46 protein-coding genes (1 of these 46 running past the window's edge) are annotated in these 57,671 nt (G+C 44.0%); 15 read left to right on the top strand and 31 right to left on the bottom strand.

The window, feature by feature from the left end; translation table 11 throughout:
* The 4 genes in view from M2137_RS11155 to M2137_RS11140 are tightly spaced (at most 52 nt apart) and all read left to right on the top strand, a layout consistent with a single transcriptional unit that may run on beyond the window.
* Positions 1-172: the 3' end of a lipopolysaccharide biosynthesis protein gene (locus M2137_RS11155; protein WP_280766519.1), read on the top strand. It extends 1,244 nt beyond the left edge of the window; only the last 172 of its 1,416 coding nucleotides appear in the window; its start codon lies beyond the left edge, outside the window; it ends in the stop codon at positions 170-172.
* A 52-nt stretch (positions 173-224) separates the two neighbouring features.
* Entirely contained in the window at positions 225-950 is a 726-nt protein-coding gene (locus M2137_RS11150; protein WP_280766518.1) for a LicD family protein, read from the top strand.
* 4 nt (positions 951-954) lie between these two features.
* On the top strand, positions 955-2,130 hold the full coding sequence (gene wecB, locus M2137_RS11145) for a UDP-N-acetylglucosamine 2-epimerase (non-hydrolyzing) (protein ID WP_280766517.1): 1,176 nt from the start codon (positions 955-957) through the stop codon (positions 2,128-2,130).
* Between the two features lie 2 nt (positions 2,131-2,132).
* Complete coding sequence (locus M2137_RS11140) at positions 2,133-3,311, top strand: hypothetical protein (RefSeq protein WP_280766516.1); 1,179 nt, start codon at positions 2,133-2,135, stop codon at positions 3,309-3,311.
* Positions 3,312-3,330: 19 nt separating this feature from the next.
* On the opposite strand, the gene M2137_RS11135 is transcribed toward M2137_RS11140, so the two are convergent.
* From M2137_RS11135 to M2137_RS11115, 5 genes are read right to left on the bottom strand one after another with little or no spacing between them, the layout of a single operon-like run.
* Complete coding sequence (locus M2137_RS11135) at positions 3,331-4,569, bottom strand: glycosyltransferase family 4 protein (RefSeq protein ID WP_280766515.1); 1,239 nt, start codon at positions 4,567-4,569, stop codon at positions 3,331-3,333.
* Entirely contained in the window at positions 4,556-5,653 is a 1,098-nt protein-coding gene (locus M2137_RS11130; protein ID WP_280766514.1) for a glycosyltransferase family 4 protein, read from the bottom strand. Before M2137_RS11130 ends, M2137_RS11135 begins: the two co-directional genes overlap by 14 nt.
* A complete protein-coding gene (locus M2137_RS11125; protein ID WP_280766513.1) occupies positions 5,650-6,732 on the bottom strand; it encodes a radical SAM protein in 1,083 nt (360 codons plus the stop codon). Before M2137_RS11125 ends, M2137_RS11130 begins: the two co-directional genes overlap by 4 nt.
* Positions 6,719-7,915, bottom strand: a complete 1,197-nt coding sequence (locus M2137_RS11120) for a glycosyltransferase (protein ID WP_280766512.1) — start codon at positions 7,913-7,915, stop codon at positions 6,719-6,721. Before M2137_RS11120 ends, M2137_RS11125 begins: the two co-directional genes overlap by 14 nt.
* Entirely contained in the window at positions 7,912-9,141 is a 1,230-nt protein-coding gene (locus M2137_RS11115) for an O-antigen ligase domain-containing protein (RefSeq protein ID WP_280766511.1), read from the bottom strand. Before M2137_RS11115 ends, M2137_RS11120 begins: the two co-directional genes overlap by 4 nt.
* Before the next feature lie 486 nt (positions 9,142-9,627).
* Between M2137_RS11115 and M2137_RS11110 the strand changes: the two genes are divergently transcribed.
* On the top strand, positions 9,628-10,941 hold the full coding sequence (locus M2137_RS11110; RefSeq protein ID WP_280766510.1) for a UDP-glucose/GDP-mannose dehydrogenase family protein: 1,314 nt from the start codon (positions 9,628-9,630) through the stop codon (positions 10,939-10,941).
* A 2-nt stretch (positions 10,942-10,943) separates the two neighbouring features.
* Here M2137_RS11110 and M2137_RS11105 read toward each other — a convergent pair whose 3' ends face one another.
* The 11 genes from M2137_RS11105 to M2137_RS11055 all read right to left on the bottom strand — a co-directional run bounded on the left by M2137_RS11105 (position 10,944) and on the right by M2137_RS11055 (position 21,928).
* The gene (locus M2137_RS11105) at positions 10,944-12,005 is read right to left on the bottom strand and encodes a substrate-binding domain-containing protein (RefSeq protein WP_280766509.1); all 1,062 of its coding nucleotides are present in this window, start codon (positions 12,003-12,005) and stop codon (positions 10,944-10,946) included.
* 2 nt (positions 12,006-12,007) lie between these two features.
* Positions 12,008-12,655, bottom strand: coding sequence for a glycerophosphoryl diester phosphodiesterase membrane domain-containing protein (locus M2137_RS11100; RefSeq protein ID WP_280766508.1), 648 nt, complete (start codon positions 12,653-12,655; stop codon positions 12,008-12,010).
* Positions 12,656-12,801: 146 nt separating this feature from the next.
* Positions 12,802-13,227: an RNA-binding S4 domain-containing protein gene (locus tag M2137_RS11095; protein ID WP_280766507.1), complete on the bottom strand. Its 426-nt coding sequence runs from the start codon at positions 13,225-13,227 to the stop codon at positions 12,802-12,804.
* A gap of 38 nt (positions 13,228-13,265) precedes the next feature.
* Positions 13,266-13,832, bottom strand: coding sequence for an aminoacyl-tRNA hydrolase (pth, locus tag M2137_RS11090; RefSeq protein ID WP_280766506.1), 567 nt, complete (start codon positions 13,830-13,832; stop codon positions 13,266-13,268).
* A gap of 68 nt (positions 13,833-13,900) precedes the next feature.
* Positions 13,901-14,500, bottom strand: coding sequence for a 50S ribosomal protein L25/general stress protein Ctc (locus M2137_RS11085; RefSeq protein WP_280766505.1), 600 nt, complete (start codon positions 14,498-14,500; stop codon positions 13,901-13,903).
* Positions 14,501-14,630: 130 nt separating this feature from the next.
* A complete protein-coding gene (locus M2137_RS11080; protein WP_280766504.1) occupies positions 14,631-15,182 on the bottom strand; it encodes an STM3941 family protein in 552 nt (183 codons plus the stop codon).
* Between the two features lie 4 nt (positions 15,183-15,186).
* Complete coding sequence (locus M2137_RS11075; RefSeq protein WP_280766503.1) at positions 15,187-15,480, bottom strand: PG0541 family transporter-associated protein; 294 nt, start codon at positions 15,478-15,480, stop codon at positions 15,187-15,189.
* 110 nt (positions 15,481-15,590) lie between these two features.
* Complete coding sequence (locus tag M2137_RS11070; RefSeq protein ID WP_280766502.1) at positions 15,591-18,734, bottom strand: efflux RND transporter permease subunit; 3,144 nt, start codon at positions 18,732-18,734, stop codon at positions 15,591-15,593.
* Positions 18,735-18,749: 15 nt separating this feature from the next.
* Entirely contained in the window at positions 18,750-19,766 is a 1,017-nt protein-coding gene (locus M2137_RS11065; protein ID WP_280766501.1) for an efflux RND transporter periplasmic adaptor subunit, read from the bottom strand.
* A gap of 24 nt (positions 19,767-19,790) precedes the next feature.
* Positions 19,791-21,287, bottom strand: a complete 1,497-nt coding sequence (locus M2137_RS11060) for a TolC family protein (protein WP_280766500.1) — start codon at positions 21,285-21,287, stop codon at positions 19,791-19,793.
* Positions 21,288-21,319: 32 nt separating this feature from the next.
* Positions 21,320-21,928, bottom strand: a complete 609-nt coding sequence (locus M2137_RS11055) for a TetR/AcrR family transcriptional regulator (RefSeq protein ID WP_280766499.1) — start codon at positions 21,926-21,928, stop codon at positions 21,320-21,322.
* Between the two features lie 357 nt (positions 21,929-22,285).
* Between M2137_RS11055 and M2137_RS11050 the strand changes: the two genes are divergently transcribed.
* Complete coding sequence (locus M2137_RS11050; protein ID WP_280766498.1) at positions 22,286-23,188, top strand: helix-turn-helix domain-containing protein; 903 nt, start codon at positions 22,286-22,288, stop codon at positions 23,186-23,188.
* Here the strand turns inward: M2137_RS11050 and M2137_RS11045 are convergent.
* Positions 23,166-23,735: a DUF308 domain-containing protein gene (locus M2137_RS11045; RefSeq protein ID WP_280766497.1), complete on the bottom strand. Its 570-nt coding sequence runs from the start codon at positions 23,733-23,735 to the stop codon at positions 23,166-23,168. The two genes, M2137_RS11050 and M2137_RS11045, sit on opposite strands and share 23 nt — an antisense overlap.
* A gap of 207 nt (positions 23,736-23,942) precedes the next feature.
* On the opposite strand from M2137_RS11045, the gene M2137_RS11040 reads away from it, so the two are divergent.
* Positions 23,943-24,848 carry a hypothetical protein gene (locus M2137_RS11040; RefSeq protein WP_280766496.1) on the top strand — a complete coding sequence of 302 codons (906 nt, stop codon included), beginning with the start codon at positions 23,943-23,945 and terminating at the stop codon, positions 24,846-24,848.
* Positions 24,849-24,975: 127 nt separating this feature from the next.
* Here the strand turns inward: M2137_RS11040 and M2137_RS11035 are convergent, their stop codons facing one another.
* From M2137_RS11035 to gltX, 4 genes are all read right to left on the bottom strand, one after another.
* The gene (locus M2137_RS11035; RefSeq protein WP_280766495.1) at positions 24,976-26,145 is read right to left on the bottom strand and encodes a 6-bladed beta-propeller; all 1,170 of its coding nucleotides are present in this window, start codon (positions 26,143-26,145) and stop codon (positions 24,976-24,978) included.
* 47 nt (positions 26,146-26,192) lie between these two features.
* Positions 26,193-27,362, bottom strand: coding sequence for a 6-bladed beta-propeller (locus tag M2137_RS11030; RefSeq protein WP_280766494.1), 1,170 nt, complete (start codon positions 27,360-27,362; stop codon positions 26,193-26,195).
* A gap of 115 nt (positions 27,363-27,477) precedes the next feature.
* Positions 27,478-28,713, bottom strand: coding sequence for a glycosyltransferase N-terminal domain-containing protein (locus tag M2137_RS11025; protein WP_280766493.1), 1,236 nt, complete (start codon positions 28,711-28,713; stop codon positions 27,478-27,480).
* 8 nt (positions 28,714-28,721) lie between these two features.
* A complete protein-coding gene (gene gltX / locus M2137_RS11020) occupies positions 28,722-30,242 on the bottom strand; it encodes a glutamate--tRNA ligase (protein WP_280766492.1) in 1,521 nt (506 codons plus the stop codon).
* Positions 30,243-30,434: 192 nt separating this feature from the next.
* Between gltX and M2137_RS11015 the strand changes: the two genes are divergently transcribed.
* Entirely contained in the window at positions 30,435-32,507 is a 2,073-nt protein-coding gene (locus M2137_RS11015) for an HDIG domain-containing metalloprotein (protein ID WP_280766491.1), read from the top strand.
* A gap of 6 nt (positions 32,508-32,513) precedes the next feature.
* Here the strand turns inward: M2137_RS11015 and M2137_RS11010 are convergent, their stop codons facing one another.
* The 4 genes from M2137_RS11010 to M2137_RS10995 all read right to left on the bottom strand — a co-directional run bounded on the left by M2137_RS11010 (position 32,514) and on the right by M2137_RS10995 (position 41,808).
* Positions 32,514-34,928, bottom strand: a complete 2,415-nt coding sequence (locus M2137_RS11010) for a carboxypeptidase-like regulatory domain-containing protein (RefSeq protein ID WP_280766540.1) — start codon at positions 34,926-34,928, stop codon at positions 32,514-32,516.
* A gap of 363 nt (positions 34,929-35,291) precedes the next feature.
* A complete protein-coding gene (locus M2137_RS11005; protein WP_280766539.1) occupies positions 35,292-36,374 on the bottom strand; it encodes a glycoside hydrolase family 88 protein in 1,083 nt (360 codons plus the stop codon).
* Between the two features lie 201 nt (positions 36,375-36,575).
* Complete coding sequence (locus M2137_RS11000; RefSeq protein ID WP_280766490.1) at positions 36,576-38,576, bottom strand: RagB/SusD family nutrient uptake outer membrane protein; 2,001 nt, start codon at positions 38,574-38,576, stop codon at positions 36,576-36,578.
* Between the two features lie 34 nt (positions 38,577-38,610).
* Positions 38,611-41,808 carry a SusC/RagA family TonB-linked outer membrane protein gene (locus tag M2137_RS10995; protein ID WP_280766538.1) on the bottom strand — a complete coding sequence of 1,066 codons (3,198 nt, stop codon included), beginning with the start codon at positions 41,806-41,808 and terminating at the stop codon, positions 38,611-38,613.
* A 670-nt stretch (positions 41,809-42,478) separates the two neighbouring features.
* Here M2137_RS10995 and M2137_RS10990 point away from each other — a divergent pair.
* From M2137_RS10990 to M2137_RS10980, 3 genes are read left to right on the top strand one after another with little or no spacing between them, the layout of a single operon-like run.
* Positions 42,479-43,747: a Gfo/Idh/MocA family oxidoreductase gene (locus M2137_RS10990; protein WP_280766489.1), complete on the top strand. Its 1,269-nt coding sequence runs from the start codon at positions 42,479-42,481 to the stop codon at positions 43,745-43,747.
* Complete coding sequence (locus tag M2137_RS10985) at positions 43,744-43,986, top strand: hypothetical protein (RefSeq protein WP_280766488.1); 243 nt, start codon at positions 43,744-43,746, stop codon at positions 43,984-43,986. Before M2137_RS10990 ends, M2137_RS10985 begins: the two co-directional genes overlap by 4 nt.
* A 21-nt stretch (positions 43,987-44,007) precedes the next feature.
* Complete coding sequence (locus tag M2137_RS10980; protein WP_280766487.1) at positions 44,008-44,826, top strand: FAD:protein FMN transferase; 819 nt, start codon at positions 44,008-44,010, stop codon at positions 44,824-44,826.
* Here M2137_RS10980 and M2137_RS10975 read toward each other — a convergent pair.
* Both M2137_RS10975 and M2137_RS10970 read right to left on the bottom strand, forming a co-directional pair.
* The gene (locus M2137_RS10975; RefSeq protein ID WP_280766486.1) at positions 44,786-45,280 is read right to left on the bottom strand and encodes a cold shock domain-containing protein; all 495 of its coding nucleotides are present in this window, start codon (positions 45,278-45,280) and stop codon (positions 44,786-44,788) included. The genes M2137_RS10980 and M2137_RS10975 overlap by 41 nt on opposite strands.
* Before the next feature lie 30 nt (positions 45,281-45,310).
* The gene (locus M2137_RS10970) at positions 45,311-46,435 is read right to left on the bottom strand and encodes a DEAD/DEAH box helicase (protein ID WP_280766485.1); all 1,125 of its coding nucleotides are present in this window, start codon (positions 46,433-46,435) and stop codon (positions 45,311-45,313) included.
* 546 nt (positions 46,436-46,981) lie between these two features.
* On the opposite strand from M2137_RS10970, the gene M2137_RS10965 reads away from it, so the two are divergent.
* Genes M2137_RS10965 through M2137_RS10955 form a run of 3 tightly spaced genes read left to right on the top strand, consistent with a single transcriptional unit; the run spans position 46,982 to position 50,060 of the window.
* Complete coding sequence (locus M2137_RS10965) at positions 46,982-47,179, top strand: PspC domain-containing protein (protein ID WP_280766484.1); 198 nt, start codon at positions 46,982-46,984, stop codon at positions 47,177-47,179.
* A gap of 2 nt (positions 47,180-47,181) precedes the next feature.
* Positions 47,182-49,203, top strand: coding sequence for an excinuclease ABC subunit UvrB (gene uvrB / locus M2137_RS10960; protein ID WP_280766483.1), 2,022 nt, complete (start codon positions 47,182-47,184; stop codon positions 49,201-49,203).
* Positions 49,200-50,060 (top strand): N-acetylmuramoyl-L-alanine amidase-like domain-containing protein, encoded by an 861-nt coding sequence (locus M2137_RS10955; protein WP_280766482.1) that lies wholly within the window; start codon positions 49,200-49,202, stop codon positions 50,058-50,060. Before uvrB ends, M2137_RS10955 begins: the two co-directional genes overlap by 4 nt.
* On the opposite strand, the gene M2137_RS10950 is transcribed toward M2137_RS10955, so the two are convergent.
* Complete coding sequence (locus M2137_RS10950) at positions 50,041-52,140, bottom strand: DUF5686 family protein (RefSeq protein WP_280766481.1); 2,100 nt, start codon at positions 52,138-52,140, stop codon at positions 50,041-50,043. The genes M2137_RS10955 and M2137_RS10950 overlap by 20 nt on opposite strands.
* Before the next feature lie 258 nt (positions 52,141-52,398).
* On the opposite strand from M2137_RS10950, the gene M2137_RS10945 reads away from it, so the two are divergent.
* Positions 52,399-53,097 (top strand): Crp/Fnr family transcriptional regulator, encoded by a 699-nt coding sequence (locus M2137_RS10945; RefSeq protein WP_280766480.1) that lies wholly within the window; start codon positions 52,399-52,401, stop codon positions 53,095-53,097.
* A 53-nt stretch (positions 53,098-53,150) separates the two neighbouring features.
* On the opposite strand, the gene M2137_RS10940 is transcribed toward M2137_RS10945, so the two are convergent.
* The 3 genes from M2137_RS10940 to dnaG are packed head-to-tail and all read right to left on the bottom strand — an operon-like array spanning position 53,151 to position 57,448.
* On the bottom strand, positions 53,151-54,467 hold the full coding sequence (locus tag M2137_RS10940) for an ABC transporter permease (RefSeq protein ID WP_280766479.1): 1,317 nt from the start codon (positions 54,465-54,467) through the stop codon (positions 53,151-53,153).
* The gene (locus M2137_RS10935) at positions 54,464-55,381 is read right to left on the bottom strand and encodes an ATP-binding cassette domain-containing protein (RefSeq protein ID WP_280766478.1); all 918 of its coding nucleotides are present in this window, start codon (positions 55,379-55,381) and stop codon (positions 54,464-54,466) included. The genes M2137_RS10940 and M2137_RS10935 overlap by 4 nt, the downstream gene beginning before the upstream one ends.
* A gap of 6 nt (positions 55,382-55,387) precedes the next feature.
* Positions 55,388-57,448, bottom strand: a complete 2,061-nt coding sequence (gene dnaG, locus M2137_RS10930) for a DNA primase (protein WP_280766477.1) — start codon at positions 57,446-57,448, stop codon at positions 55,388-55,390.
* Between the last annotated feature and the right edge of the window lie 223 nt (positions 57,449-57,671).

Raw genomic sequence — 57,671 nt, 5'->3', positions numbered from 1 at the left:
GTTGATCGTATGTGTGTCGCTGGCATTCTCTTTTGTTGTTTTTTATACGAAGAGTTTATACTTTAATATATTCTTTTTGTTGTTGATATGTCTGTTTGGTCTGTATCTGTTTAGAGAGTATATAGTGCGTATAGTGCAGTTGCTATTTGTAAAGAATAATGGAGGAAAGTGATTTTTTACATATAAACGCGGAGGGAACCTCTTTGCGGAGACATCAGTTGAAGATGTTAGATATACTGGTCTATGTTGATGCTGTTTGCCGTAAGCATAATATCGATTATTGGCTTTCCGGTGGTACATTGTTGGGGGCTGTCCGTCACAAAGGTTTTATACCGTGGGATGATGATCTGGATATTGTATTGATGAAAAAAGATTTGAAACGTTTGCATCAGATCTTGTTAAAGGAGTCGACCTATTACCAGTTGCAGGCGAACGATACGGACTACACCTATGTGGCGCCTTATGAAAAATTGCGTATTCCAAATACAAGGATTAAGGAAAATAATGATAATGATAGGTATTATAGCTATAAAGGAATCTATATCGATCTGTTTTTCTGGGAACCGGCATCACGCTTATTCCATCTTGTTTCCAATAAAATGCAATTGCTGGCTATACGCATGGTGAAGATAAATCCTTCCAGGCTTTGGAAAAAGGGGCTGTTGCGGGCTTATTTCTTGTGTTTGAGTAGGTTTCTTTATCCCTGTTTGAGTTTCTTCTCTTATCTGTTTGCCCGAAAGAATGTGAGTTATCCATTGGGTTCTTTTTTTTCTACCCAATTTGAAAAGGAATGGATATATCCATTGGTTGAATTGGAGTTTGAAGGGAAAAAGTTTTTTGTGCCCCGTGATTACGATGCTGTATTGAAAGCGCAGTATGGTGATTATTGGCAATTGCCTGATTTTAGTAAAATAGAATTTCATACCTGTTCTGTTGAATTTGATGAATAATAATATGAAGAAGATAATGCTGGTCTTTGGCACCCGTCCGGAGGCGATAAAAATGTGTCCTTTGGTTAGAAAGCTAAAGTTGTACCCGGAAGAATTTCAGACAATCGTATGTGTGACGGCTCAACACCGGGAAATGTTAGATCAGGTATTGCTCCTGTTTGACGTGAAACCTGATTATGATTTGAATATCATGAAGCAGGGACAGGATCTTTATGATATAACCACACGTGTATTGAGTGGCTTGCGGGATGTGTTGAAAGAGGTGCAACCAGATATGGTTCTTGTGCATGGTGATACCACCACCTCTATGGTGGCGGCTTTAGCGGCTTTCTATCAACAAATACCGGTTGGACATGTGGAAGCAGGATTGAGAACGCATAATATATATAGCCCATGGCCGGAAGAGATGAACCGGCAGATCACAACACGCATCGCTACCAGCCATTTTGCTCCCACTTTATTAAGTAAGGAGAATTTATTAAAAGAAAATGTATCTCCGGAAAACATTTATGTGGTTGGTAATACGGTTATTGATGCATTACATATTGCCCTGAATCAAATTAAAAAAGAAGAGCAGTTTGAAACACAAATTCATTCGACTTTAGCCTCTTTCGGCATATCTCAGTCTTTATTGTCACAATGGGAAAAGGAGGAGAGGAGGTTGATCCTAATCACAGGACACCGTCGTGAAAACTTTGGCGAGGGATTCAGGCAAATATGTAAGGCGATAAAGCGGCTGGCGCAATCCTATCCCGATGTGGACTTTGTTTATCCGATGCACCTGAACCCCAATGTCCGAAAACCATTACAGGAGGTCTTTGGGGAGAATCCGACAGATCATCCGAATGTGTATCTTATCGAACCGGTAGATTACTTGCCTTTTGTCTATTTAATGGATCATGCTTATATCGTATTGACTGATAGTGGTGGTATTCAGGAAGAAGCGCCCGGATTAGGAAAGCCGGTATTGGTTATGCGCGATACAACAGAGCGTCCGGAAGCAGTGACTGCCGGTACTGTTAAGTTGGTAGGAACGGACTACGAAAAGATTGTTTCTAATGTAGAGCTTCTACTTATTGATAAAGCTGCTTATCAGCAAATGGGACAGGCTGTCAATCCTTATGGAGATGGTAAAAGTTCGGAAAGGATTGCAGGTATTTTGAAGGCGAAAAGAAATTAATTATGAAAAAAAATGTATTGGTTATTTTGCGGAATTACCCTTTAGGTATGAATGCCGGCGACAAAATCAGAACGCTAAATATGTGCATGTCGCTAAGTTCTATGGGATATAATGTTTTTCTTTTAGGGTTTTATACCCGAAATGCTCATCGAATAAGAGAAGAGAAACGTTCATTGCCGAAAGATGTAAAAGCATTGTTTTTCCCAACAATACCTAATCGTTTTAAATTATTAAAATTATCAGAATTCTTACGAGCACTTGTGACTTATTTTGTATGCAAGATCTATTCAATAGATATTATTCAGGCCGAAATGTCTATCTCTGCTACTTCTGCACGTTTTGTTTCTCGTTTACCTTTGATAACAGATTTTCATGCGGATGCGGTTCCTGAGTTCGAAATGATGGGATATCCCCAATCGATAATTGAGTATACCAAAAAGGAAAATGTTTATTCCTTGACACATTCAAAGAAGATTATTACTGTTTCAGATAATTTGTATCGAAATCTGATGGAATATGTACGGACTTCTGCTGAAAACTTTGTTTTGCCGACTAATATCAATATCGATAACTTCCGAAAGATAACGCCTGATACACGTAGTCAAATGCGGAAAAAGTATAATCTTGAAGATCGGATAGTACTTTGTTATTCGGGAGGATTGCATAAGTGGCAATGTGTAGAAGAGACCATCTCTTTGGTTGTTCGATTATGGAAGATGAATCCGAACTATTTTTTCTGCCTTTATAGCAATGATGATATTACGCCTTATGAGGATTTATTGATGCAGATCAATGGTCACTACTTGATAAAAGGGGTTCCAAACAAAGAAATTGCCTCTTATTTGTCAATGATAGATGTTGGTTTTGTTCTCAGAGCAAATGACTTAGTGAATATAAACTCTTCCCCTACCAAAACATCGGAGTATTTAGCAGCGGGCGCAATGGTTGTAGCTACTCAATATGCCGGAGACAGCCCCAAACAGATACAAGAGAGTGGGTGTGGACTTGTCCTTAATGATCTTAATCCTTCAGATGAACAACTGGTGGATATAGATGCTTATATACAAAAATATTATACTTCTTATAAAGAAAATTCAGAAAAAGCAAAAAGCTATGTGACTCAAAATCGCCTATGGACCTATAATGAATCTCTTCTAAAACACATTTATCAAGAATTGTAAGCGATTTTTTGCGGTAATCCTAATTTAGGATAGAGTTGTATATATTGTTGATTTGTTCTATTTTTCTTTCCCATGAATAATTTTCTGCTTTCTTTCTGGCACCTAAAGCTAACAAATAACGTTCGTCTTCGTGGTAATAGTAATGGCGAATATAATGGGCTATGTCATTAGATATCTGTCTTTTTGTGTGTAAATCTATTTTTTTTCCACAAGTATCATCAACAACTTCACTAAATGATAGGTGATTGAATGCGATAACCGGGCAGTAGTTTGTTAAAGATTCAAACACAGTAGTTGTTGTTGCGTCAGAAAGGCTAAGTAAGAAAAAGAAATGGGAGTTGTAGTACAATTTTGGCATTTCCTGGTAAGGAACATATCCTTTATATTCGTAATTGATAGAATATTTTTCACATAGATTTATGGCCTTCTTTCTCTCATATCCGTCTCCTACAAGAATTAAATTGAAATTAATATCATTTTCTTTTTTTATAATGCGAAGTGCTTCTATTAGAAATAAAATGCCTTTTCTGGAATCAAAACCAGCACTCCAAAGTAATTGGATAGGCTTGTTCTCCATCCTTTTGGGAGGAGGAGGGGTTTGTGTGATGATCGCTCCTGTTTCGGGGATAATATAAGTTTTTTTTGCTCCCAGCTGGTTTTTTACTATTTTTTCGATATGCTTACTAATGCAAATACAAGCCACAGATTCATTTGCGGCATCTTTGATCCTTTTCGAATAGCGTAATTGATATATACAAGTTATTCGACGAATGATATTCTTAATGCCTTCTTTCCAGTTGTAAATAGATTGAAATCGTATGGGCTCATCTCCTAAAACACCTATTGGTCCCCAGAGAAAAGGTTTGTTGAGTTTCCATAAGTATCCTGGTTCACGAAATGTTATATTGGTAATATGATGGATGATATCAATCTCTTCTGTATTGATCAACTCCTTGACTAAATTGAAGACATTCTTTTGCCATTTATTATAGTCTTTGTAATATAGGAAAGGGAACAGGCGGTTTATCTTATTATATTTAATTTTTTGTTTTATTAAAAACAGTTTTATATTTCTTTTCTTTCCTTCCTCTGAGTTTACATAGTCTATAACCCCTTGGATATAATCATGTTCATTACATATGAGTATAACGTCATGAAACTCCGAAATTCTCTTAAAAAAGTTCCATCCGACTCCATGCTCAGAACCTTGTCCCGGTGCACAATGATTTGCTGTAATAAGAATTTTATATCGTTTCATATTCTTTGTAAACATCATGAGTTTGTACAGCAATATTATCCCAATCATAAAGGCTTAAGTCATATGCTTGTTCTGTTTCAGGACGGGCTAATAGTCCGGCCATTTTCTCTTTCATATCCTTTGTGCTATTGAGGGTGAAATAAGAGCTTTCCTCCAAACGCACAGCCAGGTTGGCGGGGATGTCGCTTGCCAATACTTTCCGTTTGTAACTCATTGCTTCCAATAGTGTGATAGGTAGCCCTTCGTGCGAGGAGGGGAGGACAAACAGGGCGGCATGGGCATATAATTCTGCCAGTTTTTCTCCTTTGACGATGCCGGTCAGGATCACATCATTCTCGTAGGCAAAATTTTTCAGATAGGTGGAATAGGATGATTCATAATCCGCATCACCGGCAATCACTAATTGATAGTTGGGGTTATTCAGTTTTATGTAAGCTTCGATCAGCCAGTCAAATCTTTTTTCTTCTACGAAACGACCGACGGCAAGGATGTATTGATTCGGCTTGATACCTAAATGCTGTAGAAAATCCGTAGAGGAAGGTTTGGGTAGCGTTGTGACACCATTGTAAATCAGATGCACTCCTTTTGTCCGTTTGTATTTCTTTTTCAACAGATCCGTGATAACCGTCGATATGGCAATGATCTGATGCGCCTGTTTGGCAGCAAAGTATTCGCCTAATTTCAGGATGCTTTTGGCAAAAAATCCCCATTTCTCCCGGTCGTAGTCAGGACCATGATGGGTTACCACCACCTTAAGACCTAACAAACGGGCAAAGGGAACGGTGATAGCCGGTCCGATTGCATGGATATGAACGATGTCCGCCTTGGAACGGTAGGCATACCAGACGGCATACATCGTATGCAAAGCTGCTTCCAGTCCGGTGATACGTGGTGCGTTGATATCTTTGAAATGAACACCTTTGTAATTAGTGTAAGGCGGATCCTCTTTGACAAAGTTTTTCCGACGAACCACGGTTACATGGCATTCTCCTCCGGCCAGCCGGGGGTATAACTCCTCACAATGGGTTTCGATGCCACCTTGTATGTTTGGAAACCCTCTTAATCCGGTGACTACAATATTCATTCTGTTGGTTTTCTTAAGTTACCTTGTTCCGGCGATTGCCCTACATCATACCATTTTCTATCCAAACACAATGGCTTGTTCAAGAGACTGTTCACTTTGTTGCGCATCACCCATGTTAAAGGGTGGCGGATATATTTCTTCATCACCGGCGAGGCCGTGCCGACCATCCAGCAATTTTTGGGACAGGTGCGTACCTGCTCCCTGACTTTATTCGCTTGTTCGCTTTGCCATATCTCATCAAAGGAGTTCGCCTGAAGGATATTTCCCATACTCTCTTTCCAGTAAGCTTCTTCTAACCCGTTGCAGGGATAGACCTCGCCATACGGATCGACAAAGAAATTGACCAGCCCCGCCTCGCAAGGCAGCATGCGGCGGTTGCCCTCAATGTAGTTGATCAAGCCGTTGTTGAAGAAGGCGCGGAACCAGGATTTGGGATGGCTCTCTTTCATCTGCATGGCGATGATCTTTTCAAAGTTTCCGATCACCTCCTCTTTGTTGGTGATGACATTGTCGTATTTGTGGAAGTAATAGGAATTATGAAAGGCCGCCGTGGCAAACTCCATCTTGAGGTTTTGCGCCAGGCGGTAGAGGTCGAGCATATCGGCTGAGTTGTTGTTGGACACCGTGATGCCGAAGCCAATATCTTTCACGCCCATTTCCTGCAATTTAAGTAGGGTGCGTAGTCCTTTGTCGAATCCTCCTTTGCGTCCCCTCAATTCGTCGTTGACGGTTGAAAGTCCTTCAATACTTACACGAATGCCAATGTTGGGGTACTTCTTAGCTAAAGCAATAATACGATCTTCATACCAACCAGAGGTAGATATAACAACGCGGGGCGCCTTCCGGAACATGACATCTACAATATCTTCCAGGTCTTCCCTGACGAAGGGCTCTCCTCCGGTGATATTGGCAAATTTCAGTTTCGGCAGTATCTCCAGGTCTTTCGCCTTTATTTCTTTTTCTTTCTCCGTCGGATTATTCCAGATATCACACATTTTGCATCGCATGGGACAGCGATAGGTGGTGATGATGCTGACGTCGGTAGGAGAGGGGGTATTATTTTTACTATTGGATTCCATAGATGTTACATAATTGTTCATAAAACATATTGGCAGAAAACTTTTCTCTGGCTTTATCGGCTATATCCTGAAAAGGATATGAATCATCAAAGGTTTGAAAACAGTCCGTTATCTTTTGTTTTAGCTCTTCGGTATCACCGGGAGTAAACAGGAAACCGCTCTTTCCTTCTTCAATTAATTCAGGTATGCCACCAATATTTGCACCCAAAACAGGGGTGCCGGCACAGAGTGATTCAATCACACTGAATGGATTATTTTCATAGCAAATAGAAGGAATAACGGTGAAACGTGCTTTACTGATAATCCTCATTACTTCATCAAGCGGTTGATGACCTAAAAAGTGAATGTTTTCTTTTACGTATTCCTTTTTAACCCGATATGACTCGTCGCCTCCTCCAATGAGATAAAGAGAGTAAGGTAATTCTTTTGCCGCTTTTAGTAGGGAATCGATTCCCTTTTCCGGAGACAACCTCCCTACATAACAATAGTAATCCTCTTTATGAGAAGAACAGGGAGGTAGATTTTCTGTTTGGATGAAATTATGTAAAACTTTTATCTTGCTTTTATGAAAACCGGCAAATTCCATTTTTGACTTTAAAAAATGGCTAGGACTGACAAAAGTCTCTGTCTGTTTTTCCAGTTTCCTCCTGTTCCAGATGATTGCTTCCAGATAAGCAACGACACTTGCTTTTAAGCTTTTCTTGAAACATTTGTGTTTAATCACATTTGTTTTGTCTGTAAAACAAAGTTCGCATGGCTTTCCATCTCGCAAACAATTATACGCCGGACAAATAAGCTTGAAGTCGTGTAAAGTCCAGATAACCTTTATCCCTTTGTCGGTTGCAAGTTTAACAATATAGGGAGATAAATAGGAGTGTATATTGTGTACATGTATGATGTCCGGCTCGAAGTCGTGTACTAATTGCAGAAATTTTCTTTTTACCTCGCGCGGAAAAAAGGGACGCGTCAAGGCTGAGAATATATTTTTGAAAGAGGGTGACGAAAGGTCTATCTCCGAAGGGAAATAACGTTCCCATTTAGATGGCAGGTTTTTAGGGTGACGAGAGCTAAAAATGGCTACTTCATGTCCATGTTTTTTTAATAGTTTCTCCAAAGAAAGAGTGGCGGTACAATCCCCCCCCCTATAATAGTAGAATTTATTTACAAGTAGTATTTTTTTCATGAGTTAGACGAATAAGCAGCATTGATTTTTTTATGTTTTATATCAGCAAAAATTAAGCCTAAAAGCATCATCATAAAAACTCCCCTGTTGTGAGTTATAGTCGCGTCTGTAGTGCTTTCTATCAAAAAGAATATAATGATTAGTAGGGCAATAATAGATTCTTTTTTATGACCTTCAAGAAATGCTTGTATTGCTTTTTTTAGGAGATGTATCCAAAAAGAAAAGAACAAAATTATACCTACAATACCAAATTGTGCCAATGCAGGATAATAGGTGTCTGCAATAAAGGATGGATCACTTTGCGTTAAACCATGCATTCCTTCCATTCCATATTTGGAGTATATTGGAGAATAATATTCTCCGGATGAATAAGTGGCATATGTTGCAAATCCTGGGCCAAAGGGGAAATAATCCATAATAATAGGTATGGAGAAGTAATATAAGGCAACGCGCGCATAAAGGTCAGCAGTTTCACGCTCATACCCAAAACCTCCCTGGATAAAATAGAAGTATATTTTATCTTTAGCAACAAAGAGAACCGCAGCAAGTCCGATCAGTAGGAAAAATGTGTTCTTTAGGTTTAGTTTCATTTGAAACGAGTCATTAACATATAATGTTATGAATGTGCAAGCAGCAAAGAAACCATAAAATTTAGAACGTCCGGAGAATAATCCGATTGAAAGGATCAAAAGAAAACAGAAAATATCACGTTTGGTGTAGTCACTACAATATAAGTAGAGTAGTGCAAGAATAGAAATGGCTGTAGCAAATCTGGAAGGATGCCCTAAAACAGCAACATAGATATTTGGGAATGCAATCCCGATAATACCGATACAAAATAGATAGATAGAGAATATAACAGCAAACTGTTGTATTATCTTCTTTTGTTTTTTGTCAAGCTGCGGCATCATGGAGTAAACACAGAAAAACCCCAGATAGGGTTTAATCTGAATGATAAAGTCCATGACAATGGCTGATTTTACATTATTGCCGACAATAAAAGAGTAAAAAAGATAAAAGAGGAATATGCCGAGAACCACCAGGAAGAATTTGTTGAATTCCCAGTCCTTTGTGTTGAAAACATGGTAGAAGTATAAGACTAAAAGCAATAAGGCACATATCTCATCCGTGAAGTTAAACCCTATGGTATCATAGAACATAACTCCGAAAATAAGGGTGAAAAGAAGTAGTAAGAAGAAATTTTTATTGACAAATTCCTGTATCATATCATTCGATTAATTCGATCTTTACGTCATACTCTATTTTTAACGTAAAAATTCCTGATTTATTACGTTTCTCAAAAGGTTTCTATAGTCTGAAAATGCCTGCAAACTTAGGCAAAAATATACGGTTTATAGGCAACTTTCGCAAAAAAAGAATATGCCATTTTGGCGGATACCTATTCCCTATGCAGCTCAAAAAATAGGCTTTACGGAGAAAAGCCGAAATAGCATTTTGATATTTCTGCAGGAGAATTTCGTCGAAATGGTAGGGGTATTTTGAAAAAGTCCCGGGAGAAACACTTTTTAACAAATTGGAATGTAAGTATAACTTGCCCATTTAGTTATAAAAAGAGGGGGTGTTGCTTACATTCGGTTTCTCGGTTTTGGGTGTTTTGGGCGACTGTCATTACGGCAGATTCTTTGTTGTTCTTAACACGGATGATTTTTTCGGTATAAATTCTTAACTTTGTGTGTTTTAAAAATCATAGAATGAAAATAGCAATTGTTGGTACCGGCTACGTCGGGTTGGTTACGGGCGCCTGTTTCTCGGAAATGGGCACGGAGGTGTTTTGTGTGGATATTGATCAACAGAAGATCGAAAACCTGAAAAGAGGTGTTATGCCGATTTATGAGCCGGGCTTGGAGGATGTGGTACGTCGTAATTCGGAAGCGGGGCGCCTTCATTTTACGACCCAGTTAAAAGAGGTAATCAATGAGGTGGATGTGTTGTTTAGTGCAGTCGGAACACCTCAGGATGAAGACGGGAGCGCGGATCTAAAATATGTATTGGATGTGGCTCGTTCGGTCGGGCAACAGATGGAACGTTATATACTGGTGGTGACAAAGAGTACGGTGCCGGTAGGTACAGCGCAGAAAATCAAGCAGATTATACTAGAAGAACAGGCTAAGCGCGGGGTGACTATCCCGTTCGATATCGCTTCCAATCCGGAATTCCTGAAAGAGGGAGCTGCCGTTAAGGACTTTATGACGCCCGATCGTGTTGTCGTGGGAGTAGAGTCGGAGAGGGCGGAGGAGCTGATGAGCCGCTTGTATCGCCCGTTTATGCTCAATAATTTCCGTGTTATTTTCATGGATGTGCCGACGGCTGAGATGACCAAGTATGCAGCGAATGCGATGTTGGCCACCCGCATCAGTTTTATGAATGATATAGCCAATTTGTGCGAACTGGTCGGAGCCGATATCAATATGGTGCGTAAAGGCATCGGTACGGACAACCGTATCGGACGGCATTTCCTGTATGCCGGATGTGGATACGGAGGTTCCTGTTTTCCGAAGGATGTGAAAGCGTTAATAAAAACAGCCGAAGATAATCATTATCCCATGCGCATTTTGCAGGCGGTAGAAGAGGTCAATGAAGACCAGAAGCATATCCTGTTCCGAAAGTTGCAGAAACACTTCTCGAACAACCTGGAAGGAAAGCGTATTGCCATCTGGGGATTGGCCTTTAAACCGGAAACGGATGATATTCGTGAGGCTCCGGCTATGACCTTAATCGACTGTCTGTTGAAGGAGAAATGCGAGGTGGTGGCTTACGATCCGATAGCCATGCCGGAGGTTAAGCGCAAGTTGGGCGATGCCATTCAGTATGCCAATGATATATATGGCGCAATAGACAATGCCGATGCCCTGTTGGTGGTGACCGAATGGAAAGAGTTTCGCCTGCCCTCCTGGTCGGTCATTAAGAAATCTATGCGTAGCCCGTTTGTGTTTGATGGGCGCAACCTGTATGATAAAAAGGAGTTGCAAGATTTTGGCTTCGTTTATCAGGGTATTGGAAGGTAGCTTTAGATGTAATTGTTGTAGTATTTGATATTCTCTTTTATCAGGACATCGATCGGCATATAATTGATTGGAGGCACCTGTTCCTGCAATACCAGGTGGCGGAATAGCGCTTTTAAGCTGTTAAATCCCTGCACTTCGGGGCGCTGGGCGATCAAATGGGTGATCAGACCATTCTCCAGATAGGTAACATTCTTTTCAATCACGTCGTAGCCGATCAGCTTGAAAAGGGAGTTCGATTTCCGTTTATTGAAATATTCTCCCAGTATATAGGCTCGGGAGCTGAAAATGATGCCGGAATGCAGATCCGGATTGGCTTCGAAAAATGCATCCAATACCCGAAAGTTTTCCTCCTGATTGTCGGCATGAAGCTGCACAGAATGTATTTTCCCGGAGTAATTATGCTCAGAGAGATAGGCGCGGAATCCCGTTTCCCGTATTTGTACCTGAGTCGCATTGGCTTCTCCTTTGCGGATAAACCGGAAAGTAGCTATGTCTTCGCCATCGGTTATCTGTTCTAACAACAGGCGGCCGGCAATATACCCCGAATCGTATGAGTTGGTTCCGTAATAGGCTATGCTGCGGGTGTTCTCTATATAGGCATCGACCAACACGTAAGGTATGTTTTTTTCATCCAGCGATGCGATGAGCTCCAGGACGCCCTGCTTGAACAGGGTAGCGATGACAACTCCTTGGCAATCGGCAGCCAATAACTCGTCTGTGAGCTTGTCGAAGTTGCTTTTGTCAAATTGGTTGAAATACAAAGAGGTGACATTGATGTTGTAGCTGAACAGCTCCTGCTCGGCTTTGTCGACACCCTGCATAAATAACTCCCAATACTCTCCGGGTTGATACGAAGGGATCAGGGTAAACAGGTGATACTGCTTCTTTAAAGCCAGCGAACGGGCTATCAGGTTAGGATGATAGTCGATCTCTTTTAAAACTGCTTCTACTTTTTGGCGGGCCTCTTCTGATACTTTGCCCCGGTTGTGAAGGATACGGTCAACTGTGCCGGTCGAGACACCGGACAGTGCCGCAATATCTTTTATACGATAGGTTTTACCCATGGTTACTCAATCACATCATCAACTACTTCTTCCAGAACGGCAACAGGGGTGTTCAGCTTTCTGAAAACATAACAACTCATCAGGGCAACCAGAGGCGCGGCCACTAACACGCCGATACCGAGCAAAATAACTCCGATCAATATGATGCCGATCATAACAAGCAGTAATACGAAAAGAGGCAATACCTGTCCTTTGGTCAGCTCCCAACTCTTTTTAAGCGCTTCGATAGGACCTGCGTTCTCTTCTACGATGAAACAACTGAAGAAGCTAAGTCGTATTCCGATATAGAATCCGGGGATAATAAACAATACCAATCCGATAAGCATCGCTACACCTGCGATCAGGGAGGCAACAAACGCATTCAGTATTTTGGAAGCCTGCTGGCCGTAGGCGGAGAACTGGGGCTCGATGCCATCCAGCGCCTGAAACAGGTTTTTAATGTATCCCAACTGGAAGATGAGTTGCAGGATTATGGAGATCAGACTCACAACAACCGTCCCAATAGTCAGCTCTGTCGGTGTCATAAACATATTGAGAATACCGGCAATAATCATATAACCGACTAATAATCCGACTAAAATCCAAATGTTTTGTTTAAGGCATTTCCAGGAGGTACTGAAAACTTCCGAAATAGTAAATGTTGGTTTCATATGCTATGTGATTTGTGAATTATGACTTTTCTTTGACACAAAAGTAACCATATTGTTGAAGAAAACAATAAAATAAACAAAAAGTCCGTACACATAAGGCGTACGGACTTTCCTATAATAAGGTAGAAATGAAGCGGAAAAAAGACTTAATCTTCCGAGTCAAAGTCGAATTCAAAATCAAAACCATCACCCATGCTGTCGGGATCGGCAAATTGTTCCAACTCTCGACGGTCTTTTTTTGTCGGGCGTCCCATGCCTTTAGAACGGTTGACAAAGCCGGAAATACGGTTCATCTCCAGGATTTCATACTGATCGGGCGTTGTTACATTCTCCAGGTATTCCGGAACCAGTTTAGCACCCATGCGGCGTTCGGTCAGAGCCAATACTTTAAACGAGTAGGTGATGGGCGGTTTGCGCACCTGTATGACATCGCCTACTTTAATAGTACGTGACGCTTTGGCCTGCACGTTATTCACCATGATACGGTTCTTTTTGCAGGCGTCGACAGCTATGCTGCGACTTTTAAATATGCGGGTAGCCCACATCCATTTATCTATACGAACTTCTTCCATTTTTTGTTTTGTTTTGTCTGAGAGTCCGAACGCTGATCTTAGTCTTTGTTATTGAATTGATTCATGGTGATCTGTATCCCAGCCAGGCAGAAACTCTTGATGATTTCCGCGGCACGTTCCAGTTTTTGCGGCATCACCTCCAGTTCTTCCGGATCGAACAGCCCAAGCACATAATCGACCTGGCCGCCCCGGGGGAATTGATCGCCTATGCCAAAGCGAAGTCGGCAATATTCTTGCGTTCCCAGTATTTGTTGGATATTCTTCAAGCCGTTGTGCCCGGCGTCACTTCCTTTGGGTTTCAGGCGAAGGATACCAAAAGGCAAAGCGATATCATCGACAATAACCAATAGATTCTCTACTGGTATGTTTTCCTTTTGCAACCAATAGCGAACGGCATTGCCGCTAAGATTCATGAATGTGTTCGGTTTGAGCAGGACAAGCTCTTTGTTTTTCACTCGTAAGCGTGCTACGGCGCCATAACGCTGCTCCGTGAAGGGTGTGTTTCCCACTTCAGCCAGGCGATTCACTACACGGAATCCGATATTGTGGCGCGTTCCCCAATACTCCGAACCGATATTCCCTAATCCGACAATCAGATATTTCATCTTGTTTTATACAACAAGAGACACGAAGAATAGGCCTTCGTGTCTCTTTATGGTAAGAAAAATAATTCTTATTTCTTGGCTGTCGCAGCGGCAGCAGCAGCACCACGAGCGGCACGAGTCAACTGTACGGTACAAACAACGGCGTTCTTTGCGTTCATCAGTTCCAATCCTTCGAATTGAAGTTCGCCGATCTGCATAGATTTACCCAATCCCAGTTTGTCTACGTTGATAACCAGTTTTTCAGGCAAGTTTTCATACAGCGCTTTCACTTTCAGCTTACGCATACGCAATGTCAGTTTACCCCCGGCTTTCACCCCTTCGGCATATCCTTCTAACGCAACCGGTACTTCGATGATTACTGGTTTGTCTTTAGCAATTTCCAGGAAGTCAATGTGCAATAACTCATCGGTTACAGGCTGGAATTGCATATCTTTCACGATAGCCATCTTTTTGTTGCCATCAACGGATAGCTCCACCAGATACACTTTCGGCGTATATACCAGATTGCGCAGGGCATCCTGGGTTATGCTCAAATGTACTACTTCATTTCCTCCGTACAACACGGCAGGAACTTCCTTGTTTTTACGAAGATTTTTCAATCCTCTTTTCTGATCGGCTGAACATGCAGCGATCGTTCTTGATTTTGCTTCTAATGCAAATGTTTTCATTTTAAAAATCTTTTTTGTGTTACTCAAAATTAGTGCTTCCTAATTTCCCATCACACCAGGCGGGGCTAAAAAGCGGTGCAAAGATAGTAATAAAATTGATAGAAAGAAGACGGGCTGTAAGTTTTTAACTTTAAGCCTCTGTCCTTTTTTTATATTCATTGTACTTTAAGAACACAGCCTCTTGCAAAGATTGAAAAGTACAATTCAAAGCCCGGTTGGAAAAACAAATAGGCGAACCATAAAACTGTAACTTGAGTTCCAGTGTGCGCTTTTTGCTTTTGATCATTTCCCGTTGAATATAGTCTGTTGGGTTTTTGACTCTGACAACAATGTATTTCCGTTTCAGGTCACTGATATCATCCAGTATAACAATATTCTCCACATCACTCCATAAGACCGTTCCATAAGAATTCCCGGTAGAAACATCGTATATCCCTTCGTCTGAGATATAGATCCCTACGCCGTCTTCCTTATGAAGCTGTACCAAAGCAACGATGCAGAACAGCATAACCAGTACGGAAAATACGCCCAAGGTAAGAACCAGGAACCGTCCGCCGCCGAATGCCAACTTCCCGGCTAAGTAGATACCACCAACGCCAATAAGTGCAGATATCAACATCAACAGCATGAGTCCTGTTTTCTCTTTCTTAGCTAAGGTGAATGTGATTACGTTTGGAATCATAACTTTATATCGTTTGTTCCACATTCGTAACAAATGCACGCAATCCCAACGCTTCGGTTTGCTTATCTAATTTCTGGAGCAACTCCAGAAAACGGGGAACTTTCTGATCTTCTATGACCGTGTAGATCGCCGAATTCATGGTTGGCCACGCATGGCTGCCGTAATGAGGCTCACCAGTATGACTGCCACGTCCCTGCACGTTTTCCCAGTAGGTGAATCCTTTTATATTGTTTCTGTCCATAATCCCCAGGATCGTTTCATAATACGCCTGGTTGAATGTTATCATAACTGCTTTCATATCTGTAATAATTATGAATTGTGAATTATGAATTATGAATGGAGTATGAATCATGAACTATGAGAATATTGAGTTATCCTCATAATTCATAATTCATAATTCATAATTCCTTATTTGTTCTCAAGGTGAAGTAAGCGTCTGAATTTACGACGTCTTCTCTTTACACCGTTACCTGCGAATACGGCATATACAACCGGTACGATCACCAAGGTAATCAGGGTTGATACGGAAAGCCCCCAGGCTACTGTCATACCCATAGAGCGCCACATTTCAGCCCCTTCCCCTGTTCCGACTGCCATCGGGATCATACCCAATACGGTTGTCAGCGTTGTCATCAACACCGGACGAAGACGGGATTTCCCCGCAGCCACACAAGCCGCAATGATACCCATACCACGTTCGCGACAGAGAATGGTGTAGTCAATCAATACGATACCGTTTTTCACTACAATACCCAGCAACATAATCATACCGATCAATGCCATGATACCTAATGCGGTCTGTGTAACGACCAATCCCCAGATCACCCCTACCACAGCAAACGGAATGGAGAACATGATCACGAACGGGTCGACTAACGATTCGAACTGAGCAGCCATCACAATAAATACGAGCAACAAGATGAGCAGTGCCAGTACACCCAGGTCGGCAAATGTTTCCTGCTGGTCTTCGTAAGTACCACCGATGTTCCAGGAAATTTCCGGAGGAATTTCCATATTGCGCAGTTCCTGGTTGGCTGTCGCTACAATATCACTCAAAGCAGCTCCCGGAGAAGCGATGGCTGATACGGTGATCACACGCTGACGGTCTTTACGTTCGATCGTCGGCGGGTTCATACGTTCCACTACCTGACCCACGTCACGGATGCGGACACCCTGTCCGGCATTATTATAGATCATGATATTTTCAATATCCTCAAGCGATTGACGGAACTCCGGAGCATAGCGCACACGGATATCATACTCGTCGCCGTCTTCGCGATATTGGGACGCGGTCGAACCGTTGATGCGGTTACGGAGGAACATGGATGCCGTTGTTACATTAAGCCCATGTAACGCTAATTTTTCACGATCGAAATCAACCTGGTATTCCGGTATGTATTGTTCGCGGCTTACGTTTACCTGCGAAATGTCTTTGCTTTTACGCAGACGTTCGGTTATTTCGTGAGCAATAGCGTCGGTCTCAGCAAAGTCATATCCGAAAATTTCGACATCAACGGAAGTTTCACCTCCCATACCTCCGGCTCCACCTCCGGCGCTTACAACATATTTTTGTATCTCGGTATAATTCGCCAGATCTTTACGCATCAATTCACAAATCTCAATCAAACCTCTTTCGCGTCCTTCGTATAGAGGACGTTCCCCTACACTGTATAAGCTGATGTTAAAGCTGATTTCGTTTGTTCCGCCACCTTGAATGAGTGCAAATGTATTGTCTGAATCTGCCATTCCTTCACTGAAGTTGGACGTTTTGATTTCTGGATATTTTTCCCGGAACAGGTTGTCTAATTCTATGGCAAGTTCTCTGGTGATTTCCTGGCGGGTTGCCATTGGCAATTCTACTGTGATACCAATACGGGAATTATCCTGCGACGGGAAGAATTCTGTTTTGACAGTAGGAATCAGAAACATGGTTCCGGCAAAAATCAGGAAGGCAGCGGTGATAACTGTTTTCCGGTGACGAACTGACCAGTTCAGGAAGCGTGCATAACCTGTATCCAATGCGCCTAAAGCCTTCTCGATAGGCGTGAAGAAAAGTACATACAATTTCCCTTTCTTCGGATCCAGACGAAGCAACTGAGAACATAACATCGGAGTCAGCGTCAACGCGGCCAATGTAGAAACGATCATAATGATACTAACAATCCATCCCAGCTGTTTGAACAAGATACCGGCCAAACCGGTTACCATAGTCAACGGCAGGAACACAGCCAACATGGTCAGCGTAGAGGCGATAACAGAAATAGCCACCTCATTGGTCGCATGCACTGCGGCCTGCTTGGGTTTACTGCCTCGCTCGATATGTGTCGTTACGTTCTCCAATACCACAATCGCGTCGTCGACCACCATACCAATCGCAATGGAGAGCGAACTCAGTGAGATGATATTGAGTGTATTGCCCGAAGCCAACAGATAGGCGAACGCGGCAATCAATGAGATCGGGATCGTAATAATAATAATGAATGTAGCTCTCCATCTTCCCAGGAAGATAAATACCACCAGCATCACAATGATAAATGTCAGTGTGATGGTTTCAATCAAACTGTCGATTGTATTCAAGATATTAGTAGATGTGTCAACAATCACACCTATCTTGACGTCGGAAGGCAATGTTTCCTGTAATTCAGGCAACAACTCTTGTACCTTCTTGGAGATCTGTACCGCATTGGCTCCCGATTGTTTCTGAACAACAATCATACCTCCGCGTGTACCGTCGTTGAATACCTCTTGGGCACGTTCGCCTACGGTATCCTCTACACGAGCCACGTCACGCAGGTAAACAGTTTTGCCGTTGAAGTAACCGATTACCAGGTTCAATAGTTGGTCGGCACTGGTAAACTCGCCCTGCACGCGCAAGGAATAGGTGCTCGAACCGATATCGATTGAACCCGAAGGGGTATTTCGGTTCTCCATCGCGATCACATTAGAGATGCCCTCTACGGTTTGATTGTACGCTTCCAGCTTGTACGGGTCGCAATAAACCTGTACTTCGCGGATGGGAGTACCCGAGATAGACACAGCACCTACACCACTGATACGGGCAATCGGATTGGCTACACGGTCGTCCAGAATCTTATAAAGCGCATTGGTGCTCTCTTCGGCTGTTACCGACAGCAACAAAATAGGGATATTCTCTGTACCGAACTTGAAAATCACCGGATTTTCAGTGTCATCGGGCAACATCGCTTTCGTCATGTCGAGTTTGTCCCGGACGTCGTTTGTGGCTACGTCGAGATCTGTTCCATACTCAAACTCCAAGACAATAATTGAGATATTCTCAGAAGATTGAGAAGTGACGTGTTTCAGGTCACTGACACTATTCAGCGAGTTCTCAAGAGGTCTTGTCACATTTGTCTCAATATCTGACGCGTTCGCTCCCGGATAAGCGGTCATGACCAATATAACATTGGATTCGATTTCCGGCAGCAAGTCAATAGATAATTTGCTTAAGGAAAAAAGCCCCAAGACCACGACTGCCACAAATATAAGGGCAGTGGTAACCGGCTTTTTTACCGCGCTTCCATATAAACTCATATCTTATGTTTTTTCTTATTTTACAATATCAACTTCCATTCCGTTTGTCAAGCGGTTCTGACCGGTAGTAACTACCTGGTCACCATCTTTCACACCCGAGATCACCTCATAGCGGTTATCCATACGACGACCTAACTCAATTTTGTCATAGGATACCTTTCCGTTCTTGTAAATATAAACGTAACGGTCGCCTGATCCTGCTTGTTTAACTACAGCCTGGTCAGGGATAACAACATGTTCTTTCGCTCCGAAATGCATAACTACCCGTGCGAACATGCCCGGACGTACACGTTGATCGTTGTTGTTTAGTTTGATTTCCACCTGGAAGGTGCGGGTCAATGGGTCGATGGTCGGATAAACAAGGTTTACCTGCCCCTTGAACACTTCATCTCCATATACATCAAGACGTACGTCTACCTCTTTCCCTTTACTTACCAGGGTGAAGTAGCTTTCGGATACATTGACAATCAGTTTTACCGGGTTGATCTGTTCAACGGTGTAAACAGGCTGCGCTCCGCTATACATATCCCCGTTGTCGTAGTTACGGGCTGTAACAATCCCGGAGATAGGACTGACTAATTTATTGTTTTCTTCCAGGTTTTTGAGAGCTGTCTTTTGCAGATCCAGCGCCATTTTCTGGCCTTCCCAGGCAGACTGTGATACACCGCCTACTTTGTATAATTCATCTATACGTTTGAATTCCGTTTCCAGGTTTTCCAACTGGATCTGGGTTTGACGCAATTGCGTCTCATCCATGGTGGCCAATAACTGTCCGGCTCTCACGCGGTCGCCAACCTCTACGTGCAGTTTACCAATACGCGCAGGTGCCTGCGGGGCAATCATATTAGAAATATTAGCTTCCACACTGGCCGTAAATTCTGCAATTTGATCAACCTCCTGCATGTGAACTGTTTCCAATTTCACTTTCACTTTTTCCTCCACTGTTTGCTCCTGCACTTTGTTTCCGGAGCATGACATTAACAACACAACAGCAGCAACCGGTATTACGCTGAGTACCTTACTTGTTTTCATCTTATTATTCGTTTTTATATATTATCAATTTATTTGTGGTGTTTCACCTATGATTTTTTCCAATTCGGCTTTCGATACCATATAGTCGTAGATCGCCTGATTGAAGTTTAATTTGGATTGGGTCAATGCCAGTTCCGAGTCATTCAGCTCGAGCAGGGTGCCTGCTCCCGTTTCATATCTCTTCTGGGCAATCGTCTGTCCGCGTTTGGCCTGTTCGACTCCCTTCTGTGCCGCGTCATAACGTTTCAGACAGGTATTCATATTGTCCATATAGTTCTTAACAGCCAGTTGCAGATTGCGTTGCGCGTCATCGCGTTGCAGATACAATTGGTTGATCGTGACTTTGGTCTGATTGATCTTCTGCATGCGGCTTCCTCCCGAGAAGATAGGAATGCTAAGCGACAGCCCGATCATGGAATAGGGATTCCAACGATAGTCTTTGAATTTGAAGTCGTTGTTCATCGATGTCCATGTATAGTTCCCTGCTAATGATAGGGTAGGCAGGTAATCATACTTTTGCAGTTGGAGGTTAGCCTGCAGCTGTCTGTTTTGAATATCCAACTGACGCAGACTGGAGTTGTTATTTAGTGCGGTGTCTACTGTTAAATAATCAGCAAACAATTCGGAATCAAAGTCTGTCAGGCTGCCTTCACATTCGATCGCCAATTCTAAGTCCATTCCCAACAATGCTTTCAACTGCCATTTGGCCAGTACAACTGCATTCTCGGCCTGTAGCATATTGGGCTCCAGGTTCTTTACGGACACATCCGCGCGGATCAGGTCGTATTCGGCTACCAACCCCTGGTCATATTTCTTTTTGATGTCCAGGTAATTATCCATGGCGTTATCGAAACTTTCTTTAAACACGCGATAAGAATCGTTGGCCAGCATCACGCCGTAGTAGCTTTTCTTCACCTGATTGGTCATATCTATTTTAGAAGAACGAGCTTGCTCGATCGCCAATTCTACATCCATACCCGAAATAGTCAGGCTTTTCCAGAGCGAAGCATTGATCAATGGCATCCCGGCGCTGAATCCAAAGCTCCAGTTGTTGTCACGTCCTACGGAGATTCCACCATCACTATCGCTAGTATCTTCCACCTGAGGCATGCTTTCTAAGATGTTTTTCCCCAATGTGCCGGTTTTATAATTAGGATCCATCCCTTGAAGCGTTTTGTCTGCCCCAGTAATTAGCGGTTCAGTCACGCCACTCAGCATACCGCTGATGTCGAAGCCATCCCCATCCATATACATCACCTGCTTCTTCAACGTCCGCGAATAGTCTCCACTGAAATTGATCTGCGGAAACAGAGCCGCGTACGAACCCTTCTTCGCATATTTCTTTTTCTCAATTTCCATGTCGGCCACTTTAACCGTCGGACTCTCACTCATCGCAATCTCCAGCGCTTTTTCCAGGGTCAGCACCACCGGTTCCTGTGCCTGGATAGAAGTAAAAGCCAGAGATGGTAGTAACATACATACTACCCACATCCTCTTACTGTTCTTTTTAAATCGTTTCATTTTTTGTTTGGATAATTTATTATGATCCTTAATTAGTGAATATTTTTGTTGAATTCTTTTGTTCGTACCCATCTCTCTAAAATCTCATTGCCCTTGTCTGTGCTGACTCCTCTCAGGAAAGTGATCAGTACCGTATTATACACTTCCGCATTGGATAGGTGGCTGAATGATTTCGACGGATGAGTCATCTTAAATTGTTCTTTGGCCAATAGGGAGAGAATCTCCAGATTGAGCCCTTCCCGGATAACGCCTTCGCCAATGCCCCTATTCAATAATTTCAGGCAGCGATCGGCAAAGATAGTTTTGTCCTCTTCTCGTTTCTCAAAAGCGATGGGGTATTTCTTCAGATCATCATAAAACTGTTTGGAATACCATCTGGGACGTTTCATGATCTCTTCATGAAACAACAAAACAATATCGATCGTCGTACAGTCGCATTTCTCTAATTCGTTCAGTATGTCGATCATACGATCCGTCGTATAGGCAATACTTTCCAATAAAAGGGTCTCTTTGTCGGAAAATACGCCGTATAGCGTTCGTTTTGATATTCCCAGATTACGGGCGATATCATCCATGCTCACACGTTTGATACCGTATTGTGAGAACAGGTCGAGCGCCATAGACAGAATTTGTTGCTTCATTTTATAGTTTTAATTACACTTATTTTTTTGGAGCAAAAGTAGGAGAGTAGGGGAGAATCAGAAAACCAATTTCGTTTACTTAGGTCAGTTTCCCGACCAAACGGGGATAATTGCCGATAAATAACCCTACAAACAACCTCTTTATATGCCTTAAAACAGATACCTATTTAATACCACGCTACAAAGGTCTGACAAATATTGGAAACTCAAATGGTTTTTTCTGTTACAGGTTTGGTCATTTTCGAACATATACCACCGGGTAAGTTGGCTTTTTAATCGAATAATCGCTATATTTGTTCGTCGTAATTGAAACAAAAGTCGTTCTTTATTATCTCAACATAAATTGTTTTTTAACAGATGGAACAGCTCCCGATCATAGAAATGGCCGAAATAGGCAAGTATATTACTACGTCTGATCACTATCAGCATGTGTTTAGTGTGTCAGATGTCGATGCCTCGTTGATAACCGACAATACGGTTAATAAAGAATATACCGAACCGGTTCGTTTGAATGCGCTATTTATGTTATTGGTTCTGGAAGGAACGGCACACGTGCGCTTGGATTTTGTCTCTTATACATTAACACCCAACATGTTTCTGACCATTATGCCTACGCATATTTTTCAGATAGCGGAGGCCGGGAAGAATTTTAAAGCGCGGTTGATTGTGCTCGATAGGAATTTCTTGGAGGGGATTAACACCGAGAAAAGAAGTCCGGCGATGAGCAACTATTTGTTGCTTCGAAAAAACCCCTGCACGGAATTCAGCCCCGAAGAGGCGAAATATGTTCACCGGAGTATAGGTGTTTTGCGGGATAAGATACGCATGCGCAACCATTCGTTCCATAAAGAGGTGTTGCAGAATGCTTTTGTTGGTTTCATGCTGGAACTGGCCAACCTGATGATCGGTAAAAGCGATCAGTTGGTACGTCCTACGTTGACACGGAAAGAAGAATTGTTTAATTTGTTTCTGCAATTACTGATAAAGAATGTGAAGCAGGAACACCATGTCTCCTATTATGCCGCTCAGTTGTTTATTACCCCGCAATATCTTTCGCTGATTTTGAAAGAATTATCAGGTAAGTCGGCCAATAAATGGATCGACGAAGCCTTGCTTGTGGAGGCCAAGATCTTATTAAAATCTCCCCAGATGACCATACAGCAGGTGGCCGACGAACTGAATTTCTCCGACCAATCTACCTTTGGTAAGTTTTTTAAAAAGCAGGTGGGGCTTTCTCCTATGGAGTATCGGAGGAGCTGATGTCAATGACTGTGTCGATCTCCTCTTTCTTCTTGCGGAATTTGTAACTATTGATCAGCTCTACAAATCCATAGATCACACTCGTTACTCCAAACACCACAACCGCATTCGTGATGCTGCTTTTCGGATAGGTAACGATTAGTATACCCGTTAGGAAAATAAGCGATGGGATCACATAAAACCCCCAAGGCACTCTGGCCCATTGGCGCGCTTTTACCAGCGATACAATCTGTTGCAATCCGCCCAATAATAACAGCGCTCCCAGTACATACATTAATATATTGATAAAGAAGTCCGGCATAATCAATAGCCAGGTGCCAAACAGGATACTGCCGGCAGCATCCAGCGGGAACATCGTATTGTCTTTGGTCTCTTCGTTTTTCTCCCGTGTGAAATACCCTATGATGGTGAATATGCCCGGAAGAATAAACAAGATCCCAATGGTAATGACCAGATAGTGTAAAGCCATTTCCGGCCATAAGATAAGAATGAATCCCAACACGATCGCGAAAGCACTTCGTATGGCTGCATAGCTGATTTTATTCATATGGTTGTTGTTTTATGTTCACTTATATACATAACAATTTATCTACCCGGTTTTGTTTGCAAGATAGGAGAAATAAATGGATAATCAGCCGATCTTATTCAAAGACCCTTTTGTAATATGGCTGATAATTTTATAATTGGAATCGAATGACTACTTTTGCGCCTTAACTATCAGTGTTTTACCTGACTTTAAACGATAAATAGAGATATGCTGCAAGGAAGTAAAAGAGTGATTGTGTGTGCATTAGCCAGGGATTGTGCGTGGGCGTTGAAAAAGAATATCAAACGTATTGAAAAAATGCGCCGTCAATTCCTTGTTTGCGATGTATTAGTGATCGAAAACGACAGCCGGGATCAAACGAAGCAACTCCTATGGGATTGGAAGCAAAAAAGCGAAGGAGTATATGTTATTTCTAATGATTATCATACTGTAACGATTCCGGAAAGTTTACCGAACAAGGTCAATCCACGTTGCTCTTATCATCGAATTGAGAAAATGACCCGCTACCGCAATATCTACCTGGATTGGATTGAGGAGAGGGGAGGAGCCTACGATTATGTGATCGTATTAGATATCGATGCTAATTCCTTTACAACAGATATCGCTAAAATTATAGATCGCGCTCCTGCCGATTGGGGAGGCATCACGGCTCATGGGATATGGTACAGCCCCTTTGATAGTATTTATTATGACACCTATCCCTATATGGAGAATAAACCGGAAAAGCTTGTTTTTCATGTGGAAAAACCGGATGAGTATCATGCGAATGCCAAAAGAATACATAAACAGATAAAAAGGCAACCCTATATGCCTGTTTATTCAGCTTTTGCAGGCATGGGAATTTATAAACAAGAAGCCATTAAAGGGTTGCGTTATGAACTCATGTTTAATGAAATGGAGGATGAAGAAGCTGAAATTCATTGCGAGCATGTTTCTCTTAATAAAGCTATTTCGGAACGGGGGTATCAACTCTATATTGCCAGAGATTTGAAAATGACGATAAATAGCTATAAGGGAATAATCCACGTGTACATAAAGTCTATCTTGTTTAGAAGCCGGTTTATAAAAAAGATTCTTATCAAATATAATTTAGCAAAAGAGATAAGAGAATAAATCCCGCCATCATTCTATCGTCCATGCGCCTCGACAGTACTGTCGAAGGGCATGGACAGAACTGTCGAAGGGCATGGACAGTACTGTCGAGGCGCATCGACGATAGAAAACTCATAGAATTCAAGTCTTAATGTAAGGTCACAATCATCAACACCGGATTGTCTTCTTCGTCCAGATTGGCGGCAATCTCTTTTAATTTACCTTGGAGTGCGTTGTTTTCGTAGAATTGTATCAAATTGATGGTGTTTAACTCCTGTACGGACTGATTACGTTGAATGAAATGTTGTTCATGCAAGAAGAGGTTCAGATCAATCGTATAATCGTCATTGAATATTTCCGATTCGTAAAAAGCCTTCTCTTGTTTGTCATAGACCAAGTATCTGTTTTTGGGACCTTGTCCTTTGCTCAGGTCTATTTTTTTATCCATCGTATTGAAGAAAGCATAACGATCGCTCTCTTTGTTGAGATACAAGAACACTTGCGGATCCATCGTTCCCCGCGAAGGAGTCTGTACGTATATAGGACGAAGCTCGCGCGAAGGAGACAGGGCAAATAGGGTATCATTGGATACCTCGTTCAGTATAAAATCCGATTCCCCGATAGTGATCGGATAATAGGCAAAAGAGATAGTGGCACGCTGACCGTTAAAGCTGGTTTCGATCCTCGTCGATAGTTTATTCCCGGTGGCAGGAATAACCATCTCTTCGATAACCTCCCCGGTCGTTTTGGAGAGGAAAAGAAAGCTGTTTTCTTTCTCATCCTCCGTTTGTCTGTTGTAGGCGATAAAGGTGTTCTTATCGTAATTAACAAGGGATAAATACCACTTATCTTCGGCATAGTACATTACCCGTTTGAATGTACCTTCCATATCATAAACAACTATTTTTTTTTGGTTGTTATCGTTTACAATGATCTCATTATTTTCTTCATCGAGCATCAGGTCGCTGTGTGGTGCATACTCCTCGCCGCTACCGCCCTGTCGGTTGAAAGTGGCGACTCCTTTGCCATTTCTGTCGAAGATAAGCAGATCGCCTTTCTCCCGGTTGAAGTTAGTAATATATTTGTCAGAGAAGGTATTGACGCCACCTCTGCTCCAGAGAAACTCATCCGTTGTTTCCAAAGGGAGGTATTCTACTTTGGCAATATCTTGTAGTTTCAGTTTCTTGACCGGATAACTCTTTTCGACATTGACAACTACCAGTTCGCTCTCTTCCGTATGGGGTTGTTTTGAACTGCAACTGCCGAGAAATAAAAGGCATAACAGTGATAAATAGAGGTAGATGTGACCTGTTTTCATTTCTATTTTTTTTAATAAATGGATTGATTGGTTTGAAAAGTCTCTTTTTATTTATAGGTGATAACCATCAACACCGGATTATCCTCTTCGTCCAAGCGGGAAGCAATTTCTTTCAATTCCCCTTTTAAATCGTTTTTCTCGTAGGATTCGATCAGCTCGATCGTGTTCAATACCTGTACATAGGTCATGGACTTTCCGTCGGAGAAGGTGGTGATGAAAGGATTGACCGCTTTCTCGGAAACATAATCGGCATGGTAGATCTCCGGTTCAAAGAAAGCTTTTGTCTTTTTCTCATACATAATGTATTTCTGATCAAATCCTTTTCGGGTGTTGGGGTCATATTTCTTTTCGACGCTATAGAAGAAGAGATGATCCCGGGTGTTGGCTGCCGGATAAAGAAAAAGAACAGGATCCATGGTTGTTCGGGATGGGGTTTGGACGTATAAAGGTCGCAACTCTTTAGAAGAGTTGATGCTGAAGATCGTATCGTTGGATAGTTCATGCAGGATGAAATCCGTCGTTGTCGGGATCAGTGGGTAGGTTTGGAAGGTGAACATAATGACATTGGCAGCTCTGGTGACATGTACAAACTCGCTGATCTTTTCCCCAGTAGCAGGAATAACGACCTCGTCAACAATCTCTCCTGTCTCTTTTGAGATGAACTGATAGGTGTCGGGCAGTTTATTATCGTACTCTTTATTGTAGGCAATATAATTCTTATCGTCAAAACTCATCAGATGATTATAATACTTACCCTCTGGGAGGTTCAAGCTCCGCTTGAAATTACCCTGCAAATCGTAAAAGAGTAGTTTGGATTTACGCACGTCTATCACGGTGATCTCATCGTTTTTTTCATCGTAGAGGATAGAGCTGTACTGGCTGTATTCTTCGGCGCCATTCCCCTGGCGGTTGAAGGAATGTAAGGTTTTCCCCTTTTTGTCGAAGAACATAATCGTGCCGGCTGTGAGGTTTTTATTAATAATGTAACGGCTTGTGAAAGCATCCGGCGTACCTGTCCAGAGAAAGTCGTCCGATGTTTCCAAAGGGATGTATTCGACATGGGCTATTTCCTGCAACGACAGTCTTTTGGAAGGATATTTTTTTTCGACATCGACGATCAACAATCCTGTATCATCGGAGGCGCTTTTAGTATTGCACCCACAAAGGGCTAAAAGAATAACAAAAAGAAATAGAGGATAGGCACACGGTGTTTTCATACAGTTCGTTTTTAATAGCTTTTACAGAAAGCAAAAATAGAAAAAAGAAACCGTAGGCAATCGGGTGACTGTCTTAATAATTAATAAAATACGAAAGAACCGTATATGGGGGAGGTCAGAGAGGTAAAGCCGCTAATATCTTTTGAGTACCACCGGTATGCTCGCTGACGAACTGCCCGGCTGCTTTGCCTGCCTCCTCGCGAAGCTCGTTATAGGTGAGAAGATCGTTCATGCGGTCGTCAAATTCGCTTGCTTTCGTAATAGAGAAGGCTCCACCGATCGCAATCAGATCGCGGGCTTCTTTGAACTTCTGGTATTTGGGACCGAAGAGAACCGGTGTACCGTAGACGGCAGCTTCCAATGTATTGTGGATACCCGCACCAAATCCTCCGCCGATATAAGCGATGTCGGCATAGCGATAGATAGAAGAAAGCATGCCGAAGCTATCTACAATAATGCAATCGCGGTTGAATTTATCCCGGGCAAACCCGTCCGAAAGACGAATGGAAGAACGCTTCAGGAGTGCTTCGATATGCATCAGATGCTCGCGATGTATCTCATGCGGTGCGATAATCAGCCGGATATCCGGTTGATTGTTGAAGTATTCAATGAAAATGGCTTCATCCTGTGGCCAGGAGCTGCCGGCAACTAAGATGCGTTGTCCGTTAGCTTTGGCCTGATCCACAAATTGCTCGACATGAGGAATCTCGCGGCGTCGGTTGTAAACATCCCAAACACGGTCGAAGCGGGTGTCACCGGCTACCGTGGCATTCGTAATACCGTATTTCTGCAGTAATTGAAGCGAGCGATCGTCCTGTACGAACAAATGGTCGAAATAGCGAAGCACCTTGCGGTAGCCTCTTCCATGCCATTTAAAGAATAGCTGTTCCGGGCGGAAAATAGCCGAGATGATATATGTCGGGATATGGTTGCGACGCAGTTCATGTAGGTAATTGGCCCAGAACTCATACTTAATAAAGATCGCCATCGCCGGGTTGGCCAGGTGTATGAACTTCTTTACCTTATAGGGACTATCGAAGGGAAGGTAGCAGATCACGTCGGCTCCTTCATAGTTTTTCCGCACCTCATAGCCGGAAGGAGAGAAGAAGGTCAATAGAATTTTGTATTGAGGATAGTCTGCTTTTATCTTTTCCATCATCGGACGCCCCTGCTCAAACTCACCGAGCGAGGCAGCATGAAACCAGATATACTTCGCGTTCCGGTCGATTTTCTCTCGAAGAATGGAATTGGTTTTCCATTGTCCTAACCGCATCAGTCTTGCTTTCTTGTGGAAAGGGGCGGCTAACTCGATAAGAAAAGAATACAGGTGTATGAGCAGACTGTAAAACATGAGAATGATTAGTTCAGTTCTTGAATGGCTTTTTCCAGGCGATTGATTGTTTCTTCTTTGCCCAAGGCTTCCGTAATATCGAAAATATGCGGGCCTTTTCCTTCGCCGACAAGGGCAAGACGGGTGGCATTCATGATGTTCCCCAGGTGATATCCTTTGTTTTCAATCCATATTTTCACCACCTCTTCCGTGCCTGCACTATCGAAAGGCTCACGCGTGCGCAATACCTCTATCAATTCGGTTAGTTGAGCGGCTGAATCCTCTTTCCAGCGTTTCTTCACCGTTTTTTCGTCATAGCTGTCGGGGGCTTTGAAGAAAAAGGCTGAAGCTTCCCAAAGTTCTTTCACGAAGTTGACACGTTCTTTCATCAGTCCGGCAATCTTCTCCACGTAGAGCGAGTCGATATTATCGATACCGTGTTCTTTTAAAACAGGGATAAACAACTCGGCTATCTCTTTATTATCCTTCTTTTGCAGGTATTGATGGTTGAACCATTTGCCTTTTTCGATATCAAATTTAGCACCGCTGCGGCTGCAATGTGTCAGATCGAACAGGCGGATCATTTCCTCCATTGCCATCATCTCCTGGTCATTCCCCGGATTCCAGCCCAATAGCGCCAGGAAGTTGACTACCGCTTCCGGCAAATAACCGCTTTCGCGGTATCCGGAAGATATCTCTCCGGTTTTAGGATCCTTCCATTCCAGCGGGAATACCGGGAAGCCGAGGCGGTCGCCATCGCGCTTGCTCAGTTTTCCTTTTCCGTCGGGTTTCAACAGAAGCGAGAGGTGGGCAAACTGCGGCATATTATCTTGCCAGCCCAGATAACGATATAATAACACATGAAGCGGAGCGCTGGGCAACCATTCTTCTCCACGGATCACATGTGTAATCTCCATCAGGTGGTCATCAACGATATTCGCCAGATGATAGGTCGGCAACTGATCAGCCGATTTAAACAATACTTTATCATCCAATACGGAAGAGTTTACGATCACTTCTCCGCGGATCAGGTCGTTTACCTTCACCTCTTCTCCCGGTTCAATCTTAATACGTACCACATATTGTGCTCCTTCTGCCAACAGGCCGTCGACCTCCTCTTTCGAAAGAGTCAGAGAATTGCGCATCAACCCACGGGTAGAGGCGTCATATTGGAAATTAGCTATTTCATTTCGTTTGGTATCCAGCTCTTCCGGCGTATCGAATGCCATATAAGCCAGGCCTTGATTCAATAGTTGATCCACGTATTGGCGGTAGATCTCTTTTCGTTCGCTCTGGCGGTAGGGGCCTTTATCGCCACCGAATCCGACACCTTCATCAAAACGAAGCCCCAGCCAGGTAAGAGCTTCAATGATATACTCCTCGGCTCCCGGCACAAAACGCTGTGAGTCTGTATCCTCTATGCGGAGGAGAAAGTCACCTTCGTGTTGTTTGGCAAACAGGTAGTTATATAAAGCCGTGCGGACACCTCCGATATGGAGCGCGCCGGTAGGGCTGGGAGCAAAGCGAACTCTTACTTTTTGTAGTTTCATAACCGTTATCTTTATTCAAATGCGCGGCAAAAATAGGCTTTTTTTTTCGCATTTTAAACAATTTATATACATTTGTATAGTCAGGAACATTCTTGTAGAGAAAGATGTTTCTATACTAATTAATAAAGAATAAAAGTTAGTAAGTGCTTATTGTCATTTTTTTATAATCGGTTCCCAAATATTACTACCAGTATGAAACTAAAAAGATTAAACATAAATTCCTCCATCTTCTTCCTGTTAGCAGCTGTTCTCATCTCTTACTTCTTTCCCCGTGACGGGCAATTCCGCTACCAGTTTTTTGAAGGAAAACCTTGGCGTTACGAACTTCTAACGGCGCCGGCTGATTTCCCGATCTATAAAAGCGATGAGGAGGTGAAAGCGGAAAAGGACAGTGTCATGGCTCAATTCGAACCCTATTACCGTGTCAAACCCGAAGTGATGCCTACACAAATAGACCGCCTGAAGGAAGATTACCGGGCGAGATTGTCGAAAGAGGTGCCGGCTCCTTACCCCCAATACATCGAAAGAGCGTTGAACTACCTGTATGGAAACGGCATTATCTCCGCGCAAACCATGGAATCCCTGAAGCGTGATAAACGGGAAAGGATCAACCTGGTGGAGAACAACCTGGCACAACCCCATTATGTATCGGATTTCTTTACTGTGCGTACCGCCTATGAATACATACTGAACAACGTGCCTTCCAACCTTGATAAATCCATCCTGCAATCCTGCAACATTAACAATTACCTCGAAGAGAACGTATCGTACGACAAGGATATGTCCGATCGCGTGTTGGATGAACTGTTGGGCAGCGTACCCATCTCCGCCGGTATGATACAAGCCGGAGAACGCATTGTCGACCGGGGCGAGATTATCGATGCGAAAACCTACAATGTGCTTCGATCCATGAAGATCATTCACGAGTCGCGTTCGGGCGGAGCGCAGCGACAGGGCATCCAGTTGGCCGGTATTTTCTTTTTGGTTTTCGGGGTGATCTTTTGCTTCTGGCTCTATTTATGGTCTTTCCGTCCCAAGATATTCTATCGTCGCCGGCATGTATTGTTCCTGATGCTTAATATTACGATCTTTATTCTGCTAACGGAAGTGGCGGTTAGTTTCAATTGGTTTAGTGTCTACATCATTCCCTATGCGATCGTCCCCATCATTGTGCGCACTTTCTTCGACTCGCGTACGGCGCTGTTTACCCACCTGATCATCATTGTGATATCTTCTGTTATGGTGCCTTATCCATTGGAGTTCTTCGTGTTGGAGGTGATTGCCGGTATGGTTGTTACCTTTAGTCTGAAAGACCTGTCGGAACGTTCCCAGTTGATCCGTTGTGCCTTTTTTATCTTTCTTTCTTATTCCATCAGTTACACCTCGCTGGCTATTTACCAGGAGGTCGACTTCAACCGTATCAATTGGGTGATGTATCTTTATTTCGGCATCAACTTTATCCTGTTGATGTTTACCTACATTCTGGTTTATATGGTTGAAAGGGCATTCGGCTATATGTCGACCATTACCTTAGTGGAACTGTCAAATATCAACAATCCTTTACTTAAGAAGCTCTCCGAAACAGCACCCGGCACCTTTCAGCACTCACTTCAGGTGTCTATCCTGGCATCCGAGGGTGCCGTGAAGGTAGGAGCCAACTCCGCCCTGGTACGTACCGGCGCTATGTATCATGATATCGGCAAGATGAAAAACCCGGCTTTCTTCACCGAGAACCAGAAGAATGTCAATCCGCACGACCAACTCACTTACGAACAGAGTGCCCAGATCATCATCAATCATGTGAAAGACGGCATTGAAATGGCCGAAAAAGCGAATCTTCCCAGAGCGATTATCAGCTTTATCAAGACACATCACGGGCGCGGCAAGGTGAAATATTTCTATAACTCATTCAAAAACGCCTATCCCGACCGGGAAATCAATGAGGATATGTTTACTTATCCCGGCCCTAACCCGTTCTCAAAGGAGACCGCCGTATTGATGATGGCCGATGCCGTAGAGGCGGCTTCCCGCAGCCTGAAAGACTATACGGAAGAAAGCATCAGCGAATTGGTGAATCGGATCATCGACGGGCAGATAGAGGAGGGACTGATGAAGAATACTCCTTTGACCTTTAGGGATATATTAGGCATCAAACAGGTTTTCATTGAGAAGCTGAAAACCATGTATCATACCCGTGTCAGCTATCCGGAATTGAAGACGACCGAAAAGACGGAAGAAGAGATAGCGATAGAAGAAGAGGGTTGATCAACCTCAAAAATCCACAATCAACCGCAGGTTTAGCTGCCGTCCCGTCAGGTAATTGGGCACGGCATATTGCTGGTCATACGCGTCGGTGATCCAGTAATAGGAATTGGTATTTTTGAAATCCAACAGATTAAATACATCTACTCCCAACCAGATGTTTTTCAAGTGACGGAAAACACCCCTGTCCATAATCGGATCCACACCGCCCGCCAGCTGATAGGATAGACCGATATCTACACGGCGGTAGGCAGGCAGTCGGAAATAGCCCGCCTCGTAGCCCTGATGTGGAATCGTAATGGGCAAACCTCCCGAGACAACTCCGGTCAGATTCAATTTGATGCGCTCATTGCCCGGGAAATAATCCTGGAAGAAGAGCGATAGGTTATAGCCGAAGTCATTGGGCATCGGCGCTTTGGTCGTTTCCCGGATCGTTTGTTGCGACTTCATCAACGAGAGACTGATCCAGGAATCGGTACCCGGCACAAACTCACCAAAGAACTTCATATCGAGCCCCATGGTGTACCCCTTCGCACAATTCTCGCCATAGTATCGCAGCTTTACGTTGTCGAGCGTATAAGGAATCACATTGTCGAGTTTCTTATAATAGATCTCTGTCGTAAATCGGAAGTTGCGATCCATGGTCTTAAACGAATAATCGCCTCCCAAAATGAAATGGATGGAGCGCTGCGACTTGATGTTCTCGTTCAGTTCCACCACGTCATTGCCATCGTCATCCTGTACCACCTTGCGGATCTCTTTGTAGAAAGGCGACTGATAATAGATACCCGTAGCCGCGCGGAACGTGAAGTTCTGATTGGCATTCGGGATATACCCCAGGGAGACACGCGGGCTGAAGATAAATTCCTTGTTATAATCCCAGTAGCTCCCGCGGACACCGCCCACCAGCGTGAAAAGCCCTTTCGAGGTACGGAATTTGAAAACATCCTGCAGATATCCCGAAAAGCGCATACTGTTCATCTTATGATCGGAATAGAGGTTGGCAATTACGCTCACTGCATCTTCCTGATGAGGTAGGGAATAGCCCGACGAATCGCGCTTTTCCCATTCGCTGATTCGGTCCTGAATGCGTTCGCTTTGCAGGGTCAATCCCCATTGGGCCGTATGTTTTCCCAGACGGGTGCTTCCGTAATGGTTCACATTGAACACATCCGAGCGAAGCCGGTTGCGTGCATGCTCATGATACCGTCCGATCGTCATATTGGAGCTCACCTCTTCGTTGGGGTTCACCGAGCCCTGTTCGCTCATCCAATACTCTCCCGATATATCATACGTTTCCGATTCCTGGCTGTTGAACGCCGAGGTTTGAAACACGATCTCCGTATTCTCATTCGGTTTGTATTTCAACGAAAGTGCTCCGAAAAGAGTCTGAAACTTATCGCGCTCCTGTCCGTCGAAGTAGACTTTGAAATTTTGCGGGTTTGCAGCTGTCCCAAAAGAGGTCTCTTTAACGTGGGGAATGAATTTATAGTTGTTGACCGACAGGTTGCCCATAAAATCAATCTCCCATTTAGGGGCTACCTGGTAGGTGATGAAAGTCTGCAGATCCACAAAGTTCGGATCAAATTCCGCATCGGTATCCAGGGTGCGCAACAGGGAACGTCCTGTTTTATAGCGTATCCCGGTGATATGTGTCACTTTCCCATGCGCTCCACCCACATAGGCATTGGCGCCCAGGAAACTGGCGGATGCCGATCCTTCCAGTTTTTCAGGTCGTTTATAGCTCACATCCAATACCGAACTCATCTTGTCGCCATATTTGGTCTCAAAACCACCGGCGGCGAAGTTGACCGATTCTGTCAGGTCGGGATTCACAAAGCTCAATCCCTCCTGTTGACCGGAACGGATCAGCAATGGACGAAATACCTCCAGGCCGTTTACATAGACCATATTCTCATCGAAGCTACCGCCACGAACGGAGTATTGCGAGCTCAATTCGTTCGAAGAAGAGACGCCGGCAAAGGTAACCACTAAGCTTTCAATGCTCCCCCCGGATGGATCAGGAATAAAGCGTACGCGCTCCGCATCAAGCGTCTCCATGGCAGTGGTCTGTCGACGACTGGCAGTGACAACCGCTTCGCCCAGTTCGAAAGACATGGGGTTCATCTGTACGTTCAATCGCATATCCGTGGTGACCACCGGCAGGATACGCTGTGCTTTATTGTAACCCAGGCAGCTAAACAACAGAGTGATGGAGTCTCCCGGCGTGACTGAGACGCTGTATTGACCTTTTTCGTTCGACATATCTCCGGTCAATGGACTGTTCTCGACCTGAACCAGTACCAGGTCGAGCGGATTCCCGTCTGAATCATAGACAAAACCCGATATCTTTACCTTCCCCTGGCCGAATGCCGTCGAAGCAATTCCTATAAATAAAAGTGCCGCTATCGCACGAATCTTCATCATCATACATGCATTGATACCCTATATAAACGAAAAAAAGCGGGGAAGCGTATAAAACGGCTTTATATTTTTTTGTTTGTCCCGAAAATGATTGCTTGGGTATGATATTGCTTTCTAAGGATTGAAGAAGATAGTTTTTTTGCTGTGAATAAATGTTAATTATCTTCTTTTTGCCGAAATCCCCAATTTACGATTTGTAATTTACGCCCGACTTTGCGCGCAAAAAAGCGGGACTTTGGAGACAAACACCCGGGGGAAACACTTTTTAACGTATGGAATTGTAAGCAAAATGACCATTTTGCTTACAATCGACATTTTAACATTTACGAAATAAACCTTCTTTGCAATACGCCGAGAACATACCTATTTCTTGTTTAAAAAACGAGTATATTCACAGGCTGCCAATAGGAAAGCGCCTACTCCGAAGTTGGCGGTCGAATTTCTATCCACGACCTGTCCCGGGATCGCTTTGGCACCGATCGGCTGCACATAGCCCACCGAGCCATCTTCCTGCAGGGCTGTTTCCTCCAGATACTTCCATCCACGCAAGGCAGCCTCCAGATACTCCTCTTTTTCCAGGTACCCATTGTTGATTCCCCAGAACAGACCGTAGGTGAAAAACGCCGTTCCGCTTGTTTCCGGCCCCGGCACATACTCAGGGTCCAGCATACTGCGCGTCCAGTAGCCTTCCGGTTGTTGGCAATCCCTAATAGCTACGGCCATATCGCGGAAGCGTTGCACATACTTCTTGCGGTGCATATCCGTTGATGGCAAGTCTTTCAATACTTTCGCGAAAGCGGCAAAAACCCAGCCATCGCCTCTTGCCCAGAAATCCTTTTTCCCGTTTATGGTCTGATGTTTCGGGAACACATAGGCTGCATCCCGGTAATATAGGTGTGCATATTTATCGTACATAATCTGATCAGCGTAAGCCAGGTATTCATTCAGCTTCTCCAGGTAGAGAGGATTCTTTGTTATTTTGTGCAATTTCGTCATGACCGGCATTACCATATAAAGGCCGTCCGCCCACCACCAATAGTCGTTGCGTTGCGTACTCATCTGGTATTCCATCACCTCGCGGGCACGGGCTATTTTGTAGTCTGCCGGATCCAATATATACAGATCGGCGTATGTCTGAAAGCAAGTTTGCCAATCCCCAAAAAGAACATGGTCATTTGTCTCACCATAGTTGTATTTCCATGTATTTTTATCATCCGATTTGGCTCCTTTCCATTCGTTCTTTTCGGCCCACGCTTCGGAATACTGCCGGTATTTCTCTTCGCCGGTCAGAAAGTAGGCTTCCATATTGCCGGTATGATAAGCGGCATGTTCCCAAAAAGCCCATCCGGGTTCGGGGTGTGTTGACTGCCAGTGGTTGTTTACTTTATGAATAATGTCCAGTACCCGTTTATAGTCATCTGATGCATACAAATGGAATCCCGCCATTATGAAGCAACATACTAAAATAACTGTCTTTCTCATGATAGATACAATTCAATTTTACTCTGTGTTTTTTATAAATCATTTGCTTCCCACTTTTTCTTAGAACGGCATTGCTTAAAACTGAAAAACAGAAAGTCCGATAAGCGGACTTTCTGTCTTTTCAGTATTCAACAAGATGCCCTAAAAATCTTTATGCCTATACGATTAATCCACCTTGTCTTCATCTGCTACGGCTTCCTGCCAGGTTTCCCACATGGCAACAGAAGCGTCATAGCCACTGTATCCATAGTTCTGAGCAAGTTTTCCGCGCTTATTGGCTTTAATAGAAGATTCCGGAATCGGCCAGTAGACATTGCATTTATCCATTCGATAGTTAATCGTTTTATTAGCCGAAGTGATAGGTCCTTGGTTGTACATGCGACCACAAAGCGTCACTCGCTTGTACCAGTAACTACTCGGGGTATTTACACCCACTTCCATTCCGCTGTTCTTATCCCATGTATTGATATCATAAGTGTTACCCCATTCGTCAGGTTTACCGCTTAAGGCAAGACAGTAAGAGACACGGGTCAGCTCCATGTTACGCCATTCTTCCATATACAATTCACGGGCACGTTCATTCATGATGTCACCGATCGTTACTTCACCTGTATAGAATTGAGAACATTGCGCTCTTTCACGCAGCACATTCAAGTCATCTTTAGCTGAGGCATCGCCCAAATAGAATTTTGCTTCGGCGCGAAGCAGGTAGGCTTCTGCCAAACGATACAGATACCAGTCGGCCACACTACCGGTTGAAGCGCCATTAAAGTCAACAGCACCCATATTAGCTTCGCTGACAGCATCCCGTATATAAAGCTTATAATAAGGCCAGTCATACCAACTACGAATCGTATCCTGACAAAGTAATGCGCCTGTTTCCGGATGATAGAGCATCAGGTTTTGTCCTCGGTAGGCATCACTTACATTATTATACTTCATAGAGGTCATTTTTACCCAGTTGCCTGACTTTTCATTGTGGCGCAAATCATCTTCATCTTCCACTCCGTTGACAACCCACAAATCACGTTGGGCAAAAGGAGTTGGGCGGTGTGTACCGATACCGCGTCCGAAAGCTCTGGTCATATCCAGATCCGCTCTGTAATTGGCGTTGTTACGTGCGTATTTTTCAACCGTTTTTCCATCCGGAGAACGCAAATTGCCATTTTGCCATAACGGGCCGAAGATACGCATCGTTGCAAAGGCAATATTTGATTGTGAACCTCTGTTGGGCATACCCATAATCACCTCTTTATTGGCAGCGATCAATTTGTTCTCAGGGCGGTGGAGATCCCAGATTACATTAGGTGTGATTGCCCATGTCTCAGGTTCGCCTCCTTTATCTTGTGTTCCGAATGTAGTTTGCATCAATTCGTAACCTGAGTTATTGATTAGGATATCCGCCTGTTCTTTGGCTTTCTGCCATTGTCCGTTTGCCAGGTAACATTTTGTCAGCAACATACGACAGGCTGCTTTGTTTACCATCCCGGTATAGATCATATCCTTCTGTTCAGGTACCATTTCTACCGCCTTTTCCATATCGGCTGTGATCATTTCAATAATAGCAGCCTTCTTGGTAGAGCGATAGTTCTGTTTGGGAACTTCCAACAGTTTTGTAACCAAAGGCACATCACCATATTGGAAAACCAATCCCATATAGCGGTATGCACGGTGGAAATAGGCACGACCCTTATACATATTCCGGGTTGCTTCATCCATACTCTCTACCTTGTCAACATAGCTGAGAATCGTATTGGCATATTTTATACCTGTATAGGTCTCACTCCAGAAGTGGTTAATGTAGTTACCATCATTCCCTCCGGGGCCTCCGGCACCACCGGTCGGTGTCAAACCGGTTGCAATATCGAAGTTCACTCCTCCCACATTCGCGTCCGTTTTTCCATAAACACCCAGGTCAGAGAACATTAGTTCTGTTCCGGCAACCACCGAGTTCGTATTCGACGATGTATTGGTCCAGTAGGTGCGCAGGTGACGGTCAGCGATTGCCATAGCAGCCATCATGCCTGATTCCGTGGTAAAGGTAGCTCCCGGTTCGTAAAACGACAGAGGATCAGGCTCCAAAAAGCTTTCGGAGCAACCGGTAAACAAGAAGGAACTACCGGCTAACGACAAAAGCGCCGCAGCCATCATTATCTTATTTTTCATATTTATAGTTATTTTATTCATGATTTTGCGTTTTTTAGAATGTTACATTTAATCCCAGAGAGTAGACACGGGTTGCTAATCCACTTGTCTCAGGATCACCATATTCCCAGTCTTTTTGCCATGTAGCAACGTTTCTAACTGATCCGAAGATTTTAAATCTTTCGATACCATATTTACGGATCCATTCATTAGGCAGGTTATAACCGAGAGAAATATTCTCCAAGCGGATGAATGAACGATTATAAAGCTTTTGCACGCCTGTGATACCGGCAGGGCCTTGTGCGTCTAAACGTCCGTATTTATTCGTCGGGTTTTCAGGAGTCCAGTATTCTTTTTCAAATACATTGTGGTTGTAGGTTACCAAAGAACCACCATTGTCCTGATTCAAATAGTTTCCACTTTGACTCTTATGCCCCATGTACGAATAGATATTAATAGAGATATCGAAGTTTTTGAAGAGCGTGAAATCGTTGCGTAATTGCCAGTGTACGGGAGGAGTTCTCTCGCCTAAGAATTCTTTATCTTCATCGTTATAAACAATTCTAGATAAGGTTCCATCTTCATTATATACATCATTATCCGGATTATTCTTCACTTTCGGGTCACCCGGGCGTTGTCCGTATTTTAAAGCCTCTTCGTATTCGTCGGTTTGCCAGATGCCAATTACCTTATAGTCCCAGATTGATTTAATCGGTTGATCGATAAACCAGCCATTCGCTTTGTCGTCCATCTCTTTTGTGCCGATAACATTGCCGTTTGCATCCAATACATCTTCGTATTCGTAATAGAGATGTTTGATTCGGTTCTTGTTATAAGAGAGGTTGAACGTCGTATTCCATTCGAAATTAGTATTCTTGATATTCTGAGAGCTGATAGAAAACTCAAACCCTTCATTGGTTACCTCTCCTAAGTTGGAGATGATAGATGAAAATCCGGTGAAATCAGAAAGGCTCTGCCACATGATCATATCGGTGGTAGCCATATTGTAATATTCCAAACTACCTGTGATACGGTTATCGAGGAAACCATAATCTAACCCTACGTTCCAGGAAGCTGTTTTTTCCCATTCCAGGTTCGGATTGGCCATACGGTCAACCATCAGGTATTTATATTCGTCCATGCTTCCATTCGCCAGGATATATCCCATGGTGTTCCCCAAACCTGAAGAGAGGTTTGCCATAGACACATAAGGATCCTGCAAGGAACGGTTTCCGTTTTTACCCCATGATACACGCAGTTTACCCATGCTCATCGGTTCCCAGTTAAAGAACTTTTCATTGGTAAACGACCAAGCCAAGGCTACAGATGGGAAGGTCGCATAAGGATTATTTTGTCCAAATGCCGAATAGCCGTCACGACGTACCGAGGTGGTCAGCATATAACGATTGTCGTACGAATAGAAAAGACGAGCCAATAAGGCGTCTGCTGTTTGATGAGTATCTGTCGTTGAGAAAGAACTATCTTCTTTTGTTCCGTTCTGTGTATTATGGAATCCTAAGGCATCGGAAGGCAGGATGTTACGGGATTCGATTTTGTCCATCCAGTAACGGCGTTCTTCGGCTTCCTGTACTAAGGTAAGATTCACATGGTGTTTGTCATCGAATGTATAATCCCAGGCAATAGTATTATTAAGTGACCAATCGAAACGTTTGGCCTGTTCACGGTTTACCCCTCTGGAAACAGGATTGGAGTCGGGCAGATCGGCAGACATGAAATAGCGATCATAGAACCACTGGAAACGAGGAGATGCATTGAATGAATAGCTAATACCAAAAGGCAAACTTATTTTCGCATTGAAAATAGAGTTAAGCACGGTATATCCCTTTTCCAAATCAAGGTATTGACGAACGAAATCGTAGTTATGTCCTCGTTTCACATCCGCTCCCATAGGATATTGCACTAAGCTACCATCTTCGTTGCTGTAGTTACTGTAAGGAGAATTTCGTAACTGATTGGCATCCCAATAGTTGGTGCCCAATCCCGGAGTAAGTCCACCGTCGCTACGATCCTGGAAGTTAACGTTCGCACCAATCTGCAGCCAGTTGGTTATTTTACCGTCGATTTTCATATTGGCACGTATCGCTTGGTAATCATCATAAGAGACAGCTCCCTCATTGCGCAGATATCCTAACGAAAGGTAATAGTTTACGTTGTCGCTTGCTCCAGATACGCTTGCTTTGTAGTCCTGATTGAATCCGGTACGGAATGTATGGTCTGCCCAATCGAAGGTTTTACCCGCGATATAGTTGTCTAATACAGCGCTTTCCAGATTCAAACGACGTCCATAAAGTCCTCTGTCGTTCAATCCGCCTGTATTATCGTCATACGCACGCCATTGTTCTGCCGTGATTCCATATTTGCCGATATTCTCTATGCGGTCATAATAACCTGCTTTATCGCGCATGGCCGATGTTTGATACGCTTCATACTTACCTGTCGCTTCATTAAGTCCGTAAGTAGCTGATTTATACCAGTCTTCACGGAATTGCATATAACCATCTGCGTCGAACATATCGCGGTAAGCACTTTTGGCTGTGAAGCCAAAATTGGCACTGATATCAACAACCGGCTTTCCTTTTTTTCCTTTTTTCGTTGTAATAATGATAACCCCATTGGCCGCTTTTGCTCCGTAGATAGAAGCAGCCGAAGCATCTTTTAATACATCAATCTGTCCGATATCACCCGGATTGATTTCAGAAAGCTCCCCGTAGAACATCATACCATCAAGGATGATTAGCGGTTCGCTATGCGATTTGTAATTATCTGTTTCATACACAGAACGCTGACCACGGATCATCATCGAACCACCCCCTTTGGCAGAAGAATCATACCCTACTTGCAACCCGGGAGTACCGCGAAGCAAATCCTGAATAGTCTTCGGATTCTCATTGGCTAACTTGTCCGGACGGATCTGGATAATGGATCCGGTCAGGTCTTTCTTACGCATCGTTCCGTATCCAACAACAACGACCTCCTCCAGTAGTTGGGAGTCTTCTTTGAGTGTAATATTAAAAACCGTTTGATTACCAACCGGCATTTCCAACGTCGCGTAACCGATGTAGGTAATTTGAAGAATGGCATTTTCGGGAACTGTTAAGGCAAATTCCCCATCCACGTTAGTCACTGTACCGATTGTGGTACCTTTTATTGAAACATTTGCTCCAATAACAGTTTCACCCGAGGCATCTTTTACAATCCCGGTGATTGGTCTGGTTTGTTGTTGTACCACCATGCTGTTTGTGTGGAGTGCGTCTGTTTCTGCTGCATATCCATGTAGGTATGGATAAACTCCGAAGAGAACAGCAGCCAGAAGAAAATTTCGTACTTTCATTCGTTCTTTTTTAAAGTTATACAAAGCGATAATTTTGGAAGCAAATAAAATATACATTCTATAAAAGAAAGGCTGATTAATATTCAAAAAGGAAGATACAGAGCTGTTTGAGCGATAATTCTCCCTTTTTGACTGATAATTTTCCTCCCCTCCCTGAATCATTAAAGGCACAATCTCACTGCCCGGTATTTCGCCAAATGTCTGACGCAAATGTTAAAATCGCGATTGTAAGCAAAATGCCCGTTTTGCTTATAAATCCATACGTTAAAAAGTGTTTCTCCCGGGAGTTTGTCTCTGAAGTCCCGCTTTTTTGCGCGCAAAGTCGGGCGGAAATTACAAATCGTAAATTGGGGGGTTCGCCGAAAATGGGCAAATTAACATTTGTTAATATACGGATAGGGTTTTGATATCATTTGTGCTTTTTTGTTAAAAAAACATTACATCTGCCCTTATCTCACAAACCTCTATTACTTTTGAAGGTTTGTTACAGGAAGAACACAGCGTTTGAAAAACACAATCTGAAGAATAAATAAAAATCATAGGAAATAACATTTGCAAAATTTGTTTTATTATGGAAAGACGAGAGTTTTTAAAGAGCCTCGGAGTAGCCGGGGGAACTGTTCTGGCGGCTTCGAGTCCCTGGTTGTCGGCGTTTTCAGAAGTTGACCATACAAATAATTCACGCGCTAAATTGGGGATCATCGGCCCCGGTTCTCGCGGGCAGTTCTTATTAAGCTTCCTGAAAAAGAACCCGAATGCCGATATCATAGCCCTTTGTGATGTCTATCAGCCATCGATCGACCAAACACTGAAGTTGTATCCGCAGGCCAAAGTCTACAAAGACTACCGCGCGCTTCTTGAGAATAAAGAGGTGGAAGGGGTGATTGTTACGACTCCTTTGAATACCCACTGCCAAATTGTATTGGATGCTTTTGATGCCGGAAAACATGTGTTCTGCGAAAAAGCTCTTGCGATGACAATCGAAGATTGCCATAAAATGTATCAGAAGCATCGTGAAACGGGTAAAATATTCTTTGTCGGCCAGCAACGTCTGTTCGATCCCCGCTATATCAAAACGATGGAAATGGTTCATGCCGGCACGTTCGGTGAACTGGAAGGTTTCCGTGCCTTTTGGTTTCGCAACAACGATTGGAGACGCTATGTCCCCTCCCCGGAATTGGAACGGCATATCAATTGGCGCCTCTACAAAGAATATTCCCGTGGATTAATGACCGAACTGGCTTGTCATCAGATTCAGATCGGTTCCTGGGCCATGCGTGAGATTCCCAATAAGGTTATGGGACACGGTGCGATCACCCATTGGAAAGACCAACGCGAGGTGTACGACAATGTTTCCTGTATTTATGTGTTCGATAACGGCGTCAAATTAAATTACGAATCGGTCATTTCCAACAAATTCTATGGCCTGGAAGAACAAATATTAGGACACTTAGGAACCGTGGAACCGGAAAGAGGGAAATATTATTTCGAGACGTTTGATCCGGCTCCTGGTTTCTTGCAATTGGTGAATGATCTGGAAAACAAATTGTTTAAATCGCTCCCGTTTGCCGGAACAAGCTGGGCGCCCGAGACGGCCAATGTGAATCATGGGGAGTATATTATCGGCGAAAAACCAACGACAGACGGTACATCCCTGTTGATCGATGCCTATGTAGAAGCAGTGATCACCAGACAGCAGCCTAAGAATATTGCTGAAGAGGGCTATTATGCCAGTGCCTTGTGCCTGTTGGGACATGACGCCATCGAAACAGAGCAGATACTCACCTTCCCGGATGAATACAAACTGAATTATTTGAATCATAAAAAGATGACAGTATGAAAGACACTCTTATAACCGCAAAGCGCAAGAAAATAGAGATCATTACCTTGATCGTATGCTTCATCCTGGCCAACTTAGTGAACCTCTACGCCATCATAAGCTATAAAACCCCGTTTATAGAACTATTGACGCAATTGGGGTATATATTATTATTCACCATCGTACTGTATGCCGGTTGGTCTTGCTTACGGATTGTTTTCTATTACTTGAAGAAGTTGTTTACCAAACAGAAAGTATAAACAATAAAAGTTCAGACAGCAATGTCTTCCTATATTTTCAGGCAAACAGATCCGGAGAGTACAGTTTTTTACGCCTGGTTCGAAGCGATGCATACGCGTATCGACATGGTATGGTGTAATCTGATGGAAGAGGAATCTGTTTGCCTGGGAAATAAGATACAGGAAGAGATCAAACGCTTGGAAAAGATGGCCAATCGTTTCGATCCGGCAAGTGAATTGGCCGTGATCAACCGGCTGGCATCGAGCCAACCCATAGGAATATCGGAAGAGCTCGGGCAGATCCTGCAGGAGTGTATCGGGTATAATCAAAAAACTTTCGGTGTATTCGATATCACCATCCAATCGAATAATAACGACAGAAACCGGACAGACCACATCGTTTTTGATCCGGACAATCAGACAATCTTCTTTCAAAATGCGGATATACAACTCGACCTGTCGGGCTATATCAAAGGCTATGCACTCGACAAGGTGAAAGAATTATTGACAGCGTACGGCTGCTGCGATGCGCTTGTCAGCATAGGAAACAGTTCTGTCTTTGCTATGGGCAACCACCCGATGGGCAGCGGTTGGAAGGTAAGTACTCAATATACAGGAGGGGCTCTCTCTGCGGAGAACAAAGAAGTAACGCTCTACAATGAGTTTCTAACCACTTCGGGCAACGAAACAGAGGAGCGAAAGCACATTATAGACCCGGCCACCGGCCACTATGTCACCGGGGCGCGCGCCGTATCTGTTATCACTGAAACAGGTGCGATAGGAGAAGTTCTGTCGAAAACATTATTTATCGCACCAAAAATCATTCCGCTTCTGCGGCCGTTTCGTCAGGTGTTTCTTTAGGTGCTTCTTTGGGAACTGGTTTGTCGGCCAGCGCGATTCGCACGGCATTCATGCCTTTCTGTCCCCGTTCCAGTTCGAATGTCACCTTATTGCCCTCTTTGATCTGCGCCGGAGCGCTGCTGATATGGAAGAAATATTTCTCCATATTGTCGAGGTTCTTGATAAAACCATAGCCTTTATCGGGATTGAAATGCTCCACACGTCCTGTTAAGATCGGATCTTCCACATCTTCTTTCTTTGGTGTAGAGATGATAATGTCCTCTACGTCGATCTGCGTCTTAGTCTGTTCGGGTGGCGTATCGGTGATCACGCCATTCTCATCCACATACGCAATCATGTCTTCAAAGGTGGTATTGCCACTGTTTGCTTTGCGTTCCTCTTTGCGTTTTAGCTTTTCTTGCCTTTTCTGTTCTTTTTTCTTCTCTAATTCTCTTTTGTTGAATGATATTGCCATCTTTTATGTATTAGTTTTTAATGATTACTATTATACTGAAGCAGGTACCGTATTCAGTTTCTTGCCTGTCAGTTTTTGAATGTCTTTCACCATCGGATATTCCTCGGTGGAGCAAAAAGTGAGTGCCATGCCGCTATGTCCGGCGCGTCCTGTCCGGCCAATGCGATGCACGTAGGTCTCTGCCACGTCGGGCAGGTCATAGTTGATCACCAGTTCCAGCTGATTAATATCGATCCCCCTGGCGGCAATGTCGGTTGCAATCAGCGCTTGTATATGATTCGACTTGAAGTCCGCTAAGGCGCGTTGTCGGGCGTTCTGCGATTTGTTGCCATGAATGGCTGCGCTGCCTATCCCTGCCTTCGAGAGGATCCGGGCTATCTTGTCGGCTCCGTGTTTTGTGCGCGAGAAGATAAGAGCGGATTTCTCTTTGTCCTTTTTCAATAGATCGATCAACAGGTCTTTCTTCTCGGGCTTTTCCACAAAATAGATGTATTGTTCAATCGTATCTACCACCGAAGATACGGGGGCAACCTCCACCCGAACCGGTTTATATAGGATCGAGCGCGAGAGGGCGACAATAGAGTCGGGCATCGTGGCTGAAAAGAAAAGCGTCTGCTTCTTTTTCGGCAGCTTCGGTAATAGGCGTTTGATATCGTGAATAAAGCCCATATCGAGCATACGGTCTGCTTCATCCAATACAAAATGCCGGATAAAATCCAAGCTGATAATCTTCTGGTTCATCAGATCCAATAAGCGTCCCGGCGTGGCGATCAGGATATCCACACCCCGTTTCAGCTTCTCTACCTGTGGGTTTTGGTTTACACCTCCGAAAATAACCGTATGCCGCAGATCGGTATATTTGGCATAATCGCTAAAGCACTCGTCGATCTGAATCGCCAGCTCCCGTGTGGGGGTAAGCACCAACGCTTTTATTTCGCGACGTCTTCCGCCGGATCTTTTCTCCTGTAGTTGTTGAATAATAGGGATTGCAAAGGCGGCCGTCTTGCCGGTTCCGGTCTGTGCCAGACCCAACAGGTCGCGGTTGTTTAAGACAGGCGGAATAGCCTGTTCTTGTATAGGGGTAGGATTTTCATATCCTTTCTCTTGCAAAGCCTTTTCTATCGGCTCTATGATATCTAATTCTTTAAATGTCATCGTTTGTTTTTTTCCTGTTCTTGACAGGTCGGTTCACTATATGCCACGAAAGTTTTCTCTTCGCGACGGTTAATACTACAAACAAGGAAGTTGATTTTGTTGTCGATTTTGACGATAGGAATACCTGCCAATCAGGAGACAGTATAAAGCCTTGTGACGAAAGATACAATATAAACTCGATTGTTCATCGGCAAAGATACGAAAAATAATCGAGATGAAGCCCCTAATGCTTCTGAGATCCTTAAAAGCCCATAAACTCATTTTACTCTGCACTTCGCTTCGCTCGCTAAGCGATCTTCGATTGACAAAATGATAGCAAAATCGCCATTTTGCTTTACAATATGATACGTTAAAAAATGTTTCTCCCGGGAGTTTGTCTCCAAAGTCCCGAGATTTCGGAAAAAAACTCCCGCGATTTTGACAAAATGACAAAATTGACTTCTCGAAGGTCCTTTCCTATTTTCTTCATAGTAGGCGAGGAGAAAATCAAAGAAAACACTATCTTTGTATTAAGTATTTTAATCGAAAACAAAAATTAGCTTACTTATGGAAGGGAAAAGACTTACACGTTCTCTTAAAGACAAAATGATTGGTGGTGTGTGTGGCGGTATTGCCAATTACTTGGGTTGGGATCCCACGTTGGTTCGTGTTGCATACGTTCTGTTAAGTGTATTTACGGTATTTGCAGGTGTTCTGGTGTATCTGATCCTCTGGCTGGTGATGCCACAGGAAGCCACGGTGTAAACATGCATTTTGAACTGACTTCGGCTTTTCGTCCGACGGGAGATCAGCCTGAAGCGATTGCTGCTCTTACGGAGGGCATCAACTCAGGTGTGCCGTTTCAAACCCTGTTGGGAGTAACCGGATCGGGTAAGACATTTACAGTGGCCAATGTGATCAAAGAGGTGCAACGCCCCACGTTGATATTAAGCCATAACAAAACATTGGCGGCACAACTCTATAGCGAATTTAAGACCTTTTTTCCGCATAATGCGGTCGAATATTTTGTCTCTTATTACGATTATTACCAGCCGGAGGCCTACCTGCCTTCGAGCGATACCTATATTGAAAAAGATCTGCAGATCAATGATGAGATCGACAAACTGCGCCTCAGGGCGACAGCCTCGTTGCTCTCGGGACGCAAGGATGTGATTGTGATCTCGTCGGTCTCCTGCCTGTACGGTATGGCCGACCCGAGGGCTTTTGCCGAAAGGGTGACCCATATTCACCGAGGCATGCAAATAGATCGCGATCAACTGTTGCGTCGTTTTGTAGATGCCTTGTATATCAATAATAAAATAGACTTTCAGACGGGCTGTTTCCGGGTGAACGGTGATACGGTCGATATCTTCCCGGCCATAGAAGGCTATGACGGGGTGGCGTATCGTATTGAGTTCTGGGGCGATGAAATTGAACGGATCTCTTCTTTCAATCCACAAAGCGGAGAGGAATACGACGAGCAGGACGAATTGAATATATATCCTACAAACCTGTTTGTTACCACGAAGCAACAATTGGACAGCGCGGTCAGCCAGATCGACGTAGACTTAGGGCGTCAGGTTGAATTCTTCAATGAGATAGGGAAGCCATACGAAGCCAAGCGATTGTATGAACGGGTCACGTTCGACCTGGAGATGATCCGTGAATTAGGACATTGCTCCGGAATAGAAAACTACTCCCGTTACTTTGACGGGCGTGAAGCGGGCGAGCGCCCTTATTGCCTGTTGGACTATTTCCCGGATGATTTTTTGTTGGTGGTCGATGAAAGCCATGTGACGATTCCGCAGATTCGCGCGATGTATGGCGGCGACTATTCCCGAAAGAAAAACCTGGTGGAGTTTGGTTTCCGCTTGCCGGCTGCTATGGATAATCGCCCTTTGCGGTTTGAAGAGTTTGAAACGTTGACGCCACTGGCGATCTATGTGAGCGCGACACCGGCTGATTATGAACTGGAGAAGAGCGAAGGGGTGGTGGTCGATCAGTTGATCCGCCCGACCGGATTGTTGGATCCGATCATCGATGTACGTCCTTCGCTGAATCAGATCGACGATTTGATGGAGGAGATAACGCAGCGCTCTGCCGCCAACGAGCGTGTGTTGGTGACGACGCTTACCAAGCGCATGGCGGAAGAATTGACAGCCTACCTGACCCGTATGGGCGTTCGTTGTAACTATATACACAGCGATGTGGAAACGTTGGATCGTGTGCAGATTATGGAAGACCTGCGCAAAGGGCTGTTCGATGTGTTGATTGGCGTCAACCTCTTGCGCGAAGGGCTCGACCTGCCGGAGGTTTCGCTGGTGGCCATACTGGATGCCGATAAAGAGGGATTCCTTCGTTCGCATCGTTCGCTTACGCAGACCGCCGGACGCGCGGCGCGTAATATAAACGGAAAGGTTATTTTTTATGCTGATAAGATTACGGAGAGTATGCGTCTGACCATTGAAGAGACCAACCGCCGCCGTGAGAAGCAGTTGGCCTACAACGAGGCACATGGCATTACGCCTACGCAAATTGTGAAAACAAGCGTTTCGGCCTTGGGCAAAGCGGGTTCTTCAGGGGAGGCAAATGCATATATAGAACCGGAAATAACCCTGGCGGCCGATCCGGTGGTGCAATATATGGATCGCCATCAGTTAGGGAAGGCGATCGAACGAACGAAGAAGCTGATGGCGGAAGCGGCCAAGAAGCTCGAATTTATAGAGGCGGCGCAGTATCGCGACGAACTGATCAAATTGCAGGATATGTTAGAAACCAAACCGCTATGAAACGCTTCATCTGTCTAATTAGTTTTCTTTTCCTGGCTCTTTCCTGCGCGAATGGGCAGAAGCCCGGGCGGGAACACTTCTATGATACACCGGAGGACAGAGAGATTTTTGCGGCTTATCTTTCTGCCATGGAAGGTAAGAATGAGAGATCTATGGCCGATTTGATCGTGGAAACGGCTCTTTTCTTTCAAGAGACTCCCTATGTCGGGGGCACTTTGGAGAAAGAACCGGAAGGATTGGTGATCAACCTGCGGGAGATGGATTGCCTGACATTTGTGGAAAATGTATTCTCGTTGGTGCGTACCTTGAAAGACAAAGATCCATCTTATGACACCTTTTGCGATTACCTGCAACAATTACGCTATCGCGAAGGGCAAATAACCGATTATACCGACCGCTTGCATTATACAACGGATTGGATCTTTGAAAATGAACGGAAAAGTCTGTTGGAAGACAAGACAAAGGCAATCGGAGGGGAGCCGCTGGCGCTTTCTCTTTCTTTTATGTCGACACATCCGGAAAGCTATGCCCAGTTGAATGAAAATCCCGAGCGGATTGCTGTAATGGCTGAAAAGGAAAAGGAAATCAACAGGCGTTCTTATTATTATATCGCGGAAGAGGAGATCGATCGCTTGGCAGACGGTATGCGAAGTGGCGATATGGTTGGTTTTGTTACATCCATTGCCGGCCTTGATATCTCGCATGTCGGCATTCTCTATCGCACGAAAGGGCGACTGACCTTTATCCATGCCTCTTCCACGGCAAAGAAAGTCATTGTACAAGAGGGAACTTTGACTGATTATGTAAAGCGAATCAAGACCAATAAAGGGGTGATGATCATTCGATCTCAAAGGTAAACCGCACGCCAAAACGTTCGAAATCGGTTTTGGCAAATCCCGCGAAAACAGCAATATTGAAGATCGCATTTCCGAATCCATAGCCAATCTCTGTGTAACTGGGTAGGGCGGGCGTCCATAACTGTCCCAGGTAGAGGCGTTCGGAAAGCACATGCTTGGAGGCTTTCTTGTCCAATAGATTCATCAGGATAAACGGACTTTCATACATTAGATGGGCTTGCACATACTTATCGGAGGCATTAAACCACTCCCGTCGTAAGGTATGGAAGACGCCGCCAATCCGTTCGTCCCAAGACTCGGGGAAATTACGACGCGAGAAATACTGGAAATCGGCAAAGTAAAGGCTTGATTCTTTTTGCGTAAACAGACCTGCGCTGATATGGTAGTTGAATCGTTTGAGCAGTCCCAGTTTGAGGCTTTGGTGGATATCGGCTTCCACCCGGGTATAATTACCTATGCTATTGAATACTCCCGGAATCCCTTTTGCTACCTCGATCGACATCGTCGGGTAATAGGAGCGGACATACTCTTTTTTCTTCCCATTCATACGGTAGAACTGGCGCGGCGTATAGCTTAATCCAACAACTGGGGTGAAATCATAAAAGCGCTCGTCTATCAACTCTTCGATCTCTTCCCCGGGATTGACATTCTTTTTCTTTATCACCGGGTCACGGTAGTGGTAAGATACCCCTGTAAACAGCTCCAATCCGTTAGCAAGTTCAATGTTATTACGCAGATCAATATAGTAATGACGGTAATAATCCAGGTTTAAATCGTTGAAGTCAAACAGCGAATCTTTCAGATGCTCATTGATCTCATATTTCATGCGGGAGGAATACGTTTGATTGTCATTCGCTACAGTAAGCTGCACATACCCTTTTTTCTCGGGCAGATAGTGCATCTCGGTCAATAATTTGAAATAGAGTTCTTTTCTTTTGAACAGATAACCCACTTCCGGACGGATAAGCAATTGACGGTCGTTTTCAAATGTTTTGGTGATTCTTACCTGCTGGCGATACGAGAGTCCGCTTCGGGATGAGTATCCAAGCTGTAGCGGGTTCAATAAGCCCGAATAGCGGATACGCGTTGAGTGCATATTATAACTAATCGTACTAGCCAGCTTTTCCGTTAGTTTCAGGTAATCGGTCTTCGTGGAGTCTTTTGTCGTGGGCAACGCCTTGTCATAATTTATACTATATATATGTTCATCATCTTCGGAAAGCGCTTCATCTCGCTTCTCATCCCAATAAGCATCATCTTGTATGAAAGGAATTGAATCGGACGATAAGGTGTAATATTTGGTGAGATCCAGGGATTTCCACACCCGTTTGCCGTTTTTCTTTTCTTCTCTCTTTATCCATTGAACAGAAGTGTACTGAAAAGAAGAATGATAATAGCTCTCGATCGTATTGCCCAGTAGTTGGTAGCGCACAAAGAGATTCGCCTTATTAGGAAGTATCAATTGCCCAAATTGATCTCCGAAAGTCATCTCTAAATTGAATTCAGCAAAGTCATGACGTCCATGCATATCGATCTTTTCTATGCGCCATTCGTCGGAACGGATATACAGGTCACCGCTCACGAGCTTTTGACTTCTGAGTTTAGGGAGGAAACGTATTTTGTAGATATATCCTTCATCGATTTCTCTGATCTCTTCCATATTGAACTCATAATAGCGAAAAGCTTTCTGTCCGACTGGCGTAATGATGGTCTCTTCGTAAATGGTCGGAGCGTACACATTCAGATTGAGAAATGTCAGGATTTCCCGTTGTTTTTGCCCATGGGGAACAACATTCCCGTTCAATGCTTTAAAGTTATGATGGTAAAGATTGGGGGCTTCGTATTCTGATTCGCTTACTATTTCAAAAATAGTATTGGGCTTTTTCCGGTCGATTGGTATGAGATGGTGGGCATACTGTATCAGCCAGTTCTTGCGTAAGATCTCTGTTCTTCCTTTAATATAGATGTCCGCACTATATCCGGAAATGGCATTCGCATAGAGAGAAGCTTCTTCGATAACATACTTCATAATCGAATCCGCCTGATGGCGCGATTGCGGAGTAGCATTCGCAAAAGACATGAAAGTACTTTTATAAGCAGTTTCTGAGTCATTAGCATGAATATTTATCGCTATGCTAATTAAAAGGGTCCATATGGCAACTGTTCTGTTCAAATAAAACGGCCTTTTCTAAACAAATTTATGAGAAATATTCTCATTACAATGAATCATTCCTCTCATTTATCAGTGTTATCTCTATTAAAACTAATAAATCGTATTTTTGTTCTCACGGAAATGTTATATATTTGTGCTTCATAAGTATGTTATAGAACAGTCAAGGTGAAACAACAGCATGTAGAAGTCGATATTTCGGCGAGTTTATCAGAGGTTTGGAGAGTGCTGACTGAGAAAGAACGGGAAGTTCTCCGTCAGAGTGCCTCGATTCAGCATTTCAAGCGCAACGAGCTTATCTACTGTGAAGGTGATGAGCCCAGGGATATGATGTGCTTATTAAAAGGCAAAGTGAAGATCTTCAAAGAAGGAGTTGGAGGGCGTAGCCAGATTATCCGCATGATCAAGCCTGTTCAATACTTTGCTTACCGTGCTGCCTTCGCACAAGAACACTATCTCACCAATGCGGCGGCTTTTGAATCTTCTGTTGTTTGTATGATCCCGATGTCGGTAGTAAACGAATTTCTGATGACCAATCCGAATTTGGCGATGTTCTTTATTCGCCAATTATCGATTGACCTGGGCGTGGCAGACGAACGAACAGTTAATCTTACCCAGAAACATATCCGTGGACGCTTGGCCGAATCGCTGCTCTTCCTGAAAGACAGTTATGGCTTGGAAGAAGATGGTGCCACCTTAAGCATCTACCTGGCTCGTGAAGACCTGGCTAATCTCTCCAATATGACTACATCCAACGCCATCCGTACCTTATCCACCTTTGTAACTGAGCATATCATTGCACTCGACGGTCGCAAGATCAAGATCATCGACGAAGAGCGCCTGCGGAAAATCAGTAAGATGGGATAATCTTTTTATAATGTAAGGTCCTTAAAATCTTTAAAGACCTTAAGGACTTTTCTTTACTTAAATCGTAACCACTTTATCATCTCTTTGAAGCTGGGCTTTTTGCCATACATCAATATGCCCACCCGGTAGATCTTGGCCGATAGCCAAATCGCACCAATGAAAGATCCGTACAATAAAACAACGGATAGAAGCTTTTCCCAAAGCGGAATGCCAAAAGGAATACGCACCATCATAACGATCGGTGAGGTAAACGGAATCATCGAACACCAGAAAGCCAACGGCCCATCCGGATTCTCCATGCTATAAATACCTGCGTACAGGGCAAAGACCAACAGAATGGTGATCGGTGCCATAAACTGCGACGTGTCATCCGCGTTATCCACCGAAGAGCCAATGGCGGCAAAGATCGACGCATACATCATATAACCACCAATAAAGAAGATAATGAAGAAGAGGGCGATCTCCCGAAAGTTGATTGTACTAAGCATGGCAAACAACTCGGCACCCGGTTGCATTTCTACCGCTGCACCCATTCCCTGGGCGGCTTGCATACCCTGTTGCAGGGTAGCCATATCGGTACCCAGGCTACCGGCATAGAAAAATCCGCCGATGGTGAAGAGTGCCACCGAGAGTATGCCCCACATAAGTATCTGCGTCAGCCCCACAAAACCAATGCCGATAATCTTTCCCATCATCAGGTCGAAAGGACGAACAGAAGAGACCATCAATTCCACAATGCGGTTGGTCTTTTCTTCCACGACGCTCGACATCACCATCGCGCCATACATTAATACAAACATATACACGATCATGGTAAAGATAATGCCCACAACCGAAGCAACCGCCGCCGACGAAATCTGCTCTTTGCCGTCTTCTCCCCATTTAATGGTTTGAACATTAAAGCTTACCTTACTATCTTTAATAATCTCTTTCAGGTTGGGTATATTAAATGTGGCCAGTTTATCATCTTCTATCTGTGCCCGGATCGTTTGATTGACGATGCGGCTTAACTCATTAGGTACCTGTTTCTCCGAATAAAGGGTGGCAGCTCTTGGATTGGTCAATAGGTCATCCGTGATCTGCAGGATAGCATACAATTCCTTATCCGGACTATTCCGGTATTCTTCCAATGATTTATCGCTTTGAATAAAATGGTAATTGTCCACATCTTCAAACAGGGGCGCATATTTTCCGGTCGTATCGATAATCGCAATCTGCCGGACATCGCTTCCTTTGATACTTGACAACCACAACGGCACAAAAACCAATGCAACCATCATCAAGGGCATGAGCAGCGTCAGAATGATAAATGATTTTTTGCTAACCCTGTGCAGGTATTCTCTTTTGATAATCAATCCTATTTTGCTCATGACTGTTGGGAATTTGAATCGGATACTACTTTAATAAAAATGTCATTCATGGAAGGAATCTCTTCGACAAACGAAAGAATCTCATTCTGTTTGGCCAAATCGCTGATCAATGCCGAATTGGAAAACTCCTCTTCTTTATGCAGGCGTATTTCGTATACCCCATCGCGTTCCTTTTCTGAAAGAATATGGCAATAGGCCGGCATGTCGGTCAGGCTGTTGCGCAGGTGGAGCGTGTAATTGTTGGTTTTATACCGTTCACGCACCTCCGATACATTGCCGGAAAGAACTACCTCCGATCGATTGATCAATGCGATCTCATCACAAATCTCTTCTACCGATGCCATATTATGCGTGGAAAAAATAATCGTATGCCCCGCCTGTTTGAGTTCGAGAATCTCTTTTTTCAGTATCTCCGCGTTGATAGGGTCGAATCCGCTGAACGGTTCGTCGAAGATCAAGAGGGAGGGTTCGTGAATCACCGTGATGATGAATTGCACCTTCTGTTGCATCCCTTTCGAAAGCTCTTCCAGTTTCTTGTTCCACCAGGGCATGATATCGAATTTGTCGAACCAGCGCATCAATCGCTCACGAGCCACCATATAAGAAAGTCCCTTGAGCTGTGCCAGGTAAATAGCCTGTTCGCCCACCTTCATCTTTTTATATAATCCGCGTTCTTCCGGCAGATAGCCAATCTGATAGATATCTTCGGCGCGTGATTCCCGCCCGTTGAAATAAACAACTCCGCTATCAGGCGCCGTGATACGGTTGATGATTCGTATTAAAGTCGTTTTGCCTGCTCCGTTTGGCCCGAGTAAACCGAATATCTTCCCCTCGGGGACACGGATACTCACATGGTTGAGAGCCCGGTGGTTGGCAAATTGTTTGACAACATCTTTCGCTTCTAAAAAGTACATAGGTTTTTACATTTTTATGATGATTCGCTCGCCCAACTCTTTGCAGAGAAGGCTTTTGATTTTATTCAGTTCCGTTAATTGCTGCATCAGGGGCATAATGCGGTCGGTATCCTTATTGACCTGTGCCTCTTTTATCTCGGTTTGTACCCCTTTGATCCTGTAATTGATATAGGTATCTTTCAGGGCAAACAGTTCTTTCAATATGTATTGTTGCAGGCGGTCTTCTTCCTGTTCGATCTCCCGGAACTTTGTATGGTATTTGCTCAACTGATACTTATCGCTCATCAGGTTGGCCGCCAGTTGGCTGATATTCGGATCGGGATGATACAGGAAATAGCGATTGGCCGTAAAGCCTTTGTCATGCATATGCGCCACCGCCTCATCCAACATCGTTTTGTAGAGTGGCGTGTGGAATGTCAATTCATCCTGCGCCAGCTCCGTGTAGATATAATCCGTTACATTGACCTCTATCTCTTCGCCGTTCTCCTCTTCTTTGTAGCGGTAAAGGATATGCTCGCCATAACGCACAATATAGCGAAGCAACCTCAATTCATTCTTTTCATAAGGAGAACGTGAGGTTGAAACCGGGATAATCGTAGCCGCTTCCGGTGGTGTTCCGTCGGCAACTCCTTCCGGCAGATAGGCTTCGGGAGGAAGGTCGGGTGGTATCTCTCCCGGAGGCAGATCCTGGGGAGGATATTCGGGCGGAAGCGTCGTAATGGCGGGAGGGGAGGGTGGCGTTTGTTGTGCCTTCCGCTCTTCATTCTTAAGACGTATCTTATTGATCTCATTCAGTAATACCCGTTCGTCGACCTCCAACATACGGCTACACTCACGCATATAGACCGTCCGGGCTATTTCGTCGGGGATGATAGCGACCGTCCGGATAATGTCCGAGATCAGTTCCGACCGCTTGATCGGATCATTGCCTGCGTCGTCGAGCAATAATTGGGTCTTGAAACGGATAAAGTCCGTTTCGTTCTTGTCAATATATTGAATGAATTCTGTCGCGTTATGCTTGCGGGCAAACGAGTCGGGGTCTTCCCCGTTGGGCAACAACAACACTTTTACGTTCATGCCCTCTTCCAATAACATATCGATTCCCCGGAGCGCCGCTTTGATCCCGGCAGCGTCGCCGTCATACAAGACGGTGATGTTGTTGGTGAAACGGCGGATCAACCGGATCTGTCCCTGCGTAAGCGCCGTTCCGGATGAGGCGACCACATTTTCGATTCCTGCCTGGTGCATGGAGATCACATCCGTGTAGCCTTCCACCAGATAGCAACGGTCGGCCTTGACAATCGGCTGTTTGGCAAAGAAGATACCGTAAAGTTCGTTGCTTTTGTGGTAGATCTCGCTTTCGGGAGAATTGACATACTTGGCTGTCTTTTCATCCTTCTTGAGCGTACGTCCGCCAAAAGCCACTACCTTTCCGCTCAGCGTATGCACCGGAAACATCACCCGTCCCCGGAAACGATCGTTTATATTGCCGTTTTCGTAAACAATGATCAATCCGGTTTTTTCCAGAAAGTCTTTCTGATAGCCCTTTTCGATGGCTTCCTGAGCAAGCGCATCGCGTTTATCAAGGCTGTAGCCAAGCTGGAACTTACGGATAATATCCTCGCGGAACCCTCTCTCTTTGAAGTAGCGAAGCCCGATATTGCGCCCCTCTTCCGAGGTGAGTAGCTGGTTGGAAAAGTATTGTTGCGCCCAGGTATTGACAATCAGCATGCTCTCCCGGTCGCTGCGCACCTGCTTTTCCCGCTCGGTCAGCTCGCGCTCCTGTATCTCGATGTTGTATTTCTTGGCCAGAAACCGAAGTGCATCGAAATAGGTCAATTGCTCATGCTTCATCACAAAGTGAACCGTAGAGCCCCCTTCGCCACAGGCAAAACATTTGCAAATGTTTTTAGCCGGAGAAACATAAAAAGAGGGCGTCTTATCGGAATGGAAAGGGCATAACCCCACATAGTTCACCCCTCGTCGACGGAGGGTAACAAATTCAGACACAACATCTACGATGTTCGCCGCGTCAAGTATTCTGTCTATGGTGGGTTGATCGATCATTTTGTTCTTCTTGCACATGCTTTGCGCGAACACAAAAGTAATGACAATTTGTCAAAAAAGCGTTTTTTTTCCGAACTGCAAGGACTTTTTTCACAAACTCCCTAAGGAGACGACAACAGTTATAGGGAGAATTCTATCGTCGAGGGGGGGGGGGGGGGGGGGGGGCGAAGACCCACCACAAAAAAAAACAATACCCGAGAAAATAAGTTAGAGTGGCCAAACA

The sequence above is a fragment of the Parabacteroides sp. PFB2-10 genome (assembly GCF_029893085.1).
GTDB lineage: Bacteria > Bacteroidota > Bacteroidia > Bacteroidales > Tannerellaceae > QVMG01.
Note: the sequence above shows the minus strand (reverse complement) of the source record. Positions and strands in the feature narration are given on the sequence as shown.

What these genes read in the sequence shown, in the direction of transcription:
- M2137_RS11125 (WP_280766513.1), bottom strand. Translation starts at nt 6,732, where the DNA reads ATGGAATCCAATAGTAAAAATAATACCCCCTCTCCTACCGACGTCAGC.
- M2137_RS11040 (WP_280766496.1), top strand. Translation starts at nt 23,943, where the DNA reads ATGCTGCAAGGAAGTAAAAGAGTGATTGTGTGTGCATTAGCCAGGGAT.
- M2137_RS11015 (WP_280766491.1), top strand. Translation starts at nt 30,435, where the DNA reads ATGAAACTAAAAAGATTAAACATAAATTCCTCCATCTTCTTCCTGTTA.
- M2137_RS11065 (WP_280766501.1), bottom strand. Translation starts at nt 19,766, where the DNA reads ATGAAAACAAGTAAGGTACTCAGCGTAATACCGGTTGCTGCTGTTGTG.
- M2137_RS10950 (WP_280766481.1), bottom strand. Translation starts at nt 52,140, where the DNA reads ATGTCTTTTGCGAATGCTACTCCGCAATCGCGCCATCAGGCGGATTCG.
- M2137_RS11010 (WP_280766540.1), bottom strand. Translation starts at nt 34,928, where the DNA reads ATGAAGATTCGTGCGATAGCGGCACTTTTATTTATAGGAATTGCTTCG.
- M2137_RS11000 (WP_280766490.1), bottom strand. Translation starts at nt 38,576, where the DNA reads ATGAAAAATAAGATAATGATGGCTGCGGCGCTTTTGTCGTTAGCCGGT.
- M2137_RS11120 (WP_280766512.1), bottom strand. Translation starts at nt 7,915, where the DNA reads ATGAAAAAAATACTACTTGTAAATAAATTCTACTATTATAGGGGGGGG.
- M2137_RS10935 (WP_280766478.1), bottom strand. Translation starts at nt 55,381, where the DNA reads ATGTACTTTTTAGAAGCGAAAGATGTTGTCAAACAATTTGCCAACCAC.
- M2137_RS11025 (WP_280766493.1), bottom strand. Translation starts at nt 28,713, where the DNA reads ATGTTTTACAGTCTGCTCATACACCTGTATTCTTTTCTTATCGAGTTA.
- M2137_RS11080 (WP_280766504.1), bottom strand. Translation starts at nt 15,182, where the DNA reads ATGATTCCAAACGTAATCACATTCACCTTAGCTAAGAAAGAGAAAACA.
- M2137_RS11030 (WP_280766494.1), bottom strand. Translation starts at nt 27,362, where the DNA reads ATGAAAACACCGTGTGCCTATCCTCTATTTCTTTTTGTTATTCTTTTA.
- M2137_RS11055 (WP_280766499.1), bottom strand. Translation starts at nt 21,928, where the DNA reads ATGAAGCAACAAATTCTGTCTATGGCGCTCGACCTGTTCTCACAATAC.
- M2137_RS11050 (WP_280766498.1), top strand. Translation starts at nt 22,286, where the DNA reads ATGGAACAGCTCCCGATCATAGAAATGGCCGAAATAGGCAAGTATATT.
- M2137_RS11105 (WP_280766509.1), bottom strand. Translation starts at nt 12,005, where the DNA reads ATGGGTAAAACCTATCGTATAAAAGATATTGCGGCACTGTCCGGTGTC.
- M2137_RS11085 (WP_280766505.1), bottom strand. Translation starts at nt 14,500, where the DNA reads ATGAAAACATTTGCATTAGAAGCAAAATCAAGAACGATCGCTGCATGT.
- M2137_RS10955 (WP_280766482.1), top strand. Translation starts at nt 49,200, where the DNA reads ATGAAACGCTTCATCTGTCTAATTAGTTTTCTTTTCCTGGCTCTTTCC.
- M2137_RS11110 (WP_280766510.1), top strand. Translation starts at nt 9,628, where the DNA reads ATGAAAATAGCAATTGTTGGTACCGGCTACGTCGGGTTGGTTACGGGC.
- M2137_RS11150 (WP_280766518.1), top strand. Translation starts at nt 225, where the DNA reads ATGTTAGATATACTGGTCTATGTTGATGCTGTTTGCCGTAAGCATAAT.
- M2137_RS10975 (WP_280766486.1), bottom strand. Translation starts at nt 45,280, where the DNA reads ATGGCAATATCATTCAACAAAAGAGAATTAGAGAAGAAAAAAGAACAG.
- M2137_RS10985 (WP_280766488.1), top strand. Translation starts at nt 43,744, where the DNA reads ATGAAAGACACTCTTATAACCGCAAAGCGCAAGAAAATAGAGATCATT.
- wecB (WP_280766517.1), top strand. Translation starts at nt 955, where the DNA reads ATGAAGAAGATAATGCTGGTCTTTGGCACCCGTCCGGAGGCGATAAAA.
- M2137_RS11075 (WP_280766503.1), bottom strand. Translation starts at nt 15,480, where the DNA reads ATGAAAGCAGTTATGATAACATTCAACCAGGCGTATTATGAAACGATC.
- M2137_RS11060 (WP_280766500.1), bottom strand. Translation starts at nt 21,287, where the DNA reads ATGAAACGATTTAAAAAGAACAGTAAGAGGATGTGGGTAGTATGTATG.
- M2137_RS11135 (WP_280766515.1), bottom strand. Translation starts at nt 4,569, where the DNA reads ATGAAACGATATAAAATTCTTATTACAGCAAATCATTGTGCACCGGGA.
- M2137_RS11005 (WP_280766539.1), bottom strand. Translation starts at nt 36,374, where the DNA reads ATGGCGGGATTCCATTTGTATGCATCAGATGACTATAAACGGGTACTG.
- dnaG (WP_280766477.1), bottom strand. Translation starts at nt 57,448, where the DNA reads ATGATCGATCAACCCACCATAGACAGAATACTTGACGCGGCGAACATC.
- M2137_RS10940 (WP_280766479.1), bottom strand. Translation starts at nt 54,467, where the DNA reads ATGAGCAAAATAGGATTGATTATCAAAAGAGAATACCTGCACAGGGTT.
- M2137_RS11070 (WP_280766502.1), bottom strand. Translation starts at nt 18,734, where the DNA reads ATGAGTTTATATGGAAGCGCGGTAAAAAAGCCGGTTACCACTGCCCTT.
- M2137_RS11035 (WP_280766495.1), bottom strand. Translation starts at nt 26,145, where the DNA reads ATGAAAACAGGTCACATCTACCTCTATTTATCACTGTTATGCCTTTTA.
- M2137_RS11140 (WP_280766516.1), top strand. Translation starts at nt 2,133, where the DNA reads ATGAAAAAAAATGTATTGGTTATTTTGCGGAATTACCCTTTAGGTATG.
- M2137_RS11100 (WP_280766508.1), bottom strand. Translation starts at nt 12,655, where the DNA reads ATGAAACCAACATTTACTATTTCGGAAGTTTTCAGTACCTCCTGGAAA.
- M2137_RS10990 (WP_280766489.1), top strand. Translation starts at nt 42,479, where the DNA reads ATGGAAAGACGAGAGTTTTTAAAGAGCCTCGGAGTAGCCGGGGGAACT.
- M2137_RS11095 (WP_280766507.1), bottom strand. Translation starts at nt 13,227, where the DNA reads ATGGAAGAAGTTCGTATAGATAAATGGATGTGGGCTACCCGCATATTT.
- M2137_RS11045 (WP_280766497.1), bottom strand. Translation starts at nt 23,735, where the DNA reads ATGAATAAAATCAGCTATGCAGCCATACGAAGTGCTTTCGCGATCGTG.
- M2137_RS10995 (WP_280766538.1), bottom strand. Translation starts at nt 41,808, where the DNA reads ATGGTGGTACAACAACAAACCAGACCAATCACCGGGATTGTAAAAGAT.
- uvrB (WP_280766483.1), top strand. Translation starts at nt 47,182, where the DNA reads ATGCATTTTGAACTGACTTCGGCTTTTCGTCCGACGGGAGATCAGCCT.
- M2137_RS11130 (WP_280766514.1), bottom strand. Translation starts at nt 5,653, where the DNA reads ATGAATATTGTAGTCACCGGATTAAGAGGGTTTCCAAACATACAAGGT.
- M2137_RS11115 (WP_280766511.1), bottom strand. Translation starts at nt 9,141, where the DNA reads ATGATACAGGAATTTGTCAATAAAAATTTCTTCTTACTACTTCTTTTC.
- pth (WP_280766506.1), bottom strand. Translation starts at nt 13,832, where the DNA reads ATGAAATATCTGATTGTCGGATTAGGGAATATCGGTTCGGAGTATTGG.
- M2137_RS10970 (WP_280766485.1), bottom strand. Translation starts at nt 46,435, where the DNA reads ATGACATTTAAAGAATTAGATATCATAGAGCCGATAGAAAAGGCTTTG.
- M2137_RS10965 (WP_280766484.1), top strand. Translation starts at nt 46,982, where the DNA reads ATGGAAGGGAAAAGACTTACACGTTCTCTTAAAGACAAAATGATTGGT.
- M2137_RS10980 (WP_280766487.1), top strand. Translation starts at nt 44,008, where the DNA reads ATGTCTTCCTATATTTTCAGGCAAACAGATCCGGAGAGTACAGTTTTT.
- gltX (WP_280766492.1), bottom strand. Translation starts at nt 30,242, where the DNA reads ATGAAACTACAAAAAGTAAGAGTTCGCTTTGCTCCCAGCCCTACCGGC.